The 57671-nt window shown below is 41.5% G+C and carries 37 protein-coding genes, 2 tRNA genes and 1 pseudogene (2 of these 40 running past the window's edge); 35 read left to right on the forward strand and 5 right to left on the reverse strand.

From position 1 onward, the window contains the following. The 10 genes from IR083_RS13695 to IR083_RS13740 all read left to right on the forward strand — a co-directional run. Nucleotides 1-977, forward strand: partial view of a hypothetical protein gene (locus IR083_RS13695; protein WP_242052418.1) — the 3' portion only. It extends 115 nt beyond the left edge of the window; the window shows 977 of its 1092 coding nt (coding positions 116-1092); the start codon falls outside the window, past its left edge; the stop codon is at nt 975-977. Between the two features lie 41 nt (nt 978-1018). Beyond that, the gene (locus tag IR083_RS13700; RefSeq protein WP_194224732.1) at nt 1019-1933 is read left to right on the forward strand and encodes a dihydrodipicolinate synthase family protein; all 915 of its coding nucleotides are present in this window, start codon (nt 1019-1021) and stop codon (nt 1931-1933) included. Between the two features lie 143 nt (nt 1934-2076). Then, nucleotides 2077-3324 carry an MFS transporter gene (locus IR083_RS13705; RefSeq protein ID WP_194224733.1) on the forward strand — a complete coding sequence of 416 codons (1248 nt, stop codon included), beginning with the start codon at nt 2077-2079 and terminating at the stop codon, nt 3322-3324. Between the two features lie 28 nt (nt 3325-3352). Further along, nucleotides 3353-4249 (forward strand): glycyl-radical enzyme activating protein, encoded by an 897-nt coding sequence (locus tag IR083_RS13710; protein WP_194224734.1) that lies wholly within the window; start codon nt 3353-3355, stop codon nt 4247-4249. Further along, entirely contained in the window at nt 4246-6390 is a 2145-nt protein-coding gene (locus IR083_RS13715; protein ID WP_194224735.1) for a pyruvate formate lyase family protein, read from the forward strand. The genes IR083_RS13710 and IR083_RS13715 overlap by 4 nt, the downstream gene beginning before the upstream one ends. 182 nt (nt 6391-6572) lie before the next feature. Next, the gene (locus IR083_RS13720) at nt 6573-9686 is read left to right on the forward strand and encodes a SusC/RagA family TonB-linked outer membrane protein (protein WP_194224736.1); all 3114 of its coding nucleotides are present in this window, start codon (nt 6573-6575) and stop codon (nt 9684-9686) included. Nucleotides 9687-9730: 44 nt separating this feature from the next. Beyond that, on the forward strand, nt 9731-11197 hold the full coding sequence (locus IR083_RS13725; RefSeq protein WP_194224737.1) for a RagB/SusD family nutrient uptake outer membrane protein: 1467 nt from the start codon (nt 9731-9733) through the stop codon (nt 11195-11197). A gap of 12 nt (nt 11198-11209) precedes the next feature. Continuing rightward, the gene (locus IR083_RS13730) at nt 11210-12145 is read left to right on the forward strand and encodes a dihydrodipicolinate synthase family protein (RefSeq protein WP_194224738.1); all 936 of its coding nucleotides are present in this window, start codon (nt 11210-11212) and stop codon (nt 12143-12145) included. Nucleotides 12146-12166: 21 nt separating this feature from the next. Further along, nucleotides 12167-13345, forward strand: a complete 1179-nt coding sequence (locus tag IR083_RS13735) for a sialidase family protein (protein WP_194224739.1) — start codon at nt 12167-12169, stop codon at nt 13343-13345. 120 nt (nt 13346-13465) lie between these two features. Further along, nucleotides 13466-14890, forward strand: a complete 1425-nt coding sequence (locus IR083_RS13740) for a sialate O-acetylesterase (RefSeq protein WP_194224740.1) — start codon at nt 13466-13468, stop codon at nt 14888-14890. A 268-nt stretch (nt 14891-15158) separates the two neighbouring features. On the opposite strand, the gene IR083_RS13745 is transcribed toward IR083_RS13740, so the two are convergent. Next, entirely contained in the window at nt 15159-17378 is a 2220-nt protein-coding gene (locus IR083_RS13745; protein WP_242052419.1) for a hypothetical protein, read from the reverse strand. A 19-nt stretch (nt 17379-17397) separates the two neighbouring features. Then, nucleotides 17398-19725 (reverse strand): glycoside hydrolase family 3 protein, encoded by a 2328-nt coding sequence (locus tag IR083_RS13750; protein ID WP_194224741.1) that lies wholly within the window; start codon nt 19723-19725, stop codon nt 17398-17400. 226 nt (nt 19726-19951) lie between these two features. Here IR083_RS13750 and IR083_RS13755 point away from each other — a divergent pair, with 226 nt between their 5' ends. Next, a complete protein-coding gene (locus IR083_RS13755) occupies nt 19952-20719 on the forward strand; it encodes an NUDIX hydrolase (protein ID WP_006799821.1) in 768 nt (255 codons plus the stop codon). Nucleotides 20720-20844: 125 nt separating this feature from the next. On the opposite strand, the gene IR083_RS13760 is transcribed toward IR083_RS13755, so the two are convergent. Continuing rightward, nucleotides 20845-20918 (reverse strand) — tRNA-Asn (locus IR083_RS13760). A 35-nt stretch (nt 20919-20953) separates the two neighbouring features. After that, nucleotides 20954-21027, reverse strand: a tRNA-Asn gene (locus tag IR083_RS13765). Nucleotides 21028-21108: 81 nt separating this feature from the next. Between IR083_RS13765 and IR083_RS13770 the strand changes: the two genes are divergently transcribed. The 6 genes from IR083_RS13770 (at nt 21109) to IR083_RS13795 (ending at nt 27485) form a co-directional block, all read left to right on the forward strand. Further along, entirely contained in the window at nt 21109-22086 is a 978-nt protein-coding gene (locus tag IR083_RS13770; RefSeq protein WP_194224742.1) for an adenosine kinase, read from the forward strand. A gap of 12 nt (nt 22087-22098) precedes the next feature. After that, nucleotides 22099-22857 (forward strand): SDR family NAD(P)-dependent oxidoreductase, encoded by a 759-nt coding sequence (locus IR083_RS13775; protein WP_194224743.1) that lies wholly within the window; start codon nt 22099-22101, stop codon nt 22855-22857. Between the two features lie 178 nt (nt 22858-23035). Further along, nucleotides 23036-23749: a phBC6A51 family helix-turn-helix protein gene (locus tag IR083_RS13780; protein WP_194224744.1), complete on the forward strand. Its 714-nt coding sequence runs from the start codon at nt 23036-23038 to the stop codon at nt 23747-23749. A 489-nt stretch (nt 23750-24238) separates the two neighbouring features. Next, nucleotides 24239-25456: a carcinine hydrolase/isopenicillin-N N-acyltransferase family protein gene (locus tag IR083_RS13785; RefSeq protein WP_006799826.1), complete on the forward strand. Its 1218-nt coding sequence runs from the start codon at nt 24239-24241 to the stop codon at nt 25454-25456. Between the two features lie 42 nt (nt 25457-25498). After that, a complete protein-coding gene (lpdA, locus tag IR083_RS13790; RefSeq protein WP_194224745.1) occupies nt 25499-26851 on the forward strand; it encodes a dihydrolipoyl dehydrogenase in 1353 nt (450 codons plus the stop codon). 97 nt (nt 26852-26948) lie between these two features. After that, nucleotides 26949-27485 (forward strand): DUF4251 domain-containing protein, encoded by a 537-nt coding sequence (locus IR083_RS13795; RefSeq protein ID WP_194224746.1) that lies wholly within the window; start codon nt 26949-26951, stop codon nt 27483-27485. Between the two features lie 197 nt (nt 27486-27682). Here the strand turns inward: IR083_RS13795 and IR083_RS13800 are convergent, their stop codons facing one another. After that, nucleotides 27683-28552, reverse strand: coding sequence for an NAD kinase (locus IR083_RS13800; protein WP_194224747.1), 870 nt, complete (start codon nt 28550-28552; stop codon nt 27683-27685). 376 nt (nt 28553-28928) lie between these two features. On the opposite strand from IR083_RS13800, the gene IR083_RS13805 reads away from it, so the two are divergent. The 18 genes and pseudogenes from IR083_RS13805 to IR083_RS13890 all read left to right on the forward strand — a co-directional run. Then, the gene (locus tag IR083_RS13805; protein ID WP_194224748.1) at nt 28929-29663 is read left to right on the forward strand and encodes a pyridoxine 5'-phosphate synthase; all 735 of its coding nucleotides are present in this window, start codon (nt 28929-28931) and stop codon (nt 29661-29663) included. Nucleotides 29664-29666: 3 nt separating this feature from the next. Next, entirely contained in the window at nt 29667-30530 is an 864-nt protein-coding gene (locus IR083_RS13810; RefSeq protein ID WP_006799831.1) for an energy transducer TonB, read from the forward strand. A gap of 6 nt (nt 30531-30536) precedes the next feature. Next, the gene (locus IR083_RS13815; protein ID WP_194224749.1) at nt 30537-31079 is read left to right on the forward strand and encodes a DJ-1 family glyoxalase III; all 543 of its coding nucleotides are present in this window, start codon (nt 30537-30539) and stop codon (nt 31077-31079) included. Between the two features lie 67 nt (nt 31080-31146). Further along, nucleotides 31147-31827 (forward strand): DedA family protein, encoded by a 681-nt coding sequence (locus tag IR083_RS13820; RefSeq protein ID WP_006799833.1) that lies wholly within the window; start codon nt 31147-31149, stop codon nt 31825-31827. Between the two features lie 105 nt (nt 31828-31932). Next, nucleotides 31933-33234, forward strand: a complete 1302-nt coding sequence (locus tag IR083_RS13825; RefSeq protein WP_194224750.1) for an NAD(P)/FAD-dependent oxidoreductase — start codon at nt 31933-31935, stop codon at nt 33232-33234. Nucleotides 33235-33546: 312 nt separating this feature from the next. Continuing rightward, entirely contained in the window at nt 33547-34392 is an 846-nt protein-coding gene (locus IR083_RS13830; RefSeq protein WP_194224751.1) for a hypothetical protein, read from the forward strand. Between the two features lie 387 nt (nt 34393-34779). Then, entirely contained in the window at nt 34780-38121 is a 3342-nt protein-coding gene (locus IR083_RS13835) for a SusC/RagA family TonB-linked outer membrane protein (RefSeq protein WP_194224752.1), read from the forward strand. Nucleotides 38122-38234: 113 nt separating this feature from the next. Then, nucleotides 38235-40109, forward strand: a complete 1875-nt coding sequence (locus tag IR083_RS13840) for a RagB/SusD family nutrient uptake outer membrane protein (RefSeq protein WP_194224753.1) — start codon at nt 38235-38237, stop codon at nt 40107-40109. Between the two features lie 631 nt (nt 40110-40740). Next, nucleotides 40741-43977: a SusC/RagA family TonB-linked outer membrane protein gene (locus IR083_RS13845; protein WP_194224754.1), complete on the forward strand. Its 3237-nt coding sequence runs from the start codon at nt 40741-40743 to the stop codon at nt 43975-43977. Between the two features lie 46 nt (nt 43978-44023). Further along, nucleotides 44024-45847 carry a SusD/RagB family nutrient-binding outer membrane lipoprotein gene (locus tag IR083_RS13850; RefSeq protein WP_006799839.1) on the forward strand — a complete coding sequence of 608 codons (1824 nt, stop codon included), beginning with the start codon at nt 44024-44026 and terminating at the stop codon, nt 45845-45847. Nucleotides 45848-45984: 137 nt separating this feature from the next. Next, a complete protein-coding gene (locus IR083_RS13855; protein WP_194224755.1) occupies nt 45985-47151 on the forward strand; it encodes an exo-beta-N-acetylmuramidase NamZ domain-containing protein in 1167 nt (388 codons plus the stop codon). Between the two features lie 45 nt (nt 47152-47196). Continuing rightward, nucleotides 47197-48669, forward strand: coding sequence for a sodium:solute symporter (locus IR083_RS13860; RefSeq protein WP_194224756.1), 1473 nt, complete (start codon nt 47197-47199; stop codon nt 48667-48669). A 28-nt stretch (nt 48670-48697) separates the two neighbouring features. Next, a complete protein-coding gene (locus IR083_RS13865) occupies nt 48698-49561 on the forward strand; it encodes an ATPase (protein ID WP_194224757.1) in 864 nt (287 codons plus the stop codon). 62 nt (nt 49562-49623) lie between these two features. Beyond that, the gene (gene murQ / locus IR083_RS13870; protein WP_006799843.1) at nt 49624-50445 is read left to right on the forward strand and encodes an N-acetylmuramic acid 6-phosphate etherase; all 822 of its coding nucleotides are present in this window, start codon (nt 49624-49626) and stop codon (nt 50443-50445) included. Between the two features lie 99 nt (nt 50446-50544). Continuing rightward, nucleotides 50545-51729 (forward strand): annotated as a pseudogene (locus IR083_RS13875) (serine hydrolase domain-containing protein); the annotation flags it as partial. Nucleotides 51730-51744: 15 nt separating this feature from the next. Continuing rightward, the gene (locus tag IR083_RS13880; RefSeq protein ID WP_194224759.1) at nt 51745-53616 is read left to right on the forward strand and encodes a PQQ-binding-like beta-propeller repeat protein; all 1872 of its coding nucleotides are present in this window, start codon (nt 51745-51747) and stop codon (nt 53614-53616) included. A 22-nt stretch (nt 53617-53638) separates the two neighbouring features. Beyond that, on the forward strand, nt 53639-56644 hold the full coding sequence (locus tag IR083_RS13885) for a xanthan lyase (RefSeq protein WP_194224760.1): 3006 nt from the start codon (nt 53639-53641) through the stop codon (nt 56642-56644). 120 nt (nt 56645-56764) lie between these two features. After that, nucleotides 56765-57671: the 5' portion of a C40 family peptidase gene (locus IR083_RS13890; RefSeq protein ID WP_194224761.1), read on the forward strand. The gene runs 299 nt beyond the window's last position; the window shows 907 of its 1206 coding nt (coding positions 1-907); it begins with the start codon at nt 56765-56767; its stop codon lies beyond the right edge, outside the window.

Consider the following 57671-nt stretch of genomic DNA (forward strand, 5'->3'; position numbering starts at 1 on the left):
TGCCTCCATGCGATGGAATGGAAAATAATCTGGGAGTAGCAGGTGCATTTTCTGGAATAATAGATAATAACCTTGTGATAATCGGAGGGGCTAATTTCCCTAAAGGTTATCCTTGGGAGGGAGGCAAAAAAGTATGGTGGAAAAATATGTACCGGACAAGTCTCTCTAGCCAAAACCAAAAAGAATGGTATGTCGCGGACAATTTTATGCCCCATACGATAGCATATGGTGTCTCCATCCAATTAGATAACGGCTTTTTGTGTATAGGAGGATCGGATGACAAGCAATGCCATACAGATGTGGTATATATAAAAGAAGAGGACGGTAAAATAGTAGCAGATACCGACAGCTTTCCATCTCTGCCTGTTCCGTTGGCAAATACCGCAGGTGTTGTATCAGAAGATAAGATCTACCTGATGGGCGGTCAAAGTTCTATTGTGGATGAAGCATCAACCAAACATTGTTTTTTCTTAGATCTAAGACATCTGGAAAAAGGATGGCAGTCCTTTCCTGCATGGCAGGGAGAGTCAAGAGCGTATGCCGTATCTGTTGCGCAAGCCGGTAAAATTTACCTTTTCAGTGGGAGAAGTTTTGCCTCTGGTCAGGAAACGGTAATGCACACGGATGCTCATGTGTATGACCCTATAGCCGGAAAATGGGAAATACTGCAAGGGGAGTTTCCGGTAATGGCAGGAACAGCAATCCCATATGGAGAGAGTGAAATAATTTTCTTAGGAGGAGTCGGCAAGATCTTACCGACCACTCCCGGTCATCCGGGATTCAGTAGAGCCATAAATACATATGATGTACACACTAACATACTTCAGAAGATGTGCGATTCTCCATATCCCATAGCTGTTACCACGAATGTAGCTGTCGATGGTAATAGCTTCTATATTACAAGCGGGGAAGTAAAACCCGGGATTCGTACACCTAATATACTGAAAGGAGAATTTGGAAGTACAGTTAATCCGTGAATTAATACCTAAAACTCTAATTGAAACACACATTATTCGCTATGAAAAATTATGAACGGCTAAAAGGTATGGTTGCTGCTGTTTTCACTCCGATGGATAAAAATGGAGAAGTAAATTATGCAGCGATAGACCGATATGCAGACTGGATAGCATCTACTGCTATAAATGGGGTATTTGTTTGTGGTACGACAGGAGAGTTCTCGTCGCTTACCATGGATGAAAGAAATGAAATTCTGGCCCGATGGGTTAGAGCCTGTAAAAAACGGTTTAAAGTGATAGCTCATGTAGGATCTAATTGCCAGAAAGAGTCCATTGCTCTAGCCAGATATGCTCAGGAATTAGGAGTTGATGCGACTGCATCCATTGCACCTTCTTTTTTCAAACCCGGAAGTGTAAAGGATTTGATTGATTTTTTCAGTCCCATAGCAGCTGCGGCACCGGATCTTCCATTCTATTATTACAATATGCCGGCTATGACCGGAGTGAGTTTACCTGTTGAAGTATTTCTTCAGGAAGGGAAAAAAAGGATACCGAATCTTGCGGGTACTAAATTTACCCATAACAATCTGATGGAAATGGAGGTGTGCCTCACTCTCGAAGATGGAAGATTCGAAGTATTGCATGGTTATGATGAAATACTAATTTCCGGGCTCGCAATGGGGGCAGTAGCAGGAATAGGAAGTACCTATAACTATATTCCTCAGATATATGATGGTATTTTTAATGCGATGAAAAAGAATGATTTGCAAACTGCACAAAAATTGCAACAGAAATCCATCGAAACAGTGGAAGTGATTATCAAATACGGAGGAGGTGTCAGGGGCGGAAAAGCTATAATGAATCTGATAGGAATAGAATGTGGTGATTGTCGTTCACCTATCAAAGCTTTAGAAAAAGAAGAACAAATTGCGCTAGAAAATGACTTGTCTAGAATAGGCTTTCCTGATTTCCAATAAAGAAAAAGTAATAAACAATTTAGATTATAAACCTAACGTAAAGTTCTTATTGATCACTCTTAAAAATATTGAATCGCATTCGCGAAAAGCACTTCCTATTCTGCTTATTTAACTTTTGAATTGTAAAATTGAATAATATCAGTATGAATTTAGTAAACAAAACAAGTAAAATATATCCGTGGGTAGTTGTAGGACTGTTGTGGGTAGTGGCATTGCTAAACTATATGGACAGGCAGATGCTTTCCACAATGCGTACACCTATAATGATAGATATACAGGAACTGGAATCAGCTGCTAACTTCGGGCGACTGATGGCTGTTTTCCTTTGGATATATGGAATAATGAGCCCGATATCCGGCATCATCGCGGACAGATTTAGTCGTAAATGGCTAATAACCGGAAGTTTGTGCGTCTGGTCTGGAGTCACTTTCATGATGGGGTATGCCACAACTTTTGAACAGCTGTATATCCTTCGCGCAATAATGGGAATTAGTGAAGCCTTATATCTACCCGCTGCATTGGCATTGATAGCTGAATTTCATCAGACAAAGACCAGGTCGCTGGCTGTAGGTATTCATATGACGGGTTTGTATACAGGACAGGCCGTCGGGGGATTTGGAGCCACATTGGCCGCTATGTATACATGGAACCTGACATTCCATTGGTTTGGCATCATAGGTATTGTATACAGCATTATACTTGCTGTTTTCCTGAGAGATCAGACTTCTTCGCCTTTGTTAACTGACAAAACAAAAGAAAAGGTAGAAAAGCCACCTGTATTAAAAGGCTTAGCAATCCTGCTGGGAAATATTTCTTTTTGGGTTATACTGCTGTATTTCTGTATTCCGGGTATTCCGGGATGGGCTACAAAAAACTGGCTGCCTACCTTGTTTTCCGAAAGTCTATCCATAGATATGTCTGTGGCAGGTCCTTTGTCGACCATCGTAATTGCTGTGTCCTCATTCTGCGGAGTATTGATCGGAGGTCTGCTTTCCGACAGATGGGTTCAAAAGAATTTACGGGGAAGGATTTATACAGGAGCAATCGGCTTAGGATTGACTATCCCTGCACTGATCTTTATTGGATTTGGGCAATCGCTTTTACCGGTTGTTCTCGGAGGCGTCTTTTTCGGTATCGGTTTTGGTATGTTCGATGCCAATAATATGCCAATTCTGTGCCAGTTTGTATCATCCAAATACAGGGCTACTGCTTATGGAATCATGAATATGTGTGGTGTATTTGCCGGAGCGGCCATTACCAGCTTGTTGGGCAAATCGACAGATGCGGGTAATCTTGGACGGGATTTTGCTTTAATGGCTATTATCGTTCTGTTTGTACTTATTCTGCAAATAAGTTTCTTACGGCCTAAAACCGTGGATATGAAGGATTAATATATCAGATAAATTAAGGTATCAATCGATGAAAGGCACAATAACTACTATTCAGAGAATGTCAATACATGACGGACCGGGAATTCGTTCTACCGTATTTCTCAAGGGCTGTAACATGCGCTGCAAGTGGTGCCATAACCCTGAGACATGGAGTGGCCAGAAGCAATTGATGCAGACTGCCGGAAGATGTATTGGCTGTCGGACATGCTTTGAGACATGTAGAAATTCTGCCATATCAATTGTTGATAATAATACCTCAATTAATCGTGAAATATGTACAGTTTGTGGAGATTGTACTGAGGCTTGTCCCTCAAAAGTACTTTCTATTGTAGGTAAACAGATCGATTGTGATAGTGTGGTAGAACTGCTTAAGGAAGACGTACCTTTTTATAAAGAGTCTGACGGGGGAGTTACCGTCTCGGGTGGAGAGCCTGTGATGCAGCCCGAATTCACTCTTGCTCTGCTTAAAGCATGCCATGAAGAGGGTATACATACAGCTATTGAAACCAATCTGTGCTACCCTCAGGAACTGTTGAAGCCCTTACTGCCATTTGTGGATCTATGGCTTGTCGATTTGAAGATAGCAGATTCAGGGCTTCATAAAGAGTGGACAGGACAAGATAACACAGCTATCATAGGCAATATATCTTACTTATACTCGGTACAGGTAGAAATGGTTATTCGTACGCCGGTTATACCCGGAGTTAATGATAGCATTAGGGAACTTCTTGATATCGAAAACTTAATTACCGGATTAGCTCCTGGAACGCCTCACCAATTATTGGAATTTCACTGCTTAGGCTTCAATAAATTTTCATCGCTTGGAATGTTTAACCCGATGCCGAATTGCAGGTCATTCTTGCCGGGACATTTTGAGAAGCTGAAGCAGGAACTTAATTCTAAAAAACAAATAATAGTACAATGAAAATATACGATGATAAAATAAATGCTCTGAAGAAGCGGAAGCTTGAACAAACTCAGGAGAAAATCCGGTTAGAAGGATTATTGGACGAGGACGATTACGGCCGTATAGTGCCACCGACAGGTCTCTGGAATATTATTCCCAATCATCCCGATGGTTCTTTCTATGGATTTGAAGCATGGACAGATAACTTCTGTTCACTGATGGATACACATCCCGTTTATATAGATCCGGATGATGCGTTTGCTGCCCGCTGGATGTATTTTATGTCAAAAATGCGTCCAAATAAGTGGAATCCCGACTATCCGTACGACCATTTGAAAAATGATTTCGATAAGTATGATATTATACCCGGAATAGGCGACGATGCCCATTTTGCACCGGACTATGAAATGGGTCTGAAGTTGGGATGGGGTGGTTTATTGGAAAAAATCAATCATTACAAAAAGATCAATATATCTAAAGAACAAATTGACTTTTATACCTATCACGAACGTGCTATTCGCAGTATACAGGGATGGATCGAAAGACATGTGGAAAAAGGCCTGGAAATGGCAGGAAAAGAAAGCGACCCTGTCCGTAAACAGAACCTGATAGATATAGCTGAGGTCAATAAGAATCTCGTTACCGATGCACCTAAGACTTTCCGTGAGGCTTGCCAGTGGATAATCTGGTATCACCTGGCTTCGCGGACATACAACAGGGATGGTGCAGGCGGTCAGATTGATACCCTATTACAGCCTTTCTATGAAAACGATATAAAATCAGGATTATTAAATGATGATATGGCGGTTTATTATCTGGCATGTTTTCTAATAAACGATCCTATATACTGGCAACTGGGAGGACCCGATGATGATGGAAACGATGTGACTTCCAAAATATCATTCCTGATACTCGAAGCTGCAGATAAGATCAACACTTCACTCAATATCACTATCCGCGTTCACGAAAATCTCAATCAGGAATTGTTTGATAAGGCAGTTGGATATCTTGTTAAGAATAAGAACGGATGGCCTCGTTTCTCAGGTGATAAGGCTTTGGTTAAAGGATTTATGAAGAACGGATTCGACAAACCTCTGGCAATAAGAAGAATTGCAGTGGGATGTAACTGGATGTCGCTTCCGGGAATGGAGTATACACTTAACGATCTTGTAAAGATCAATATGGCTAAAGTCTTTGAAGTATCTTATAATGAGCTTAACAATAGTCTAATTAAAAAAAACAGCTACAATCTGTGGAACTTATTCTCCGCACACCTTGCAAATGCTGTTAAGGCTACTGTAGAAGGAATGAAGCACCATCTCAAATATCAGAAATATAACGAACCGGAACTTCTGTTGAATTTACTCAGTCATGGCCCTATTGAAAAAGGGTGTGATGTATCGGATGGTGGCGCAATGCATTACAATCTCGCCATAGATGGTGCAGGACTGGCTATTGTCGCCGACTCATTTGCTACACTTGAGCAACGGGTCGAACAAGAGCAACGGCTTAGCTGGGATCGGATAAGAGATGCTGTTGCAGATAATTTCACTGGACAAGATGGCGAATATCTGCGGACCTTACTCCAAAATAGTCAACGATATGGCCAGTCCGGCTCTCTGGGAGAAAAGTGGGCGATAAAAACACGTGATCTTTTTGTGGATCTGGTACGCTCACAGTCTGATACGGACATGAAATATATTTTTATTCCGGGGTTCTTTTCATGGGCAAATACTGTTGGGTTTGGAAAAAATGTGGGAGCTACGCCAAACGGACGCAAAGCCCGAGCCCCGATATCTCATGGAGCGAATCCAAACCCCGGGTTTGCCATCGACGATGCTTCCTTATCTCTTGCAAAAACGATAGCCCTTATACAACCGGGCTATGGCAATACGGCTCCCATGCAATGGGAACTGGATCCATCACTGGCAGATTCAGAACAGTCGAAGCTGATAGGTGCTGTTATAAAAGCGCATTTCGAGATGGGAGGTACGCTGATCAATGTCAATATCATGGATAAAGAAACCGTTTTGAAAGCTCATGAGAATCCGGAATTATATCCCGAATTGGTGGTCAGAATAACAGGGTTCACGGCCTATTTCTCGATGCTTTCCCCTGAATTCAGACAATTGGTGGTGGACAGGATATTGGAGAATTAATCAAATGAACAATATATCTAATAATATGAATGACAAGCCTTAAACTAATCTATTAACTTTAAACTAATTGTAGTATGCTTAAAACTTACTTAGTCCAAAAAAACAGGAAAAAAGTCTGTGGGCCAACAAAGAGGTTCTTTCTTTTAGCCTTTTCATTGTTGTGTTTTGGTATCTCTAACCTTATGGCACAGAATATAACTGTTAGCGGTGTTGTTACCGACGAAATCGGTGAGGAAATGGTAGGAGTAACTATCCATGTAGAAGGTACAACCAGAGGTACAACAACCAATCTGGAAGGAGAATACAATATCTCTGTTGCACCAAAATCTACGCTAATATTTACTTTTATCGGATACACAACTCAGAAAATAGTAATAACGGATCAAACGAAATTGGATGTCCAGATGTCTGTTCTGAGTATGATGATGGATGAATTCGTTGTTGTGGGGTACGGTACTCAATCACGCCGTACGGTGACATCAGCAATTACAAAGATCGGAGGAGAAGAAGTGCAGGGCGCTCCTATCAATACAGTAGGAGAAGCCCTTAAAGGTAAAATTGCGGGAACCCGTGTGTATAGTAATAATAATACCCCGGGCGCCGATCCTATTATTCGAATCAGGGGAGGGTCTTCTATCAATATGAGTAATGAACCTCTTATCTTAGTTGATGGTGTTGAGAGAGCTTTCTCCGGCATCAATGCTAATGATATTGAATCGATAGAAACACTTAAAGATGCTGCCTCCACTGCAGTTTATGGAGCAAGAGGCTCCAATGGTGTGGTTCTGATCACGACCAAGTCCGGCACAAAAAATAAAGCTCCAAGGGTTACTTTTGAGGCTAATGTTGCTTTCCAGCAAGCTGAACGGAAATTTGATTTGTTGGGTGCAGAAGATTATATCAGAATGGTTCGTCCTTCTATAGCAGAAGGCAAAACCCCGATGAATAATTTCACATCAGGATTCTCAGCCAGTTCGATCAATGATGCAAATTCAGTATATTCCACAAGATGGCTCGGAGAAGGCGAAACAGTTCCTGCCGGTTATAAAAAGATGAGAGACCCTCTTGATAATACAAAATGGCTTATTTTTCAGGACAATGATTTCCAGGATATCTTGTTCCGTGACAACTATTGGCAAAATTATTATATAGGCGTTGACGGCGGAACTGATAAAACCACTTATGCGGCAAGTATGGGGTATACTACTGATGACGGAGTTGCGTTAGGTACGGAATTTAATCGTCTTACAGCACGGCTTAACCTGAATACCGAGATTACAAAAAAACTTAAACTTACAGGTATGATGGAATTTTCCGATGCTAAAAGTAAGGAATTCAGTAATCAGATGAATGTTATATCAAGAGGAATATCGGCTGCTCCTACAATGAAACGCTATATGGACGATGGTACTCCCTCGTACGGGTACAATGGTACTTCGCTCAACCCCGAATATAACGACTATATATTCGATAATGATAATCGGAATAAGCGAATCTCAGTTGTAGGAGGTTTGGAGTATAAAATTCTTGAAGGGCTCAAAGCAAACGTAAATGTCTCCATGTACAACCATGTAAACAGATGGGGAAGTTTCCGCAAAAGAGGTTATTTCTCAAACGCCACTCCTACTACCGAAAACTTCAATGAATTGACGCGTACCAAACTGGATGCTTTCTTAAATTATACAAAATCACTAAAGAAAGATCATAACTTTTCTCTTATGGGAGGGTACTCGTATTCGAGAGATGATCGTAACGCATTCGGTGCATCGGCAGAAGGAGGAGGTTCGGACAAAACTCCGACCCTAACAGCCCAACCCGATAGAACAGCCAGTACAAGTAGTTTCGAGAAAGTTGTATTATTGAGTTATTTCGGGCGTTTGAATTACGATTACAAGAAAAAATATCTTTTGACCGCAACTTTCAGGGCAGATGGCTCATCAAAATTTGTAAAGGGCAATCAATGGGGATTCTTCCCTGCCATGTCGGTAGGATGGATGGCCTCGGAAGAATCTTTTATGAGACCAATTAAGCAGATAAACGACTTGAAACTTAGGATGAGCTTTGGCGAAACAGGAAATAATGCTATAGGCCTCAATGATGCTGTAGGGCGGTATGGAACAAATGTCTATAACGGACAGCCGGGACTTTATCCTACAGTGATGCCAAATGAATATCTTGAATGGGAAACTACCAGACAGTTCGACCTCGGATTTGATCTGACAATGTTTAATGAGCGGTTAACAGTGAATGCCGATTACTTTAACCGATTAACCCGGAACCTCTTATTTGATAAGGAACTTCCGAATACAACCGGTTATTCGAGTGTGAAAACGAATGTGGGAGAGGTGAAATTTTACGGATTCGATATTGAGATAGCCAGCCGGAACATTGTAGGTAAAAATTTCTCGTGGGATTCTAAATTCACATGGAGTTATGTGAAAAATAAAGTAGTTAAACTTCCTTATAACGGACGGGATAAAAACCGTATCGGTGGTATAACAACACTTGGAGACGGTAATGCGTTTGGAGGAACAGCCGAAGGAGAGTCTCTGTATGGTTTGTACGGAATGAAAGTGGACTATGTGATCCGTACCGAAGACCAATTGGCTAATGCAATGTACGATGATTATTCAGCCGGATATAACCCGGCCGATGGAACAACAGTGAAGGGACGCAAAAATATGGGAGACTACGAATGGGTTAACCGTGAGGGTAGTTCTAAAAGGGTTGTAAATGGTGTTGAATATGACCAGATCAATTCAGAAGACAGATTCTTGCTGGGTTACAGTGTTCCTCATACTACAGGTGGTCTTAGCAATACATTTACTTATAAAAATTTATCACTGAATGTATTTGTAGACTGGGCACTCGGTCATACCATTATGCATGCTCAAATGGCACGTCAGTTCATTAATACATTTACCGGAAACACTGCGCTCAATGCAGAGGTATTGAATACATGGAGTCCCGAAAACCCGGATGCCAAGTATGCAAGATTCTATAGCGGAGGCGAGAGTGTATCGTCAAACTTCAAGAATAATGCAGATATATTTGCATTCAAAGGGGATTATCTCTGTATTCGCGAGATAAGTCTGGGATACAAATTGCCTGCAACACTTATATCCAGACTGTCTATGAAAGAAGCGATGGTGACTGTTTCGGCCAATAATCTTCACTATTTTACAGCGGTTCCCGGCATATCTCCGGAAGTGGGAACAAGTAGTACGAACGATGCCGGTTACTATAATTACCCTCCTATACGTAGGATATCTTTAGGAGTAAAGGTTACCTTCTAAATTGTATTAAATTACTAAAAAGTTGTATACAAAATATTTAGATCATGAAAAAAACATTTAATATATTAATCATTTTTGTAACCATATGCATATTTGGTGTTTCGTGCCATAGTGACCTGGATGTCAGCCAAAAAGGTATAGTTGCCAATAATGACGCTTGGAAAGAACCTGCTGATGCAGTTTCGCATATGTATGGTATGATGAGTACATTCAGGGCGGCATTCGCTACTGACTATATGTACTGGGGAGAATACCGCACTGGATTATGGGGCAAGGGTAATGAAACCCAGCCTGCCAGAGAAGATGCCTATAACAATACGATTTCGGCAGGACACGCACAGGCCGACTGGACAGCTCTCTATACTACTTTGAACCATGCGAATCTTATCCTGAAACATGTTCCTGAAATCAGTTTCAATAATGAAAGTGATAAGAACCGCATTCTGGGTTCCGCACATTTTGTCCGCGCCTTTTGCTATTACTGGATTGGCCGCATATGGGGAGATGCTCCGGTATTGACAAAAGGGTTTGAGTCGGACAGGGATGAAGGGCTATTTCCTACCAGAGATAAGTCTGATATGGTATTCCAGCAGGTTTTGGATGATATTACACAAGCTGAAGGATATTTTGCCAATATCAATGGTATTACGCCTAACATGCCAAGTCTGGCAGCAGTTTTGACCCTCAAAACGGATTATTATCTGTGGATGGCGAAAGTGCGTGGAGATGCATCTGCTTTGACCGAAGCGCGCACGGCCTGCGATAGGGCTCTGGCTGTTGCCAGTGCAGAAAAAGAGCTTCTTACTTCATATGCAGATATATTTAATACAAAAAACAACAAAGAGGTTATATTCGTCTGGAGTATGATCAAGGATGAGAAAGAGGGGGGATTTCAGGCTGACTGGCTTTGTGCTCTACAATATGTAAGTGCCAAATATATAGAAAGCCCGGTAAAGGTAGGCAGCCATCAACAATGGGCAGCTTTTACTGCTCAGTACAAAGCTATCATCGATGAAGTAGCTACCGATCAGCGGTCGAGGGTAAGCTATGACTATTTCTTCGATCCTGAGAAAAACACAACTCATCATTGGATAAATAAATTTTCAGGTACATGGGCCTCAGGAGCGCGTACGTTCGATTCCGACATAATTGTTTACAGGATGGCCGATCTTATCATGTTCGATGCCGAAATTAAAAACGATCAGAACCAAAAGGACGGAGCTATCGATGCCCTCAATAAGATTACAAAACGGGCATACGGGGTAGATAATTATTATCCGAAGACACTCACTAAAGACGAAGTGACGGAGAAGATAATCCATGAACGGAAAAAAGAGTTCTCGGCAGAAGGAAAACTATGGTGGGATTACATACGTTTTGGGGTCGCATTTAAAGAAGTTCCCAGCCTTGTGGGACGCGAAAATGAACGCAACCTGCTTTTGTGGCCTATCAGCCTGACATCTATAAATAAGAATCCCGCTCTTGAGCAAACCGATTTTACAATTGATTAAACTTAGATAATTATGCATCGTCTTGATTATACGGAAATAAAAGGTAATTGGGCAACATTATTGCTTGCGACCGATGAAAAAGGAAGATTGGATATTGCCCGTCTTACGGACGAAATAGATGTTTTGATTGCAAGCAAACCATGTGGTATATATTCCAATGGAACTGCCGGGGAATTCTATACTCAGGATGAGAAGGAATTTACTCAGATAAGCGAACTTTTATCCGGGCGATGCGAAAAAGCAAGGGTGCCTTACCAGATAGGGGTAAGCCACCCTTGTCCTCAGACGTCACTGAAGCGACTCCGGCTTATTCGTGACCTAAGGCCGAGTGCCGTCCAGTTGATTCTTCCCGATTGGTTTCCTCCTTCGGATTATGAGGTGTTAACTTTTATGGAGACTATGGAGGGAGAAGCTGATGGCATTCCATTGATCCTTTATAATCCACCACATGCTAAACGAATACTCAAACCGGAAGGATGGATGAAGATTAAGGATCGTATTCCCTCATTTGTGGGGGTAAAAGTGAGCGACAATGGTGCCGATCCCCAATGGTATGAGGAGGTAAGGAAAACCGTGAAAGGTTTATCTGTTTTCATTCCCGGACATCACCTTGCAACCGGAATTAGCTCGGGATGCCATGGTGCCTATTCGAATGTAGCTGCACTGAATCCTTTTGGCGCACAAAAATGGTACGAAATGATGATCGAGGATATGCCAGCGGCGCTTGAACTGGAAAAAAGGATACAGGCGTTCATGAACGAGTGCATAACTCCTTTCATTACAGAAAAAGGATATGCGAACCATGCATGCGACCGGTTTATGGCAATGGTGGGAAACTGGAGCGATGTAGGAGGGTATATGAGATGGCCTTACCGTTCCATTCCTCTCGAATATGTAAAACCTGTCAGAGCGAGAGGGCATGAGCTAATACCTGAATTAATTAATTGATACACCATAAAAAAAATAACAATGAAATTGAGAAGTTATATCTTATTACTGATAATAGCAGTCACAGGCAGTATCCTGATCTGTAACGCAGCCGAGACTCAACAGCCGATTTATAAGGCCAATTTGTTTTCGAAAGGAGACTACGGCTATAACACTTTTCGTATTCCCGCTTTAGTGGTTAGCAAAAAGGGAACAATTCTTGCTTTTGCCGAAGCTCGTAAAAACAGCCGTTCCGATACGGGCGATATAGATCTTGTAATGAAGCGGTCTACCGATGGAGGCAAAACATGGAGTGAAATGATCATGGTGTGGGATGATGCCGAGAATGTATGTGGCAATCCTTGTCCGGTGGTGGATGAAAAGACAGGACGCATAATAGTCCTTTCCACATGGAATTTAGGTAAAGATCATGAAAAAGATATCCATAAAAAAACATCGCAGGATACCCGGAGAGTGTATATGTTGCATTCGGATGATGACGGGGTTACATGGTCCGAGGCCAGAGAAATAACCGATATGGCAAAGAATCCCGTATGGGGATGGTATGCAACAGGACCATGCCACGCAATCCAGCTAAAAAATGGGCCGTACAAAGGACGCCTGATTGCTCCATGCGACCATAGTAATGTACCTGGCGATTACACCGGACCGGTAGGTGAAAACAAAACCACCTCTTTTTCACATATCATCTATTCCGACGATATTGGGCAAACCTGGAAGATAGGTGGAATTTCTGCTGCAGGTGGCAATGAATGTACTATAGTGGAAAGAACCGATGGCAGCCTTATGCTTAATATGAGAGGACCGAGAGGAGAGAGGGAAAATGGAAAATGCCGCATGGTGGCTATTAGCCGCGATGGTGGGCAAACGCTCGAGCCTACTTACTGGGATCAATCTTTACAGGAACCGGTATGTCAGGCTTCTATATTAAATTATACTCCTAAAGGAAAGCTGACTTCAACCATTTTGTTCAGTAACCCGAATCATCCGGATAAAAGAATGAACATGACTATTAAAATAAGCCATGATAACGGACAAACCTGGGCTAATGAATATCAGGTGTTCGGGAAATTTACGGCCTATTCAGATATAGTAGTGCTCAATAAAGGAGATATAGGCATATTTTATGAAAGCGGGGAAGAGACGTCATATGACAGAATAGCTTTTGAAAGATTACCCGCAAAACTTTTTAAAAAGTAAATAGTTAACTTGGATAAGCCCTTTAATTACTCTATTTGTTTAATAGTACTGATTGTTCGGTTTACATTTTTGCGACATGAAATCAGCGGCATGAAAAATAATAATTAATTGACTAAGAAAATGAAAAGATATATATTGCTATTATTGATAAGTTTTTGTGGGGCACAATTTTCTTCTGCAAAAATAACCTTGCCTGCAATATTAGGTAACAATATGGTATTGCAGCAAAAGAGTAAGGTGAATTTGTGGGGTATGGCTCAGAAATCAACGAAAGTCAGCATTACTACCTCATGGGATAATAAAGAATATTCCGTCATATCTTCTTCATCCGGAGAATGGCTTGTACAGGTAGAAACACCTGTGGGCGGAGGACCGTATGCTATACATATTACTGACGGGGAAGAAATTAAATTGTCAAATATATTGATCGGTGAAGTTTGGCTCTGTTCCGGTCAATCTAATATGGGTATGAGGATAAAGGGAAATCCCGGGGAACCGGTCGAACATGCATTAGAAGAACTGATGGAAGCCAATCCGGCCAACAATATCCGGATTGCCAATGTAAAGATCAATGGCAGTGTATCGCCTCTTTTCGATTGCACAACCGAATGGAAAGAATGTACTCCGGGTACTGTCGCAGACTTCAGTGCTGCGGCTTATTTTTTTGCGCGATATATTCAAAAAGCATTGAATGTTCCTGTTGGCATAATTTGTTCCGCATGGGGTGGATCCAAGATAGAACCATGGATTAAAAAAGAAGTCTTCGAACAAGAATTCCCGGGAATATCACTGGATGCCCTGAAAAAGAACTATTCTGAAATAGAGCACCCCCGGAGCGAACCCACATTGATTTATAATGCAATGATCCACCCTATCAGAAATTATACAATTAAAGGCGCTTTATGGTATCAGGGTGAAGCAAACAGGGAAGCTCCTGATTTGTATAAACGATTGTTTCCTGCTATGGTAAAATCGTGGCGTGAAGAATGGAAACAAGGAGATTTCCCTTTCTATTATGCGCAGATAGCGCCGTTTTGCTATGGTGGTAAACGTTGTGATGAAACCGAAGCAGCTGAATTGAGGCAAGTTCAACTGGAATGCCTCTCTATAATTCCAAACACTGGGATAGTTGTAACCGCCGACATAGGACAGGCGTCATGTATACATCCTCCTAAAAAGAAAGAAGTTGGGCAACGTTTTGCACTATGGGCATTAGCTAAAGCATATGGAATAGAGGATATACCGTGTAGCGGGCCAATCTTTAAATCATTTATAGTGAAAAACAGAGAAATTATCATTGATTTTTATTATTCGGAATCGGGACTGAATTCTAAAGATCAACAGATAGCAGGATTTGAGATAGCCGGTGCAGATAATGTTTTTTATCCTGCAGATGCTAAACTGGTGGAAAAGAAGACTAAAATATCAGTATCGAGCGAAAAAGTTTTGAATCCGGCAAAAGTGAGGTATGCTTTCAGGAATTTTCAACCGGTGGATTTATTCAATAATTACGGTTTACCTGCATCACCATTTAAAGCAGATTAAAAAACAGAGGCAGCCGTATCACTCTATTTAATTGCAACTCTAATCCATACGGCAATTTTTTGAACTGATAAGGAAAATACAAGCTAAATATCCTGAAGCATTAATTCATATACAAGATAACCAATCCTGCCAATTCTATCATTGGCAGGATTTTCTTACTATGAGAAGTACTTTTACATTTAGTTTACGCAATTACATACAATCCATACCCAAACAAGTCATATCTCACAAATAAATGACAGGGTAATAAAATGTGGAAAAAGATGGTTTAGAACTTGTATTTCATTCCGAATTCTACAGTGAACGGACGGATATATGTTCCCGAAAGTATAGCACCATCCATTTTTTCAGCTTCTTCTTTTGTATACAAATCTGCTCCTGAAATAGTGCCCTGTGCTCCGCGCTGGTTGAGCAGGTTTACAACTGTGGCGTTAAATTCAAGATTCTTGCCCAGGAAATAACTTGCCCCCGCAAATGTTTCCCAACGTCCTTTGAAGGTGAGTGAATTAGTCAGGTTAGCATATTGCTTACTAAAGTAACGCGCGCTGGCCCATACTCTCAGGTCTTTCCACTGGTAACTGGGGTCTATCTCGATCAGTACTTTCGATACACCGGTTACAATATTGTCTGTAAAGTTATAATCGACAGGAGTCTCTCCCGCGCCGAAGTTTACTGTTCCTGAATAATTTTTGTATTTAGGAGCCTGTAATGTCAGCAGGAAGTGCAGATTGAAATTCTTGACGGGTGTAGCCATGATATCAGTGGTCCATCCTATCGTTTCTATATCGTACGCCACAGTCGGACGTGCAACCGTTCCTTTCGAACTGGTAAAGTTCACGGTAGAACGATACTCGTCGCGTTTGATATAAGTTGCCTTAGATACAAGGCTGAACATAGAGTGATTGTAGAACACACCGAATCCGGCTCCCGGTATTTTCGATTTCTTCAGGTTGGGTTCATTTCCTGCTGAGTAGTTCTCGAGGTGGCCGGCTTGTTCGTTGTAAGTAGCTTCACCCAGTAACCCGAAGTTACGTGTCATTTTATATACAGCATTCAGCATAAAAGCCTTATTGAACCAGTCCTTATCGATATCGGTCTTTTTGTTTGACAGATAAGGTATGTCTGCTATTACATCGTTGTTGTCGATAAAATCCCCTCTCAGACTCTGGTACTCGAAGCGGGCACCCAGATTCAGCGTCAGCACATTTGCGATATCCCACTTATCGGTAAGGAAGAGAGCTGTTTTGTTTTCAGTACCATTGTGATATTCGGCAATGCCATATATGTTGTCGCCTACACGTTGGGGATTAGCCTCTACAGTCTGGTTATAAATAACACCTTCGGTGGTAAATTTATCTATGTCGTACATCCATTGATTTACACCGATTTTCCAATCGTGATTTCCTGATTTCTTCCCAATTTCGAAGAGGCTGGTAAGAGATTTGACAGGTGTCTTTCTCGATGCTAAAGCCATTACTCCTTGCAGGTTGCCGGTCTTCTGGTTACCGGTTGCATCGGTATATGTTTGTTCCGATATACCCGTCATAATAGGGAGGTACATCCCGGACTTGGCAGTATGGTATCTGACGATAAAGTTCAGGTTCAGCCCGTTATCCAGCTTGTTTTTGCCAATCAAATCGAAGGTATGGCTTTCCGTGCCGTAATCGTTCAGGGCATCGCGTTCTGCGATACTACCTGTTTCGGCATCTTTGACTTTAAACTTCTGTCCGGACAGATAGTTATCACTACCGATCTTGAAACCGTCTATTTCATCTACCGACCCATCCAGATTGTATCTGTAGGGAGCATATTGCTGCATAGTCATCGATTTGGAATTAGAATATTTATAGAAAGCGGAAATAGATCCCTCCCCTCCCTGAAATTTATAATCCTGAGTCAATGCTGCTTTATATAACTGGGTTTGATCATTATAGTAACGGTCTATATCTGTCTTATTCACCTTATATGTTCCGGGATCGTAATTTACGAATGCCCCCAATGAAAACTTCAGACCTCTTTTTGTCAGTGGCCCGCTAAAGTTGACTGTACCGTTAAGTAAGCCAAAGTGATTGGAGTTCAGGCCTACGTTTCCACCGAACTTGTCCGTCCCCATATTGTTGTACGTGCCTACGGAGAAACCCACATCACCAATATTGATGGCAGTCTGTCCCAAGTCCAGAAGACTGACTCCGTTTGTCATGGCATCCATACGCCACGACTTAAATGGCATTTCAGGCCAGAAGAAATATACTACCGGCAGGTCATTCTCCAGAACCGTTGTTCCTCCCACACTGGCCGGAAGCCCGATATTTACATTGCGGGGACCTGAATTTGCCGACGCCGCATTCAACATGACATTACGATCGCTCTTTTGTTCGGCAGTCGTTACTTTAAGCGAATCTTTTCCGGCAGGTTCCTGAGCGCCGGCATTACCTGTATACGCTGCAAGTGCGACTAACATACTTATATTTACAATTATCCTTTTCATAATTCTTAGATAAGATTGGTTATTTTATTCCGTATTTAGCAGTGCGTGCATCATTGATTACACCTTTCCAGTTTAGCCCGTAAGCAAAGTCATATACATTTCCTTCAGTATCTTTGTGACATTCCATATCGAAAGGTACATCTTCATTTTGTTTTTCTACTGTCGACATATTTGCAGGCATCTGCATAGGAAGTAATCCCGACGGTTCGTATTTTCCGGAAATTATATCCATAACAGGCTGTTCTCCCACCGAGAAACGTGCAAGGATTCCGTCCACCTTATTTTCAAATTCATTGAATACCATTCCACGTGAAAGGTTTACTACTACAATTACCGGCTTGTCGCCCATTATTTCTTTGGTGGTTAACACTGTCCTCAGATCCATTGTGTTAGATGCCGTCACAGTTTTTCCCTTATATGAACGGTTGGCGATAGTAGGATCTATTACCGGGTCTCCGGCTGCAATACTATGTTCGCGGGCATCACTGGCTGTGTATGTTCCGTACTGGAGGGTAATAGGTACATATCCGTTTCCTCCTTCTTTACGGTCGTTCTTGTCATATCCGCCACCATCATTGTTTGAGTACGGGCCTGAGATAAATACGATGGCAAAGTCTGCTTTAGCCGGATCATTTGTCACATCATAGTATTTCTTCACCATCTCGATATCGGCAGGGACCTGAAGTGATGGTTTAGACCAGTTACCCCACCAGTCTTTTACCGACGGCGTGTAGATTTCAGGAATGTAAACAGTCTTTCTTTCCCTTATAGGTAATATATCGTTCTTGTTTTTCAGCATGACAATTGATTTCAACTGAGTATTATAGCCTTCTTGCATAAAATCGGGATTACCTACTATCTTAGCGCTCTCCTGAGCATCCAGATATGGATTTTCGAATAAACCAAGGTGGAATATATTTCTCAACAAACGGACGGCCGATTGCTCGAAACGGTTTCTCATAAAGTTTTTACCATGTTCTTTCACCCCCATATTGTATGCTTCGATCACAGGCCCCATTTCATTATTACCACCAAATTGATCCATTCCTGCCATCAGGGCTATATAGTGTCTTTCGGCAATAGTTTTGGCTTCTACACCCCAAGGTTTGCCGGCAAAATCACCGGGAGTCTGACCTTCATCAGCGGTAATTAGCCAGTCGGTGCATACAACACCATCGTAGTTGTATTTTTCTCTCAACAGGTCTTTGACTATATATTTGCTGAACCCGTTGGCCAGATTAGTTCCGTCTTTTGCCTGATTGTAAGAGATCGTATAGTATGGCATAACAGCTGAAGCCATAGATGTTTTACCATCCAATTTAAAAGCACCGTCTGTAAATGGTTTCAGATGTGTTTCAAAATTATTACCCGGATAAACCGCGAATTTACCGAATGCCCAGTGGCCATCACGTCCGGCTTCTTCCGGTCCTCCGCTAGGCCAGTGTTTAGCCATGGCGTTTACACTTTTATATCCCCATCCGTCAGCTATTTCGTCTTTTCCGGTTGATGTCTGGAATCCGTCTATATAGGCACGGGCCATATCTGTAGCCAAAGCCGGACTCTCACCGAAGGTCATACTGGCACGGTACCAACGGGGTTCGCTGGCAAGGTCTATCTGTGGAGATAATGCAGTTCCGATACCTAAAGCACGGTATTCCTGAGCAGCAATATGCCCGAATTTTTTTACCAGTTCAGGCTCAAAAGTCGCCGCCATACCTAAACCGTCAGGCCAAACAGATATTTCACCTCCCGCTCCCGCATTAAATTCGGCTACGGTAGAGCCTGCTACCTGCCCCGAATGACGAGGATCGGAACTGTTATTTGCAGGAATTCCCAAACCAATACCTTCTACATAAGCCTGCATCTCATTGCTCCACTTTGCTGCAACTTCAGGGCTTTGCACGCCTACTAAGAGAACATGACGAAGATTGTCATCTTTCAAAAATTTCCTTTGAGCATCCGACAGCTCCCACGGATTGGCTCCACTCTGCGAAAAAGGCTTGCCATTATACGTTCCGGCACCGAAACCAAAATCGGCTGAAGGAATTGACTGGTGTCCGCTGTAAAGCATTAGTCCTGCAATCTGTTCTACGCTCATTTTCTTAGCCAGGTCTTTGGCTCTTTCATCTATGGGTAGACGCCAGTCTTCGTATTTGTCTAATTTTCCATTTCTATTCAGGTCTTTAAAATTAAGGCCGTCTACAGTAAGTATTTTTACACCCGACTGTGGTGAATATCCCAATCTGGGGCCATTATTGTTCTCTACAAACCGATAGTTATCCGAAGTTTGCGAATAACTACTCATTGTCAGAAAAGCTAATCCAATGGATAGAAATAATTTTTTCATGGTTTCATATTTTGATTAATGCCTGCGTTCTTATGACGCAAATCTAAGTCAACTTTTCAATTAATCAACATATTTCTGCGTTAAAAATACGCACTTGTGTTTTAAAACATAAATATGCGTTAAATAAACGCAGAAATTAAGGCTATTATTGGTGTTTTATTATCTTTGTTGTCACTTGTCAGGTAAGGAGTTAGGAAAATGATATATTTGTAATTGAATGAATGCTATGAGTAAAAGAAGTTTATTTTATCCATATACAATTGAGAATGTCCATCCGGGCTTCTCAATCGATTGTGTAATTTTGGGTTTTCACAAAAAGAAACTGTGGGTCTTGTTAAATAAGTTTGACATCAGTAAATACTGGCAGCTGCCCGGAGGATTTATGTTTAAGAATGAGAGTTCCGACGAGGCTGTGAAAAGAATTTTAGAACAGCGTACAGGATTGAAAGATATTTACCTGAAGCAATTTCATTTGTTTACCGACCCGGCGAGAACAGTTATGGAGCAAAATATCGAATATGTAAAAGGCAATGCTGACAGAAGCACTCCTTCAAGTGCAGAGGAACAATGGTTTTTACAACGATTTATAAGTTTGGGCTATTACGCTTTCGTTAAATATGATGATATACATTTGTCTAAAGTAGAAGAGGATATGACTAAATGGTTCGATATCGATCACCTTCCTTCGCTCTATTCCGACCATGAGAATATTATAAAAACATCACTGGAAACCATACGATCTTTGCTCCCGGTTATTCCGGTAGGATATGAACTTCTGCCCGAAAAATTCGCAATGAGTGAGTTGAGGAGGATATATGAGATTATCCTGAATAAAACTTTAGACCGGCGTAATTTCCAGCGCAAAGTGCTTTCTACCGGTGTAATCATTCAGTTGGATGAAATAAAGAGTACCAGCGCTTACAATCCGTCGATACTATATACTTTTGACAAGGATAAGAAGGATACAATAGATCATACTCTTTTTTTAATGTAACTTTATTGATACCCACAACCGGATTATATATTTGTGAGAATATATTGAGAAGTTAAATGGTAATTTTGCAGGGCAATAAATAAAAAAGCAGTTAGCCTAACTGGTAACTGCTTGATTTTTTTTTGCTCTTCCTCTTGGACTTGAACCAAGGACCCTCTGATTAACAGTCAGATGCTCTAACCGACTGAGCTAAGGAAGAATATACTTTTGAGAGAAGAAATCCTTTCAGATTTGCTCTTCCTCTTGGACTTGAACCAAGGACCCTCTGATTAACAGTCAGATGCTCTAACCGACTGAGCTAAGGAAGAGTGTTTTTCTCTCAAAAGTGACGCAAAAATAGGCCTTATTTCTGAATTATGCAATATCTTTACACAAAAAATTAAAGAAGAATGACAAAAGTATTAGGAATGGGCAACGCCCTTGTAGATGTTCTTGCAGTAATAGAAAACGATAAGATACTGGAACTCCTCCAATTACCAAAAGGAAGCATGCAACTTATCGACGAAACGAAGCTGGAAATAATTTCTGAAGAAATTAATAAACTTAACAAAAGTATTGTTTCCGGCGGGTCTGCTTCCAATACAATCGTAGGGCTTGCCAACCTGGATGTTGAAACGGGTTTTCTCGGCCGCATAGGTACAGACTTCTATGGCACATACTATAAAGAAGACCTGAAGAAGCATCGTGTAGCTTCACATCTGACCGAAGTGAATGAAGCATCGGGCGTGGCATCTACATTCATCTCCAAAGACGGGGAACGTACTTTCGGCACATATCTGGGAGCGGCGGCATTGCTCCATGCAGATGAATTGGACGCAAATGATTTCAAAGGATATGATTATTTCTACATCGAAGGGTATCTGGTACAAAGCCACGACCTGATAAAAAAAGCCATTGTACTGGCAAAAGAAGCCGGAGCAAAAATCATTCTGGATATGGCCAGTTATAATGTTGTGGAAGCCAATCGTGATTTCCTGCTCGAAATTATCCCTCTATATGTAGACATCGTTTTTGCAAACGAAGAAGAGGCCAAAGCCCTGTTCGATCTGGAACCTGAAGAAGCTGTTTCTGAAATAGCGAAGCAGGTAGGTATAGCAATCGTGAAAACAGGAGAGAAAGGCTCATGGATTCAGCGGGGAAATGAAAAAGTATTCGTTCCCGCACTTAAAGTAAATTGTGTGGACACAACAGGGGCCGGCGACCTGTATGCGGCAGGTTTTATCTATGGCCTGATACATAACTGCCAGCTTTCCGCTTGCGGACGGATAGGAACACTACTCGCCGGAAATGTAATAGAAGCTATCGGAGCTAAGATAGAAGAAAACAAATGGAGTCAATTACATCAGGAAATTAAGAAATTAATATAGAATAACATCATTATGAAGGATACACTGGAAAACAAAGTCACATTCGTTACCGGAGGCGCGCTGGGAATCGGCAAGGCTATAGTAACCGCTTTCTGTAAGGCCGGCGCAGATGTATTCTTTTGCGATATAAACGAAAAAGAGGGAAAACAACTCTGCGACGAACTGAATAATTATAAATGTACATTTGCTAAAGCCGATATATCGGATAAAGGGGCTTTAGCAAATGTCATCACCTCTATCCTCAATCAAAAGGGAGATATAGATATCATTATTAATAATGCGGGCGTAAGCCAGTTCGGCTCCATTCTGGATATGTCGGTCAATGGATTCGACAAGGTTTTGAAGACAAACCTACGGCCTGTATTCATTACCGCTAAATTATTAGCCAAACACCGATCAAAAAGCAGATCGAAAAATAATTACGGACGCATCATCAATATGGCGTCTACCCGCTACCTGATGAGTGAACCCGATTCGGAGGCATATGCGGCATCGAAAGGCGGCATCGTATCCCTCACCCACGCGTTGGCCATCTCCCTGAGTAAATATAATATAACGGTGAACTGTATCAGCCCGGGATGGATAGACACGGGACACTATGGGGAATTGCGCCCGATAGACCACGAACAGCATCCATCCAACAGGGTGGGTACCCCTGAAGATATTGCACGTATGTGCATCTACCTCTGCCAGCCTGAAAATAATTTTATCAACGGGCAAAATATTATTATAGACGGAGGTATGACTAAAAAGATGATTTATGAAGAATAAAATGCGAAGTATAGGGACTGCAAGGCTGTCCGCATATATCTTGTATCTTGTTTATTTACAACTCGGAATTGCCCGCAAGAGGTAGTAATTCAAAACTCATAGTTTCTCAATTTTATCAAAACCAAATATCTTTATCTATATAAGAAACTGATTATTAACATTAATATTTAAGTATCTTATGAAGTATAAAGAAAAAACAGCCTCGGAGATTATCCGTATGATAGAACAGGATCTGTGCAGTATTTCCGAAATCTGCAAATCGTTTAAAATCAGCCGTAAAACATTTTATGAATGGAAGAAATCGAAGCCGGAGTTTAAAGAAGCGGTGGAAGAAGCCATCGACCACCGCGAAGAGGTGATGGTAGCCTCGGCTCGCATAGGGTTGAAGCAATTGTTGGAGGGTTATGTGCAAAAAAAGGAAAAGATCACCTATGTTCCCGATAAAAACGATCCTGTAAACGATGTGGAGAAATGCCGCGTAGTGGAAAAGAAATTCTGCCCACCGAGCATCCGCGCTATAAAGTATGTGCTTGACCGCGAAGAAAGGAAAAAGGATAGAGACCAATTACTGGCATCGGAGCGTCGTCCGCTGGTTATCGAAGTACAGGATGAAGAAACCAAACGGCAACTGATGATATTACAGGAGAATGGCTTCCGTTCGGGCGGTTCGCTCAATGCGGAGGTAGTAGCGGCCGTGGACAGGAAACTGGAAGGAGAACTAAAAGTGAAAAGTGAAGAACTAAAAGTGGAAAATGGGCAAGAGCAAACGGAGCAAGGGCAAATTATAGAACAGACGTCTGTGGCTCAACCATCCGCCGCTCCGGTAGAGAAACCCAAGCCAAAGAATCTCTATCCGTTTTTGCCTACGGGATATACATCGAGGACGGATTGAGGAAGGGGAAAGTAGTAAGTAATGAGTAATAAGTAAAGAGATACGAGTAGACGAGGTACAAGTTATTAACTGCTTATTGTTTGCTGACACATGTGTTACCTTTGTTACTTTTTGGGAAAACTGTAGGGGCGGAATATCTTCCGCCCGAAATAGAAAAAGGTCTGCGGGCGGAAAATATTCCGCCCCTACAAAAGAATACAAGAACTGTTACCTTTTCAATCAGTTGAAAGTTGACAATGGACAGTTGACAGTGGTCGATAAAATAAAGAGTTTCTAATTATTAATTCTTCATTCTTAATTGTTTTCTGTGTTACCTTTGTTACCTTTTCAAAGTCGTAAGTATTGAGTAATAAGTATAAAGGAGTTCTAATTGTTGACTGTTTACTGCTAACTGTTTACTGATACATGTGTTACCTTTGTTACTTTTTAACAATACATAATTAATAAGCATAAAATAAAGCCTATCTTTAAAGGATAAAATTTGAAACTATGAAGCGGACTCTGTTTATATTCCTCTTATCCTTGATCGTATCTTTACCTGTACTGGCCTGTACCACTGCTATTATTTCGGGTAAATACACTGCCGATGGCCGACCGTTACTCTATAAGCACAGGGATACAGGCAGCCTGCAAAACAAACTGATGTACTTTACCGATGGCAAGTACAGCTACACAGGCATTGTAAACAGTTCGGACAAGGCAGGCAAAGAAGTATGGGGAGGCTATAACTCCACCGGATTCGCCATAATGAATTCGGCTTCTTACAACCTCAACCCCGATGCAGCCGGTAAAGACGAACTCGAAGGCATGGTTATGAAACTGGCATTGCAACGCTGTGCTACCCTGGCCGACTTTGAACGCCTGCTCGATTCATTGCCGAAGCCGATGTATGTGAGCGCCAATTTCGGAGTGATAGACGCGCAGGGTGGCGCAGCTTATTATGAAACAGGAGATTATACTTATAAAAAGTTCGACGCCAACGATACCAATACCGCCCCCCTTGGATATATTGTCCGCACAAACTACTCTTTTTCCGGCGATAGGGAACGCGATAAAGGCATAAGCCGCTATCAGGCTGCCGAACCGCTGTTTTACAAGGCGTCATTATCAAATTCTCTCTCTTACAGATTCCTCCTGCAAGATGTATCCCGCCATCTTACACACGGATTGACAGGAGTAAACCTATATGACCAAATACCGGAGAATACTAGCAAACAGATATTCGTACCCTTCAGGGATTTTATCCCCCGCTATAGTACATCATCTGTCATGGTTGTACAGGGTGTAAAGGAAAAAGAATCGCCCGCCCTTACTACAATGTGGACAATACTGGGTTCACCGCTTACAGCCGTTGCAGTACCGGTATGGCTAAATAAAGAGAATATCTATCCGTCCGTACTTCTGGCTGACGAAACAGGCAATGCAAAACTTTGCAACTGGTCGCTCCAACTGAAAAAACAGCTTTTCCCGATCACACGCGGAGAGGGTACGGATTATATAAATCTTGCAGCACTAATTTCTGCTGATGGGAATGGCATTATGCAAAAAGTTCAATCTCATGAAAACAGAATACTGAATGATGCCGATGCGCTACTTAGCAAATGGAGAACTAATGGATATGACCCGAAAGATTTGAAATATTTCTGCCATCAAACAGATATATATGTTTCAGACCTGTACTTTATGACATTCGCCATCCGTAAATAAAAGAAACATAATAAAAATAAACCTTTAACTCCCTGAATCACTATGTTGTACGATATTGCCATTATCGGTGGAGGCCCTGCCGGATATACTGCCGCTGAAAGAGCTGCTGCAAACGGTTTAAAAACTATTTTATTCGAAAGAAATGCATTAGGCGGTGTTTGCCTGAACGAAGGATGTATCCCGACCAAGACACTACTATATTCAGCCAAGACATTAGACAATGTAAAAAATTCGGCAAAATATGGCGTGTCGGTCGAAGGACAGCCGGGCTTTGATTTAAGCAAAATAATCGCCCGCAAACAAAAGACCGTGCGCAAGCTGGTAGCCGGCATCAAACAGAAAATGGCTGCTCACGAGGTGGAAATTATCAATGCGGAAGTACATCTTATAGGAGAAGACAACAGCGGGAATATACTGTTGGGCAATGATGACAAAACATACACAGCAAAATATATCCTGCTCTGTACAGGCTCCGAGACAATAGTGCCGCCCATCAAAGGACTGGACACCAGTGGCTACTGGACATCGAAAGAAGCGCTGGACAACAAAGAAGTACCCCAATCGCTGGCAATCATAGGCGGAGGAGTTATCGGTGTGGAATTTGCCTCATTCTTTAACAGCCTCGGTGTAAAGGTCAGCGTCATAGAAATGTTGCCCGAAATACTCGGTGCTATGGATAAGGAATTGTCCGCCATGCTCCGTACCGACTACACAAAAAAAGGTATTGATTTCTATCTCAGTACAAAAGTAGTGGAAATAAAGGACGGGGAGGTGATTATAGAAAAAAACGGGGAGCAATCATCAGTAGAAGCAGCACAAATACTGTTAAGCACGGGCAGACGCCCGGTTACAGCAAACCTGAATATTGACAAGCTACATATTGAGATGTATCGAAACGGAGTAAAAGTCGACGAATTTATGAGGACATCGCATCCCCGCATATATGCCTGCGGAGACATTACAGGTTATTCACTGCTTGCACACACTGCTGTGCGCGAGGGGGAAGTAGCCGTAAACCATATTCTCGGCAAAGCGGACAAAATGAGTTACAAAGCTATTCCCGGCGTAGTATACACCAATCCGGAAATAGCCGGAGTAGGACAAACCGAAGAAGAGCTTACAGCAAAAGGTATAAAACATACCGTCCTAAAACTTCCTATGGCATATTCAGGCCGTTTTGTAGCAGAGAACGAATTAGTCAATGGAATGTGCAAATTAATAATCGGTGAAGATGAAAAGATCATAGGTTGCCATATGCTGGGCAATCCGGCTTCGGAGCTGATTGTTATCGCAGGCATAGCCATAGAGAAAGAGTTTACGGTTGAAGAGTTCCGTAAAATTGTATTTCCTCATCCTACAGTGGGAGAAATCATTCACGAAACCTTATTTGTATAGACTGGATATCAACACTTTATCTGAATGGTTAAAATTTCGTTAAATAAACAAACTATTCTCCTGTAGGTTTTGTTATATTCTAAAAATAGGAAAGATTATGAAAGCAATTGTATTTTTATTAACATCAATTATGCTAATCTTTGCAGGATGCAAAACTCAGCAGGATCCGCTCAAAGCCGCAGCCGAAGAAGCGGAACAGAGAATGTGGTATGAAAAGGCAGTTCAGGCACTCAATGACAGGGAATTTGTATTGGAAGCAGAGCGTATCGATTTCAAAAACGGACGTTTTGCTTATGTTACGGCCAATACGAATTTCATCTCTATGCATGGGGATAAGGCAACGATCCAGATGGCTTTCAATTCCCCTTATGCCGGCCCTAATGGAATAGGCGGTATAACAGTAGACGGCAGAGCATCGAACGTAAAAATGCAAACAGATAAGAACGGAAATGTAATCTTTAGCATGACAGTACAGGGAGCCGCTGTATCAGCCACTGTTACCTTGCGTCTCACCAATGGCACCAATCAATGCAATGCTACAATAAACCCCAACTTTAACAGTAATACAATAAATTTCAGGGGAGAATTGTATCAGGAAGCCGATTCGAATGTATATAAGGGAAGATCGTTATAAGGATAACAGGTGGAATTTATTCTGATAGTGTTATTATTATCAAATAGGTTTATCTATATAGAAAAGCTACCGGTCAATAGCTTTCTGCGATTAAATCGTTTATAAAAAAATGACAAATAAAAAATACGAACAAGTGTTATTTTATTTACTTTATATATAGTTCTTTGACAATCTGAATATCGAATAAATAAGAAATCCTAGCTTTGTCGCGGATCAACACCCCACATCAACTTATTACGTAATGTTTTATAAAAAGTATTCTCTTTGCGCTTTATAACCCTCAGTGTAAAGTCAGCTTTCTTTATAATCAACTTAGTCCCCGTAGTAAATATGTTGGAACGCCCATCCAGAGATATCAGGAAGTTCTTGTTACGGCTTTCGACTTCCAGCGTAAGAATACAATCGTCTGTCACCACCAATGGCCTGTTGCTAAGACTGTGGGGAGCAACGGCAGCAATCACAATATTAGCTGCTGTCGGAGTCATCACCGGACCACCTACACTCAATGAATAAGCTGTGGAGCCGGTCGGTGTCGCGACAATCAACCCATCCGCTTCGTATGAAGTCAGGTACTCGTCGTTGATATAAGCATGTACTGTGATCATCGATGCCGTGTCCTGCTTCAATATCGCGATTTCATTCAAAGCATAATTGAAGCCAAGATAATCCCTGTGCTCGGTGGATAATTGCAACTGGCTGCGGTGTTCTATCCTGTAATTTCCGGAGAAAACGTCGGTAAAAGTAGCTTCCAGATCTTTTTCTCCCACATCGGCAAGGAAACCAAGCCGTCCTGCATTAATACCTAATATCGGAATATTTTTTTTTCCAATAATGGAGGCTGTACGGAGAAATGTACCGTCACCACCGATACTGATAACCAGATCGGCATCGAACTCATCATTGGTAATGATACCGGCAATATCGTATTGTAGATAAAGTACATCTTTAAGATAATTGTAAAATTTCTCCTGAAGATGTATTTCAGTCTTATTATCCAATAGAATTTTGAACAATTTTTCTATCTGTTCTTTCTTCTGATGCTTACTTCCGAATATGGCAATCTTCATTATCTTATAAATTTCAAGGTCAAGTACCTATTTATTATTTTTATATCTATAATAACAGTAGCCGATTATTATTAGATGAAATTGTATAATATACTTTCTTTTTCGTTCTCTATACCAACTAAATAAACGGTCAAGCTGTTAATAAAATGGAACTGATACATACTATTTCATCAATTCGTATTACATTTGCATGATATATCATTGTGCAAAGTTGCTAAAAAGTTTTAACTTAATAATGATAGATTTTAGTATTTGATGTTTGAGAGATCGTATTTTAAGTAAAAGAAAGTATTTAATGATATAATTTAAAATTATAACTTACTGTTATTGTTTTACTTAAAGAATAATAAATAGGTCTGTGACCTTAATAGTTTTTATGACTAAGCTAAGTGTAAATATAAATAAAATAGCGACTTTACGTAATGCGCGTGGTGGTAATATTCCTGATGTAGTGAAAGTAGCCCTCGATTGTGAAAAATTCGGAGCACAAGGAATCACTGTACACCCCCGTCCTGATGAAAGGCACATCCGATTTAAAGATGTATATGACCTGAAAGCCAAAATAAAAACCGAACTGAATATAGAAGGCTATCCCTCTCAAAAGTTCGTAGACCTGATTACAACGATCAGACCCACACAAGTAACACTTGTTCCCGACAAACCGGATGCCATTACATCTAACGCGGGATGGGACACCATCGAAAATCAGCAATTACTATCCGACCTGGTCGATGAATTTAAGGCTGTTGGTGTACGGACCTCCATCTTCACAGGAACGGATCTGAAGATTATAGAATTTGCCGCTAAAACAGGAACAGACCGTATCGAGTTATACACAGAGCCTTATGCAAGTGACTATAGTAAAGATAAAGAAGCTGCAATTGCTTCTTTTATAGAAGCTGCTAAATATGCAAAGAAATTAGGTCTTGGTGTAAATGCCGGACACGATCTGAGCCTGGAAAACCTGCACTTTTTATACAAGAACATTCCCTGGCTCGACGAAGTATCTATAGGGCATGCGCTTATCAGTGATGCTCTACATCTGGGATTGGAAAAGACAATAAAGGCTTATAAAAACTGTTTAAAAGAAACTCCCGAATTATTGGATTAAAATATGGAGGCACAAAAAGATAAAATGATAAGTATAATAGGAACGGCAGGTTTTCATCTGTTGATCATCCTGTTCCTATTGTTTTACTATTTGAAACCATCGCCGGTCGTTCGTCATTCCGACGAATTGGGTGGAGTGCCCGTTATGTTCGGTAATGTAGCCGATGCAGGTGGTGACGATGAACCTTTTGGCAGGGGCAATGGAAATCAGGGTGCAGCAGAAGCAACCTCTCCGAATGTAGTGGAGGATCCCATCCCCATGGTAGAGAATACCACTGTCAAAGCAAAGCCAACTGTAACCAATACAGAGAAGACGGCCGTCACTCAGGACTTTGAAGAAACAGTAGCTATAAAAGAAACCAAACGGAAAGCCGAAGAAAAGAAACAACAGGAGGCTGCCGAACAACATAGAAAGGCCGAGGCCGAACGTGCCGCCCAACAAGAAGCTGCTAAAAAAGGCCAGATAAACAACCAAATGGCAGGCCTGTTTGGTAATGGAACAGGCAGTGGCAGCCGTGGAGAAGGAACCGGTGAAGGTACGCAAGGCGTACCCACAGGAAATGCCAGCTATGGCAAAACATCCGGCGTGGGAGGCTGGGGTTCTTTCGATCTGGGAGGACGCAGTCTTGGCAGCGGAGGTCTTGTTAAGCCCAACTATTCCGTCGACGACTATGGAACTGTAGTTGTCGATATACTTGTTAATGCCAAAGGCGATGTGGTAGAAGCAAATATAGGGAAAGGAACCAATACGCCGAATACCAACTTGCACAGCGAAGCATTAAGGGCGGCGAGAAGGACAAAGTTTAACCCCGTATCTTCCGTCACCAATCAGAAAGGAACAATCACATATAAGTTTAATCTAAATTAAATTGGGATGAAGACTATATTTATATTTCTCACAACCGGATTTGAAGATATTGAAGCTATTGCTACAATCGATATCCTACGCCGGGCTGAATTGAATGTAAAATCGGTATCTCTGACCGATAGTAAGCAAGTGATGACCAGCCATCAGGTACTGGTTACAGCCGACTTAATGTTCGACCAGGTAAATTTCTCCGAAGCAGAGCTGCTGATATTACCGGGTGGAACTGTAAAGTTTAACGAGCATGAGAATATGAAAAAAGAACTGTTGGCTTTTGCCAATAAAGGCGAAAAAATTGCAGCTATATGCGCCTCTCCAATGGTATTAGGCGGCTTGGGATTACTTGATGGCAAAAATGCAACCTGTTATCCGGGCTTCGAACAATACCTGAAAGGTGCCACCCTGCAAACGGATAAAGCCGTGGTTGTAGACGGAAATATCACAACAGGCCGAGGTCCCGGACTTACAATCGACTTTGCCCTGAATCTGGTAGAACAACTGGCCGGGAAGGAAAAGCGTGATGCCGTAGCTGCCGGGCTATTAGTAAAATAAAAACAGGAAATGATGGGATGCATATTCCATCATTTTCATTATTTCAAATATAACTCAAACTTAGAAAATGGAATTTTTACATGAAGTATGGAACTTCTTCCTCAATCTGTTAAGAGACACCGGCGGAACACTTGATATGCTGGTAACCGACTATGGAGTATGGGTCTACGCCATATTATTTTTGATTATTTTCTGTGAAACAGGATTAGTTGTCACACCTTTTCTTCCGGGCGATTCTTTATTATTCCTGGCAGGAGCGATAGCTGTACGCCCCGATAATCCTCTTCACATTTATTTTCTCATAGCTATACTTATAGTGGCTGCAATCATTGGCGATGCAGTTAATTATACCATAGGACGTTTCTTCGGGCAAAAGCTTTTCAGTAATCCGAAATCCAAAATATTCAAACAAGAGTATCTGGAAAAAACAAACCAATTTTATGCAAAGCATGGAGGAAAAACCATTATACTAGCACGTTTTGTACCGATAGTGCGCACATTTGCGCCTTTTGTTGCAGGTATGGGCAGGATGAGTTATAAACATTTCTTCTCCTATAATGTTATAGGAGGTATAGCATGGGTTGTTATTTTCTGTACCCTGGGAGCCCTTATCGGACGCTTAGAATGGGTTGAAAAGAATCTCGACAAAGTAGTTATTCTTATCGTGATCGTATCTATTCTACCGGCAATATATGAGGTAATAAAAGCTAAATTAGAAGCAAGAAAGGCGGCAAAAGCCAAAGGATAAAAAGATAATAATATCTTAAACTATTACCACTGACACTGATAGGAACTTAAATACTCCTATCGTGATAGTGGTTTTTTATTTAATTAAACCATAAACTAGCATTGTATGAACAATATAGCAAACATACCCGACAGGGGGACAAAAAAGAGACTGGTTATTATCGGCGGTGGATTTGCAGGTCTGGAGCTAGCTAAAAAGATAGACAAGAAACTGTTTCAGGTTGTTTTAATCGATAAAAACAACTATTACCAATTCCAACCCCTATTCTATCAGGTAGCTACCGGAGGATTAGAGCCCAGTTCTATCTCCTACCCTCACCGTAAGAACTTCCAGAAGAACAAAAACTTCCACTTCCGCATGTGTGAAGCGCAGAATGTGGACCCTGAAAAGAAAGTAGTACAAACAAATATAGGAGATATTACATACGACTATCTGGTTATATCGACAGGATGCGACACCAATTACTTCGGGAACGACAGTCTCAAAGAAAGTACCTTTGCTCTGAAATCTGTTTCGGAATCCTTGCTACTGAGAAATAGAATACTGCTTAGCTTCGAAGAGGCTTTGAGTACCGATAACGAAGAAGAGTTGAAAGAAATACTATCGTTTACCATCGTCGGGGGAGGTGCTACCGGCGTGGAGCTTGCCGGAGCCTTGGCGGATATGAAGAAATCTATCTTACCTAAGGATTACCCCGAAATAGATTTCACAAAGATGGAAATCCATCTGGTAGACGCCTCTCCCCGATTGCTCTTTGCCATGTCGGAACAAGCATCAGAGAAAGCTGCTGAGACCTTAAAGAACCGAGGTGTAATCATTCATCAGGATATATCAGTGAAGTCTTATGATAAGCCATTTGTGGAGCTCAGCGATGGCACCAACATTCGTACGCGCAACGTACTCTGGGTTGCGGGCGTAAAACCAAATAGCCTGAAAGGACTGGCTGAAACAGCATACAATCGTGGCCGGCTTGTCGTCAACGAATACAATCAGGTGCAAGGCTATGACAACATATTTGCTATAGGCGACACGTCCCTTCTTATATCGGACAAAAGTCCCAAAGGTCATCCGCAGGTAGCACAAGTAGCCTTGCAGATGGCAAAACGCCTCGCAAAAAACCTCAACAACACAACGAACAGCAGTAATTGGGAAAAATTCACCTACATAGATAAAGGATCATTGGCTACCATTGGGCGCAACGCCGCAGTTGCTGATTTAGGAAAATTCCGCTTCGGAGGATGGTTTGCCTGGTGGCTATGGCTGTGGGTACATATCCTGTCGATTGTAGGTATGAGAAATAAAGTCTCTGTTTTTATAGACTGGGTATGGAGCTACCTTAACTACGATGTGTCTTTACGCCTGTTTATCAAACCAAAATTTAATAAGATGTATAAAGAAGAACTATAACTCTGAGAAGAATTGCAGTTCTTCTATAGATCTCATATTTATTATTAAAAGTGACAGAGACTAAGACTAATAAAGGATTCTTTATTAGTCTCTGTTACTTTTCTTTCTGTCCGGACAACTTTATCAAACATGTCAAAGAACGCTAAACCACGGCTTCACTATATAGATAAAGTTTCTTCAAAATATACATAGATATTACCATATCCCCGCGATTAAATTTCTTTATATTATTTATATATTTGCATATAAGAAGATTTCGATTATTGATTTCAAAATACAGGTTTCCATTTTTCACATAAACACTATACGACGATGATACTTTTAGCTGAAAGCGGATCCACTAAAACCGAATGGTGTTTAGTTAGTAAAACGACTGTTTCCGAGCATTCCTTCACTGACGGGATAAACCCATATTTCGAATCGAGAAAAGAAATCAGCCATACTATCAGGCTACAGTTACCCGAAATATTTTTCAAAACAAAAATCAAATCCATATACTTTTATGGAGCCGGATGCTCATCCGTTGAGAAAAAGAGTGTGGTAAAGGCATCACTCGAATCCCAATTCCGCACCCCTGCATTCGTCGAAAGCGATTTACTGGGTGCCGCACGCTCTTTGTTTAATGATCAAGCCGGAATAGCCTGCATTCTGGGAACCGGTTCAAACTCGTGCTTCTACGACGGAGAAGAAATCACCAAAAACGTCCGTCCTTTGGGTTTTATACTGGGGGATGAAGGCAGCGGAGCTTTTCTTGGAAAATCATTTCTTTCAGATTGCCTGAAAGGATTAGCGCCGGATGAATTAGTTACCCCCTTCTACAAAAAATACGGGATAAATCCTGAACAAATCCTGGATTATGTCTATAGCAAGCCTTTCCCGAACAGACTTTTGGCTGTACTTTCTTTCTATCTTTCCGAAAACCTCGGCCATCCCTATGTTTATGATTTGGTTTACAACAGTTTCAAAACTTTCTTCGAAAGAAATGTTTTGCAGTATGATTGCCCGAATTATCCGGTACGTTTCTGCGGATCTGTCGCAAAAAAATATTCAAGTATGCTAAAGCAAGTCTCAACCGATCTGGGCATAGTCATTGACAGCATCACAGAAAATCCTGTCGAAGGATTAATCCAATATCATAGAAATAGACTTAAATTCTAATTTATGTACATAACAATTAATAAAAGTTAAATACTCGCAGGTTTTACATTTTCCTATAATTTATTCAAATATATTAATTTATATTTGTTAGCGTAATATTATTTAGTAGTGTTGAGATAAAAAACAAAAAAAAAGTATTAGTGCTCAGTTACTTCACAAACAGGATCATAGATCACTGAAGTAAATCCTCTTTATTTACATGTGTGAAATTATACTAATTTAAGTATCTAAATATTAATAAAAACTCCCTGCGGACACTACCGCAACAACATATTGATTCGATATCACGACCCTTATTTATAGGCAATATGCTATAAATACACTATTTAGATCACTATAGTCCAGTAATTCTCTTTCAATTATTACTTAAATTAAACCTATGTTACTATGACCGCATTAAAACAAGCAAAAAAAAGTTTTATAAAAAAACTTTTATGTATCCTCTTTGCAGGATTAATACTATCCACCGCGGGGAGTATGAATGTGCAAGCAAGCCCTGATAAGTCAAACGGGCCTTCAGATTTACAGCAAACTGCAAGAACCGTAAAAGGTACAGTTAAGGATCATACAGGAAATCCTTTAATAGGGGTAAGCGTCGCCATCAAAGGCACAACCAACGGTACAATAACAGATATCGATGGTAAATATTCGATCAATGCAGCAGCCAATCAAATCCTTAGTTTCTCATATGTAGGATTTAAACCTGTATCTATCCTTGCCGATCAAACCAACATCGATGTAATTATGGAAGAGGATTCTCAAATAATAAACGAGATCGTCGTTGTCGGATATGGAGTTCAGAAAAAAGAGAACCTGACCGGAGCTGTAGCTTCCGTTGATTTAGGAAAAACAGTAGAAAGCCGTCCGATAGCTGATATAGGCCGGGCATTGCAAGGAGCTGTACCGGGCCTGACTGTATCTACAAAATCGGGTGAGATAGGAGCTGCTCCCACAATTAAAATAAGGGGAGGCGTAGGCTCTCCTAACGGAAGCGCAAACCCACTGATTTTGGTAGACAATGTGGAGATTTCAGACATAACCCTAATAAACCCTGATGATATCGAAGCCATCTCTGTATTGAAAGACGCAGCATCAACCTCTATATACGGAGCCAGGGCCGCCTTTGGCGTTATACTTATCACAACGAAGGCGAAACAGCAAAACGACAAACTATCAATAAGCTACTCCAACAACTTTGCATGGAGAACGCCTACAAAGAAACCCGAACAACTACCGGGTTGGCAACAAGCCGAAATCAACCTGGCCGGTATGAAGGTAGCCCCTTCCCCTGCAAATTCATACAATGTGGTAGCCAATATGATAGTAGACCAGAAAACAGTAGACGGAATGAAAGCCTGGGCGGAACAATACGGCGATGGCAAAGGACTGGGATTAGAGATGGTTTACGGCCGCGACTTTGAGATAGATGCCGCCGGAGCACATTATTACAGAACATGGGATTGGTACGATATGTACATCAAAGACTGGATGCCACAACAATCTCACAACCTCTCTATAAGTGGAGGCAATGGAAAAACAAGCTATGGATTAACGCTGGGGTATATCCATCAGGAAGGACTCACCAAAGTGAATCCAGACATGTACGACAGATACAATACAAACATCACACTAAACACCGAACTTAGTAAACACATGACAGTCAGGGCAAATGCAATGTACACAAAAACCGATCTTGACAAACCGTTTATGTATGCCTCGGATTTATACGACCACATGTACTATCTGTACAGATGGCAACCAATGTATCCATATGGCACATTGGATGGGAAACCGTTCCGGAGCGCCTTAACCGAGCTGCAACAAGCCCCGATGACCCGGCGTAAGAAAGACTATATGCGCCTGGGCGCAGGGTTTACATTAAAACCAATAGATGGACTGACTGTTGACTTCGATTTTGTATACTCCACCATCGAATCACGTTACAAGAAATTTGGAGATAAAGTATATGCATACGATATCTTCACTGCGCATAATTCTCTGGAGAAATTAATGAATTCATATGGTAACTATATCTCTTCAAGTTACGATTATGTGTACGAAGAAAGAGGGCGCACTCAGACTCTTACAAACAATGTTATAGCAACCTATTCCAAGAAAATAAAAGATCATGATTTTAAAGTAATCGCCGGATCTAATATCGAACAAAGCCAATACCGCTACATCTGGGCACAGAAGAAAGGTTTACTTAGTGCTTCCAAACCCGAACTCAATCTGGCTGTCGGGGATCCGACTACCAGTTCCGAACACACCCATTGGGCAGTTGCAGGTTTCTTCGGGCGAATCAATTACGCCTTCAAAGACCGCTACCTCTTGGAACTAAATGGACGTTATGACGGATCATCAAAATTCCCAAAAGACGACAGGTTCGCATTTTTCCCTTCATTTTCTGCCGGATACAGGATATCGGAAGAAGATTTTATGAAGAAACTCTACCCGGCACTTTCATCATTAAAAATAAGAGCATCGTATGGCACTATAGGCAATCAGGATGTAGGATTATACCGATTCATATCTACACTCGACGGACAATTGGATAGCTGGGTGATAAACGGCGTAAGACAAACATCAGTAAGTGCACCGACAGTCGTATCCAAGTCCCTGACGTGGGAAAAGGTGAAAACCGTAGATGTGGGCTTCGATTCCAGATTCATAGACGACAAACTAGGGATTACATTCGATTGGTACAAAAGAACAACCAGTGATGTCCTTGCCGCCCAAGCCCTTCCTGCTACATTAGGTGCAACAAGCCCATATCAGAATATGGGAGAACTCGAAACCCCGGGCTGGGAATTAGCCGCCGATTTTCACCACAAATTTTCCAGTGGCCTGACAATTACATTGGGTGGACAGATTACAGACTATAAGACCAAAGTAAAAAAATGGTCGAATAACTCAACCATACCAAGTTACGGAGGAAACGGAAACGGATGGTCTACAGATGTAACAGTTTACAGAGAAGGCATGATCTTGGGAGATATATGGGGATTACAGGTAGACAGATTGCTTCAGGAAAGTGATTTTGACTCAAACGGAAATCTTGTAGAAGGCATACCAAATCAGGCAGAAGTATTTCCGGCAAATTATAAATTTGCACCGGGAGATGTATTATACAAGGATTTGGATGGCGACGGATACATCAGAAAAGGTGTTAGAGTGGATGAGGCTAAAGATATGTCCGTTATAGGAAATGCAATGCCTCGCTTCGAATACGGATTTAGCATAGGAGCTGATTATAAAGGATTCGATTTCAGCATGTTCTTCCAGGGCGTCGGAAGACGTAAACTGTGGGCAATGGGTAACCAGGTATTACCGGGCTATACTGCCGGCGAACCTTATTATAAAGGAGCAGAAGATTACTGGAGTCCCGAAAATACGAATGCGTTCTACCCTCGTCCGATGAACTATTCTCAGGTAGCCTCAGGTAATTATCAGGTAAATGACAGATACCTGCTCAATATGGCTTACTTACGATGCAAAACCCTGACTGTAGGTTATACGCTCCCCAGAACTCTAACAAAAAAAGCTTATATTAACAACCTCAGAGTTTATTTTACGGCAGAAAATCTATTCGAATTTGATAATGTAAAACCGGATATCGATCCCGAGATAGATGTCCGCTATGTAGGAACAGCAGCCGACTCCCGAAATTTCGGCCGCAGCTACCCTTATCAGAGAACCCTTTCCTTCGGATTACAACTTACATTATAATTGATTGCTTAAAATTAGAGATTATGAAAACGAGCATAAACAACAATTCACCAAAGCACATGGTAACTTTGTTATGCGAGTTTCCATACATCCGTTAAAAACAAAATTATCGTATGAAAAAATATTTATTATATATAGGATGTTTATTAGCTCTCGCAACTAACTCCGGCTGTGACGACTTTCTCGACAAAGCGCCTCTGGACAAGCTGGTAAATGATTCGTACTGGGTAGACGAAGTAAGCTTAAGAGCCTATTCTCAAGATTTCTATTCAACTTATTTTGTTGGATATGCTCAAGACTACAGGGCCTTTGGCGGCTATTTTTCAGGGGACTCATACAATGATGATTTCCTTCTTACAAGTGATAATGTGAGTGATACAAACCAACGCTTATTTTTCCCTACTACTAATACAACCGGGATCAACAGTGTTACCACCTTATGGACAGACCAATACAAGATCGTTCGCAAAGCCAATGTCATGCTCGAAAAAATCCCGGGTATGACCATCTCTGACGAAGCAAAAAATCACTGGATGGCTATTGCTCGCTTCTTTAGGGCAACAGCCTACAGCACCCTGGTTAAAACATATGGAGATGTACCTTATATAGAACTGGCCGTTGTAGATGCCAAAGATTACGATATTCTCTATAAAGACCGCGACCCTCAGGTTACAGTTGTAAATAAGATATTGGAAGACTACAACTATGCCTTGCAATACATCAGAGCAAACGATGGAATACGCCAGGTCAATAAATCCGTTGTGGGGGCATTCATGTCACGCAATATGCTTTATCATGCTACATGGCTGAAATATCATGGTACAACTGTTGGCCCGACATCCCAGCCGGTAAGCAATACCGAGCTTTCAAAATTCTTTAAAGGAGCTATCGATGGAGCAGAGAGTGTTATGGAATCGCACAATTATTCGATAGGCAATACATACAATGCATTATTTACAAGTGAAAGTCTGGCCGATAATCCTGAAATAATATTCTACAGGGAATACACCACAGGTATAGCCTGCAATGCACTAATGGCCTATAATGCTAAAGAAGACCAGAAATTAGGTGGAGCAACGATTGATGCTATTGACAGCTACCTATGCCTTGATGGCCTTCCGATAGGACAATCTCCATCCTATCAGGGACAATCAGATCCTAGTATCAAAAACTCTTTCAAAGACCGTGACCCAAGAATATACGATACATTCGTAGACACACTCCGCATCCTAAATTCCGGCCTGTTCAGCGCCGCCTCTCCTACCGGATTCGCTTCGAAGAAATTCCTTAATGAAGACTGGCTCTTGGGTGGTTCACCGTATGTTACAGGAATCCTCAGCCCGGCAGATGCACCTATAATACGCTACGCCGAAATACTTCTCAATTATGTCGAAGCCCGGTACGAAATAAGCAAAATAGGTGGAGAAGCATTTAGTCAGGCCGATCTTGACAAGTCCATCAATGAAATAAGAAAAAGAACCTTGACCAAATGGGGAGAAACACCTGCGGTAAGCAGAAAAATGCCAAATATAACTCTTAGCGGGAATAATATAGCCGTTAACAACATCGTTATAAACGACCCTGACCGTGACCCTTCAGTAGATCCTATACTATGGGAAATACGAAGAGAGCGCCGCACCGAACTCATAATGGAAGGCAGACGAAGCGACGATCTTAACAGATGGGCAAAGTTTGAATACTTAAACACAGGTACTTCGAACAATCCAAACAAAACAGTACTTGGCGCATGGATAGACAAAGCAGATTATCCGGGGATAGCCGCAGCCGTAAAACTATTTGACCCTGAGAATCCGGTGGCAACCCCAACCAAGGGATACATAAGTTATTTCAGCATTAGCTCTCCATTAAGATCTTTTACAAAAGGAGACATTAAGTCTGAAAGAAATTATTTACGTTCCATACCAGCCGCTCAGATAACGATCTATAAAGATAAAGGATATACCTTAACTCAAAATCCGGGCTGGTAAATACCCTTATCAAATAAAAAACACGTTCTATCACAGAACGTGTTTTTTATTTAATGGAATATCTATTAACAACTTATAGCGAGAACATACAAAACGTAACAATACCCATCGCCAAACAATCTATTACCCTAAGCCTTAGAACCAAACAGAAACTATCCGCAACATAATATCCGACAGATTTTACCCAAGAAGACAAACTACTCAACGATAATTTAAGAACAAATCAGGCCTACACCATATAAACTAATTTTTGTATAAGACATTTAATAATAGTTAATTTAAGGATTCTTTTTATACAATCCGCATTTTATTTAAATATATTAATTTATATTTGTTAGTACAATATTCTATAGTAATTGTAATATATAAACAAAGAAAGTACTTAGTCCTAAATTACTTCAATGGATAAGAAAATTACCAGCGAAGTAAAAATCTTCTTTATTCTTAAATGTGAATTTATTCTAATTTAAGTATCTAAACATTAATATTATATTAGCGGATATACCGCAACAACGTATAACATTGATATCACGAACCTTGTTTTATTGGCAATTCTGCTATAAAAAACACTATTTAGTCAAACTAATTAAGTAAGCCTTACAATTATTATTTAAATTAAACCTATGTTACTATGACCGCATTAAAACAAGCAAGGAAAAGTTTCATAAAAAAACTTTTGTGTATCCTCTTTGCAGGGTTAGTATTATTTACCGCAGGGAGTATAAATGTGCAGGCAAACACGGGGAAATCGGAAGATCCTACAGATTTGCAACAAACGGTAAAAACCATAACAGGAACTGTTATAGATAGAAACGGAGAACCCCTGGCTGGCGTAAGTGTCACAATACGGGGTACAGTTACAGGAACAATGACCGATGGATCAGGCAAATATGCCATAACAGTACGGGACAACAATCAGGTACTGAATTTTTCATATATAGGATTCAAACCCTTTTCCGTTCCAGCCAAAAACAATGTGATTGATGTCACGATGGAAGAGGATGCACAAATGATGGATGAAGTTGTTGTAACAGCGATGGGGATAAAGAAAGAGAGAAAGGCATTAGGATATTCTGTTCAGGATATTAATGCCGATGAACTAATGAAAAACAAGAGTACAAATGTCCTTAATTCACTAAGTGGTAAAATAGCCGGATTGAATGTTACACAAAGTAGTGGAGCTGCAGGAGCCGGAGCCAGTATAATCATCCGTGGGGGAACATCACTCGAACGTGATAACCAACCACTTTTCGTTGTCGACGGAATGATATACGACAACTCTACCGATGCCGGTGGCAATAGTGCTTTTGACGGCGCTACACGTGTCAACTCTACCAACAGTAACCGTATAATGGATATAAACCCCGAAGATATCGAGAATGTATCGGTATTGAAAGGGCCTGCAGCATCGGCTCTGTACGGCTCACGCGCAGCAGCCGGAGTTATCGTGATCACAACAAAAAAAGGACAGGAAGGACAAGTAAAGGTGAATGTAAATTCAAAGTTCAGTACTTCATGGGTGAATCGTTACCCGGAACAACAAGACCGTTACAAAAGAGGATACTATAACCAATCGGGAACTTTGGACGACTATACCATGAATTCATGGGGAGCTCCATTCAAAGAAGGAGAACAAGTTTATAATAATATGGAAGATTTCTTTCAGAACGGTAGCACATGGGACAATAATGTAAGCATATCAGGAGGTAGCAAAAATAGTAATTATTTCCTTTCCGCTTCCCGTTACGACCAAACAGGTATTATTCCTGAAACCGGATTTGAAAAAACTACTTTCCGTTTCAATGGGGAACAAAAATATGGCATACTCACTACAGGCGCAAATGTAGCCTATTCAATAGGATCGGCAGATAAGGCTCTGACCAGTACAGGTCTGACAGGTTCGGGCGGAACGGGTGCTATATCCTCTGTTTACAGATGGGCAAGAAATGATGATATGAAACACTGGCTTAACGAAGATGGCACCAGATACCGTATGTTCGAAGGGCTTCAGCTTCCGGCAGCGGACGTGGATAATCCATATTGGATTATAAACAGAAATCCTATCACGGAAAAAACAACCCGCTTTACAGGTACAATAAATGCCAAATTGAACATTGCCGAATGGTTCAACATTGCATATATAGCAGGTACAGACCGCTATACCACCAATACAAAAAGGATAATCGGTGCAAATGGCGGCGTAGACCTGATATATCAGAAAGGGATGCTATCTGAAAACGACAGGACATACGAATATTTATCATCAAACTTCATGATGAATTTCACAAAGAAATTCGGAGATTTTGACCTCAATTTATTACTGGGACAATCCGTTGAAGACACGAAAGTAAAAACCAACAGATACAGAGCATGGAACTTTGTAACTGAGAACTTCTACAATATAAACAATACTGCGAATGAAGACCGCCGCATAGCTCAGGGAAACAGCAGAAAGAGACTGGTTGGAGCATACGGTGAACTCAGAGCAGGATACAAAAACATGCTTTATGCCACTGTTACAGGACGTAACGACTGGACATCGACACTTCCTATTGATAACAGATCTTACTTCTACCCTTCTGTTAGCGGTAGCTTCCTTTTCACAGAAGTGATGCCTAAAAATGACATCCTTTCTTACGGAAAGATCAGAGCATCATGGGCAGAAGTAGGTAAAGATGCCGATCCGTATGTAACGAATACATACATAGATCCTCCGTTCCCTACAATTGGCGGTACCGGTATACAAGATGCGTGGACACATGGTAATGACATTCTGGTTCCTGAAAAAACAAGATCGACAGAAATTGGCCTTGAATTAGGTTTTCTTAATGGTAGATTAGGTTTCGACATGGCATACTATTCAAATAAGAGTATCAATCAATTGCTTAGTCCTAGAACGTCCCAGGCCACAGGCTATATATTCATGACCACAAATGCAGGTGATATCACAAATAAAGGCTTTGAAATATCCATTAAGGCCGAGCCTATAAAAACCAGAGACTTTTCTTGGAACACAATGCTCAACTTAGCTAAGAACAAAGGAAAAGTGAATAACTTATTACCGGGGATAGATGTACTTTATGTAACTGACGTACAGGTGGGAAGCGCAAAAGCTGCTTCATTCAACGGTGGTAACTTTATGGGAATATCCGGTTCTAAATACAACAGGGACGAGGCCGGAAACATGATTCTCGATTGGGAAAGCGGTATGCCGACATCAGACGGAAAAGAAATATACGATATCGGTAACCGTGAACCTAAACTGACAGGTGGTTTTACCAATACATTCCGGTATAAGGACTTCGAACTGTCTTTCCTTCTCGATTTCAGAATCGGTGGAGATATCTACAACGGAACAGATTATTTCATGACAGGTATAGGTATGAGCAAAAGAAGCATGGATCGCGAGTCGCTCACATTATCAGGTGTGGCAAAAAATCCGGATACACAACAACTGGAATCTAAAACATACACCTTCCAGGCAAACAAATTCTATCTGAAAGGACAGGAAGTTGCCAGCGGAACAGCTAAAGCTGAGAGTGGATACCAGATTATACAGAAATATTGGGATACATATTACAACTATGAATCGGCAAACTACATGACCAACACCAACTGGTTACGTTTGAGATCATTATCTCTGTCATACTACATGCCTAGTAAGATACTCAACAAGACTAAGTTCATTAAAGCGATGTCCGTCAATGTGACAGGAACAAACCTCTTGCTATTTACCAATTATAAAGGTATGGACCCAGAAACAAGTGCCGCAGGCTCCGGAGCTGTCGGTTCCAGCAGTGTCGGTATAGACTACAATGGTGTACCTGCAACGGCAGGAATGTCTTTCGGTATTAACTTAACATTCTGATTTTATATCCGAATACATCTTATTATATACTTTAATAATACATACAATGAAAAAAATAATATATATCTGTTTAGGCTTATTATTGATAGGTATGAGTGCCTGCAATGATTATCTGGATATAAACGATAATCCTGATAACCCCAACAATACCGTACCTACCCCCGATCTTCGGTTAAGAGGTATTTTGCAAAACTTTGTAGACAGCTATGAATCATCGGGAACCAGAGGTTGCTGGTTTACAGGAAATATCGGAAAATCTTACGGGACCGCAGCTAATGATTATCTTATCAAATGGGACCCGCAATCAGCCTCTACCACATGGCCATATCAGGCATGGTTTATATATACAGCTGCCAATCTGAAACCACTGATTGAGAAAGCTTCTGCCGAAGGAGCGTGGTCTTATGTTGGCGCAGCTAAATTGATACATGCATGGGGCTTTATGACAATGACTGATGTATATGGTGAAATGCCCTATACCGAGGCACTCACCAATGTAATCACTCCGAAATACGACAATGGGGAAACTATATTCTACGGATGTCTGGCTATGCTGGACGAGGCAATAGCCGAATTTCAGAAAGATCAGCCTGCAACTGCAACATCTTTTGCCAGTGGAGACCTGTGGAACGGAGGAGATAAGGATAAGTGGTTGAAACTCGCCTACGGTCTCAAAGCCCGCTGGCTGAACAACTTATCAAAGAAAAGCATATACGATCCTGATGCAATATTGGCTGCTCTGGACAAAGCTCCTAAAAACAACAGTGAAAGTACAATCATGCGCTATGCAAACTCGGCAAATGAGGATGAATCCGCTATACGGGCTTTACAACATCAGAATTTATCAAATACGACTTCACGTATTACAAAATGGTATCTTGATCTGCTGACAAATACTTACACCGGAGGTAGTGGTATAGTTGATCCTCGTACCGACTTACTTGTACCAAGCGGACAATATCTGATAAATAACGAATTGAAATATGTACGTGCCGTTGGTGTAGATTTTATAAAAAGCGACATTCGGACTAAATCAGGCCCTGTAGCTTTCGATATCTACTCCAGAACAGAGGATATTAATGGGAAACCATTAGGTAGTACAAAAGACATATGGTACAATGCCACTCAGTTGGTCGACAGAAAAGGTGACTCTATATACACACCAATCTATTCCGAATTATTATCATGGATCAAGGCGTCTCCGGGCGATGCAAAAGATGACCGTTATATAGCTAACCGCTATAACGGAAAAACAGCCCAAATCATCTCAACAGGTACATTCTATACCCGTGCCGATGCTCCCGGCCATCTGCTGGCATATCCCGAAATGTGCTTTATCAAAGCTGAAGTCCTTTTCCGAAAGGGAGACAAGGGTGGAGCTTTAACCGCATACAAAGACGGCATCAGAGCGCATATGGAATTAATGAATGATAAATTGAAAGATTATGATCAGACGGTATTCGGCAAGCAAGTGATACCAGCCACAGCCATCGATGACTTCCTAAAAAGTGCAGCTGTTGCACAAAGCGCAGGCGAACTGACTATGGCTAAGATTATGCAGCAAAAGTTCATAGCCTGCTCATATTCGCTACAAAACTGGAATGACATGCGCCGCTTCAATTACAGTGCAGGAAACATTAAGGACTTTGGAGTTGTTTATATCGATTTCGATCGTCCTTATGAGTTCAACAGTTCGAGCAAAACCCATTTCCCTACAGACGATCCGAAGAATGAGCGTTACTGGATACGAAGATTCCAACATTGTACAATAGAAACAGGTTATAACTCTGAAAACCATGCCGCTTCAAATCCTGAGGCCAAGTTACCTACAGTAAATTCGCTTCCGGTATGGTGGGATACTGCCGATTAAGATTTGTTTAGCATACGATCCCATTACTAAATTTAGTAATGATACATCAAAACAAGGGGTGAACAACCTGTGTTTACCTCTTGTTTTTCTTCAACACTTGATTATTTTTGATTATAAATCCGAATATCAAATAAAAAATGAAAGTATTCAAATTATTAATTCTTCTGCTGTTTCTTTCTTTTGCTGGTTTTGCCCAAAGCAACAAGGTTATAGTAGGTGCAGAATCTACAAATGAATATTTCCCTATCCTGAAAAACAAACGTGTAGCGATAATGTCCAATCACACAGGCATGGTCGGGAAAGAACATGTAGTAGACATATTGGTAAAAAATAAGATTAATATGATATGTATCCTGTCTCCCGAACACGGATTCAGGGGAAACGCCGATGCCGGAGAACATGTTTCGAGTTCTGTCGATGAAAAGACGGGAATACCGATCCGTTCATTGTATGATGGAAAAGATCAAAAACCAAGTACGGAGACAATGGACTCATTTGACGTCCTTATTATTGACATACAGGATGTAGGCCTGAGATTCTACACGTACTATATCACTATGGCACGGCTAATGGATGCATGTGCCGAATATAACAAGAAAGTAATTGTATTGGATCGTCCTAACCCGAACGGACATTATATAGATGGCCCTATTCTGGATATGAAACATAAATCCGGCGTGGGATGGCTCCCTATACCTGTAGTACACGGCATGACATTAGGCGAATTGGCCCTGATGATAAACGGAGAAAGATGGCTACCTGAATCGCGTGTTTGCGATCTGACTGTTATTAAATGTAAGAACTATACACATCAGACGTTATATCAATTACCGGTGCCGCCATCTCCCAATTTACCGAATATGAAGTCGATATATCTTTATCCATCCACATGCCTTTTCGAAGCCACACCAGTGAGTTTGGGAAGAGGTACTGAATTCCCGTTTCAGGTGTACGGGCATCCTAATATGAAAGGATATTCATTTTCATTCACACCCCGAAGTATTCCGGGTGCAAAAAATCCGCCTCAACTCGACCGTGAATGTTTCGGCGTAGACCTGAGAAATATACCGGATGAAGAAATATTTAAGAAAGGTTTTGACCTGTCATACATCATAGATGCTTATAAAAACTTAAATTTGGACGACCATTTCTTTCGCCCGTTTTTCGAAAAGCTTGTAGGAGTATCTTACATACGGAAAATGATAATGGAAGGACGATCGGCCGATGAAATAAAAGCAATGTGGAAAGATGATGTCGAAAAATTCAGGGAACAACGCAGACCATACCTTTTGTATGCCGAATAATTAATGTAGAATAATCTTCGACCAAGAATAAATACTTATACCTGTATGGATCCAATATTAATACTTATTACCATTGTCGCCTACTTTGTCGTTCTGTTCGGCATATCATATATAACGAGCCGTAAGGCCGATAACGAAAGTTTCTTTGTCGGCAACAGGAAATCATCGTGGTACATCGTCGCTTTTGCCATGATCGGATCGGCTATATCGGGCGTTACATTTGTATCTGTACCCGGTATGGTAGCCGTAAACAATTTTGCTTATTTGCAAATGGTTATAGGTTTCGCAGTAGGGCAATTCATAATAGCATTCGTACTGATTCCTCTATTCTATAAGATGAACCTGACTTCTATTTATGAGTACCTCGAAAACCGTTTTGGGATATCCTCATATAAAACAGGGGCATGGTTCTTCTTCATCTCCAAAACGCTTGGAGCAGCAGTGCGTTTATTCTTAGTGTGTGCCGTACTTCAGTTTCTCGTATTCGAACCATTCGGTTTACCATTTATTCTTAATGTGGCCGTGTCTATTGCGCTGGTTTGGTTATATACATACAAGGGTGGTGTAAAAACACTGATCTGGACCGATTCTTTCAAAACATTATGTCTCATCGTTTCGGTGATTATGTGTATCTATTACATCGCTTCCGATATGGGTTTCGGCTTTGGCAGTATGTTGTCGGCTATCAATGACAATAATTATTCGCAAATATTTTTCTTTGACGATATAAATGACAAAAGATATTTCTTCAAACAGTTTCTCGCGGGAGTGTTTACGGTGATTGCAATGACCGGACTAGATCAAGACTTTATGCAAAAAAACCTTAGTTGCAAGAATCCGAAAGACTCCCAAAAGAATCTTATCGTAAGTGGTGTTCTTCAGATTGTCATTATTTTACTATTTTTAATGCTTGGAGTACTTTTGTATATGTTTGTAGCGAGCAATAACATATCTATTCCGGAAAAAAGTGATGAACTATTCCCCATGCTGGCCACAGGCGGATATTTCCCTGTCATAGTAGGAATACTATTTATCATCGGACTTATTTCGGCGGCCTACGCAGCTGCAGGCTCGGCATTGACTTCCCTTACCACATCTTTTACAGTCGATATACTAGGCAGTTCAAAGAAAGGGTCGGATAGCACAATCGCCAACAAAAGAAAAAAAGTACATATGGCGATGGCTATTGTTATGGGAATAGTTATTATTGTTATTAATTTATTAAATAATACATCGGTTATAAATGCAGTCTATGTTTTAGCCAGCTACACTTATGGACCGATATTGGGGATGTTTGCTTTTGGTATATTTACTAAACTGACAGTGAAAGATAAATACATACCACTTGTAGCAATCCTCTCACCACTACTTTGTCTTATAATAGACCTGAATTCGGAGAAATGGCTCAACGGTTATTCCTTCAGTTATGAATTACTGATAATGAATGCGGCATTTACATTCATAGGTTTGTTATTATTAACAAAGAAGACAAAGGTTGAAAAAGAATTAGAGCATTAAGATAACGATAACGTAAAGAACGATAGATATGATTTTATTAGCAGATGGCGGTTCGACCAAGGTTGACTGGTGTTTAATAAACAAAGGTCAACTGGTAAAACAAATTTTCACAAAAGGAGCAAATCCATTCTTCTGCACCCGCGAAGAAATCAGCGAAGAACTAAGACTCTCGCTTGTTCCTGATATGTCCGGCTATAAAATAGAAGCCATATACTTTTACGGAGCGGGCTGTGCCTTCCCTGAAAAGAATGAAATAGTAAGGGCTGCTATTGCCGATAATTTCAATGTGGAAAATATAGAAGTAGGAAGTGACTTACTTGCCGCAGCCAGAGGGTTATGTGACCACAGCAGTGGCATAGCCTGCATTATCGGAACAGGATCGAATTCTTGTTTCTATGACGGTGAAAACATTATTTCGAATGTTTCTCCATTGGGTTATATCCTTGGTGATGAAGGGAGTGGAGCTGTACTAGGCCGTTTGTTTGTAGGCGCATGTCTTAAAAATCAATTGACACCGGGAATAAAAGAAAACTTTCTGAGCCAATACAATCTGACTCCGGCCGTTATTCTCGAAAAGGTATACCGCCAACCCACACCAAACAGATTTCTGGCCAGTTTGTCTCCGTTTATTCTCGGGAATATCAATGACAATACGATATATAATCTGGTATATAATGCATTTAAAGACTTCTTCATCAAAAATGTAATGCAGTATGAATATAAAGATTATGATGTACACCTTACTGGTTCAGTCGCTTTTCACTATCAACAAATATTGAGAAAGGCTGGTGAAGATTTGGGATTGAAAATCAGTAAAATTACACAGTCCCCGATGGAAGGTCTCATCACATATTACAGTAGCCAACAGGCGGTAGGTGCATTTAATTCTTAATTCTTAATTCTTAATTCTTAATTCTTAATTCTTAATTCTTAATTCTTAATTCTTAATTAAAAATGTCCTTTATAAAAATAACAGAACAGCCATCATTATACGACAACCTGGAAAACAAATCTGTCCACGAACTTCTCACGGATATAAACAAGGAAGACCAGAAAGTTGCCTTAGCTGTAGAAAAAGCCATACCCCAGATAGAAAAACTTGTATCGCAGATCATACCCCGTATGCAACAGGGTGGCCGTATCTTTTACATGGGAGCAGGTACAAGCGGAAGATTGGGTGTATTGGATGCATCTGAGATACCGCCTACATTCGGTATGCCGAATACACTTGTGATAGGTCTCATCGCAGGAGGAGATACAGCTTTGCGAAATCCGGTAGAAAAAGCCGAAGATAATCTGGAAGCCGGATGGCGCGACTTACAGGCATATAATATTAACGAAAAGGATACGGTAATAGGCATTGCGGCATCGGGAACAACCCCTTATGTTATAGGTGCTTTGCGCGAAGCCCGGAAACATGGAATCCTTACAGGCTCCATTTCCAGCAACCCCGATTCACCTCTGTCACAGGAGGCTGATGTTCCGATAGAAATGATTGTAGGCCCCGAATTTGTAACGGGTAGTTCGCGTATGAAATCGGGTACAGGCCAAAAGATGATATTGAATATGATTACTACCTCTACCATGATTAAGATGGGACGGGTAAAAGGAAACCGCATGGTAAACATGCAACTATCCAACGACAAACTTGTAGACAGAGGAACCCGTATGATTATAGACGAATTGGGACTGGACTACGAGCAGGCACAACGGCTCTTGTTATTGCACGGGTCAGTAAAAAAGGCAGTGGATGCTTACAAAGCCGATCATCTATGATTGACTTTTAGACATCTGTATTACAATAGACTACCTCGTGGCAGAACTGGCGAGGTATCAATCTTCATAACCCAAATTAAGTAAAGGAGGTCTGACATAATGAAAAGAATAATAATTCTCCCTATATTATTAACCTTGGCATACAGCACACTTTTCGCCCAGTCTCTGCCATTGGTTAACCCTAAAAAAGCAGGTATGGATAAGTCCAGGCTGATATATGCAGACAATGCCATCAACCAGTCAGTTCAGGATGGAGATATACCCGGAGCTGTACTTGCTGTCGTAAGACACAAGAAACTGGCCTATATGAAAGCCTATGGCAATAAACAAATCTATCCTGATACGGTAGCGATGACTACAAACACTGTCTTTGACCTCGCATCGTTAAGCAAATCCGTATCTACGGCAATATCTACAATGATACTGCTGGAACGGGGACAATTGAGGCTAAGGGACCAAGTGGCTATGTACATTCCCGGATTCCAGCCATGGACAGATAGTATAACAGGACGAAAAAGGAATATAAGGATCGTCGATTTATTGACGCATACATCAGGGCTATCACCTTATGCTCCTGTAGAAGAATTAAAGAAACAATATACTGTTCCGAATCCCGATGGATTAATTACCTATATATCGAATGTAAAACGCAATAATGAGCCAACTAAGGTATTTGATTACAGTTGCCTCAACTTTATAACCCTCCAGCGTATCATAGAAAATATATCCGGCATGAGCCTGCAAAACTTCGCCAGACAAAATATATTCAGTCCGCTGGGCATGAAGCATACCGATTACAATCCTACGGGCGAAACACTCGAATGGACAGCTCCGACCGAAAAGCAGGCTGACGGTTCAGTGCTGAAAGGTAGAGTACACGACCCGCTGGCCAATATAATGAATGGTGGGGTTTCGGGTAATGCAGGCGTATTCTCGAATGCGGAAGATATTGCCGTACTTGCCGCAATGCTGCTGAATGAGGGAGAAATCAACGGTGTGCGCATACTCAGCCCTTTAACTGTGCGTGCCATGCGTTCCGTACCGAAAGGGTTTGAGGAATTCGGCCGTTCACTGGGATGGGATGTATATTCCGGCTATGCCAGCGACGGAGATTTATTCGATGTATCCGCATACGGGCATACAGGCTATACGGGAACATCTATTACTATAGACCCCGACTCCGGCACTGCAGTTATACTGCTTACCAACAGGGTACACCCCGATGATAAAGGCGCGGTGTCACGCCTACGCGAAATAGTGGCGAATGTTGTAGCTGCATCTATTATAAAGGTTAAGTAAATGAATGTTTCAGGACACATAATAAGAAAGTATGTCATTCTTTCTCTCTTACTGCTAATATCCATAGCTTTCAGGGGACAGGACTTTCGTTTTGCCGTAGTGACCGATATTCATCTCAACCGCAACAACCCGCTCCCGGAAGAAGACCTGATAAATACGGTCAACGATATTAATACAAACAAGGATATAAAGTTTGTACTCGTAACGGGAGACATCAGCGAATCGGGAGATTACGAATCTTTGCGAAAAGCAAAAGATATACTGGACCGGTTAAACGTAAAATACTACCCCATATCCGGCAACCACGAAACTAAATGGAGCGAATCGGGTGCTACCGATTTCGGACATATATTCGGCTCCGAGCGCTTCGATTTTGAGTATGGAGGTATCCGCTTTTTCGGGTTCAATACAGGCCCCGTTATCCGCATGATGGACGGGCACATAGCCCCGCAGGACATTAGCTGGCTGAAACAGGAACTGGCAGCCATGCCATCCGGACAGCCTGTGATTCTGGTCACCCACTATCCTTTGCTCGACAGCGATGTAGATAACTGGTGCGACCTGACCAACGCTGTCCGCAGCTATAACATCAAATCCTTTATCGGCGGGCATTACCATAGCAACAGGCTATTTTCATACGACGGAATCCCTGCTTTTATCTGTCGCTCCAATTTGCGGGATAAACAAGATAATATCGGAGGATATTCCATATTCAATGTCACCTCTGATTCCCTCATCGTATATGAACGAAAGATAAAGCAAGAGCCTGTAAGATGGGGTGCTTATTCTCTAACAAAAGAATATTATACGGCGGATAATAAAACCTGTTCAGGTTATGACCTTTCCGTTAATAATGAATATCCACAGGTAAAAGAAGTTTGGACAACATTGAATGAGTCCGCATTCTATACATCTCCTGTAATATCGGGAGACAAAGTGTATGCCGGCGATGATTCCGGCGTATTCTCCTGCTATTCCGTAAAGGATGGTACAAAAGACTGGAGTTTCACTTCCGGAAACCGTATCGTGGGTACTGCGACAGTCTACAAGGATGCTGTTGTATTAGGCTCTGCCGATAAGAACATATATTGCCTCGATGCTAAAAAAGGAATCCTGCGGTGGAAGTATAGCGTAGATAAAGCTGTATTAGGCTCTGCCGCCAGCGACAATGGTATTGTTTACATCGGAGCCAGCGATAATACATTCAGGGCCATCGATATCAAAACAGGGAAACTGGTATGGGAATTCCCTGAAGTAAAAGGATATATTGAAACACGCCCGTTGATCTACAAAGACAAAATCTTTTTCGGCGCGTGGGATGAAACGATGTATGCTTTGGACAAACATACAGGCCGGTTGCTTTGGAAATGGGCAGAAGGCAGGAAAGGAATCCTTTATTCTCCGGCCGCAGTATGGCCTGTCGCTGCACACGACAGGGTATTCTTCACAGCTCCCGACCGTATGATGACCGCTGTTGATGCGAATAGCGGAGAAACTATATGGAGGATGTCCGACTGGAAAGTCAGGGAAACCATCGGCTTATCAGAAGATAAAGAGCGGTTATACAGCAAAACAATGCAGGACAGCGTTGTCTGTTACTCCGGTACAAGTGCTAAACCGCAACAAATTTGGGCGGCAAATGTAGGTTATGGATACGATCATGCACCGTCTATGCCTGTCGAAAAAGATAGTGTAGTATTTGGTAGTACCAAAAACGGAATCATCTTCGCCATTGAAGGAAAAACGGGCAAACTGCTCTGGAAACACAAAGTTGGAAATTCTATAATCAACACCGTTTATCCGTTAAACGGTAAAGAATGTATTTATACAAGTGGCGAAGGGTTGATAGGACTGCTTCGTTATGAAAAATAGATAATATATAAAACTCAAAATTATGGGAAGCCGTAAGATAACATTCTTATTTATATTTTTCTCCTTTATCCTGTCTCTTACATCCACCGGGATAAGGGCGCAGGAAATAACAAAAGATATGACTGATAAGATCGGTGAATATCTCACCAAGACCATTAATCAGCAAACGCGCATACGCCCTGTAACAATTGACTCTGTCGATATACAAAGAAAGAAGATCCAGCTGTTTGCTAATGTCAATTTGTCCTTCGGAGGCTTCGACAAACAACTGGTGGACGACATATATGCTGGGGTGAAAGAATATCTGCCGGATAATATGAAAAATTATCAGGTCGAACTTTTTTCCGACAAGTATAAAATAGAAGACTATATTCCGCTGATCAGGAAAGAAAAATTTACCAACAAAGTTGATAAGCCCTTAATAACACGCCTGTCTCATCCTGTAAAGAGCAACAAAGGCCTTCAGAACCGCCATATCGCCATGTGGCAAAGTCACGGCTGGTACTACGAGCAAAAGCTATCCCGCTGGGAATGGCAGCGTGCCCGTGTCTTCCAGACAGTAGAAGATCTATACACGCAAAGCTATGTTTTGCCATACCTTGTCCCTATGCTCGAGAATGCGGGAGCGAATGTTTTCCTGCCACGCGAACGGGATACGCAAAAACATGAAATAATTGTAGATAACGATAAATCCTTAAACAACTCTGTTTATAGAGAAACAGCAGGAAAAGAAGCATGGGCAAAGGGAGACAGCACCGGATTCGCCCATCTGAAAGAAGTTTATCTGGACTTGGAAAATCCATTCCGGGACGGTACATACCGGCAGGTGAAAACGATAAATAAAGGAGATGAAAGCCTTTGCGAATGGTTGCCCGACATCCCGGAAAAAGGAAAATACGGAGTGTATATATCCTATGCCAGCTTGAAAAACAGCAGCGAGGACGCCCGTTATACCGTGTATCACACCGGAGGAAAAACGGAGTTCAGTATCAATCAGACTATGGGGGGCGGCACATGGATATTTCTCGGATTCTTCTCCTTTGACAAAGGTAAAAATGAGAATTGTAAGATTACCTTATCCAACAAAAGCGCGAAAAGCGGGCGTATAATTACCGCCGATGCTGTAAAGATAGGGGGAGGTATGGGAAATATCGCACGTACCACCGATCCCGAAAATCTGAAGCAACCCGATGATACGACTGTATCTAAATTCCCACCAATAAAGTATGAATTGGAAACCAGCAATCATCCCCGCTATACAGAAGGGGCGCGTTACTGGCTGCAATGGGCGGGTGTTCCCGACAGTGTATACAGATGGACTAAAGGAAAAAGCGACTATACGGACGATTATCAGAGCCGTGGGTTATGGGTAAATTATATGGCGGGAGGATCTACTGTTATCCCGAAGGGGAAAGGATTGAATATTCCTCTGGATATGGCAATGGCTTTCCATAGCGATGCGGGCACAACCTATAATGATTCTATTATAGGCACGCTGACCATCTGCATGACGCATATAAACGATGAGATATTCGCGAACGGCACTCCACGCATTGCTTCCCGCGACCTTACATCCCTCATCATGGACGAAATAGTGAAAGACATACGCGCCGGATATGAGCCAGACTGGACACGACGTCATATATGGAACCGCAATTACAGCGAAGCCCGCATGCCGGAAGTGCCGACCATGTTGCTGGAGCTGCTCTCCCATCAGAATTTTGCGGACATGCGCTACGGACTCGACCCGGCCTTCCAATTTACGGCAAGCAGGGCTATTTATAAGGGAATACTTAAATTTATTGCTTATCAGTACAACTTCGATTATGTAGTGGCACCATTGCCGATAGAATCGTTCAGCACCGAATTTTCGGGAGATACGCAGGTGAAACTGCAATGGCTGCCGGTAAACGACCCGTCGGAAACGACCGCAACGCCAAACAGCTATATCGTTTATACCCGTACGGATAACAACGATTTCGATAATGGCGTCTTAGTAAAGGGTAACCAGACGACTATCAAGATAGATAAAGATAAGATATACAGTTTCAAGGTAACGGCAGTAAACGAAGGCGGTGAAAGTTTTCCTTCCGAAATATTATCCGTTTGCAGGAAATCGAATGAGAAAGGGACTGTCTTTGTTGTCAACGGGTTTCAACGTGTATCTGCTCCCGATAGCTTTGCCAGCAGTGACAGCATTGCCGGATTTTTAAGCTATAAAGACCACGGAGTGCCCGATAAGAACCAGTATAACCTTATAGGCAGCCAGTATGAGTTTCGCCGTAAAATACCGTGGATGGACGATGACGCAGCAGGATTCGGAGCAAGTAATTCCAATTATGAAACGACTGTGATTGCAGGTAACACATTCGATTATCCGTTTGTACACGGTACATCCATCGTAAATGCAGGCTACTCCTTCGTGTCTGCCAATACAGAAGCCGTAATGAATGGTCTGGCTGATATGAACAATTATAAACTGACAGACCTTATATTAGGGAAGCAGAAACAAGCAAAAATAGGGCGTGGCGCATTTCCCCCACGGTTTAAAACATTCCCTGACGAATTACAGTCGAAAATAACAGATTATTGCAACAGGGGAGGAAATATATTTATCAGCGGCGCCTATGTGGGCACAGACCTCTGGGACAACGAATTTGTAAAAAAAGAAGACAAGGAATTCGTGCAAAAGGTATTGAAATATAAATGGCGGACAGGGCAGGCAGCGGTAACAGGAAATGTCAAAAGCGTGGCTTCACCTTTCACACAACTCACAGGAACTTACAGTTTCTACAATGAACTGAATTCGGATTGTTACGCGGTAGAATCGCCTGACGCCATAGAGCCTGCGGATGCCAACAGCTTCACCGTATTCAGGTATAGCGAAAATAACCTGAGCGCGGGAGTAGCTTCTGATGATAATTACAAGACCTTCGTTCTGGGTTTTCCTTTCGAGACAATCAGGGAAACACCTTTGCGTGACCAATTGATGAGAAACATTCTGGATTTTATGTTTAATAAGAAATGATTATGTCTATAATAATATAAACGGATAAGTAGGGGCGAATAAACATTCGCCCGTTAATTACTGCGGGCGAATGTTTATTCGCCCCTACATTCAAAATATATTAATAAATACTTTTAAAATATGAGAATCAACAATATAACAAAACTAGTTGCAGCAACATTAATTCTCTTATCTGCCTGTCAGAATAAAGAGGAAAAGACGCCTTATCCCGAGCTTAATGCTCTCGTAGACAGTGCCAGAATGAAGCATGTACCGGACAGGCGGGATAATGTATATGACATCAAAATTGTGGAGAATGAAGGCAAGCCTGTCATAAAAGGGGTGACTTCCTTAGAAGAAGCCAAAGCCGATCTACTGGAACTGATCCGGAAAAGTAATCCGGCGGCAATAGACAGTATCAGCGTATTACCTGATGAAACGGTCGGAGAAAAAACATATGGTGTGATTAACGTTTCGGTAGCGGATGTACGCATGGGTGCAAGTTATGCCGCAGAAATGGGAACCCAGCTACTACTGGGAGCGCCTGTACAGGTTTTGCAACACGACGACTGGTGGCGGATAAAGACTGCGGAAGGCTATGTGGCATGGACTACCGGCGGTTCATTTGTAAGAATGACAAAAGATGATTTCAACAAATGGATAACTGCAAAGAAAATTATTTTCACAGATGATTACGGCTTCGGATATGAAAACCCTGATGAAAAGAAGCAAAGGGTATCCGATCTTGCATTCGGCAATATGCTGAAACTGGAAGCCGACAACGGACGTTTCTATAAGGTATCTTATCCTGACGGCCGCATCGCTTATATATTGAAAAGCCAAAGCAAACCCTATGAAGAATGGCTGGCATCAGTCAAACTGACAGAAGAGAGCATTCTGGAAAAGGCTCTGTCTCTCAAAGGTATCCCGTACACGTGGGGCGGCACATCCGTCAAAGGTATGGATTGCAGCGGATTTACCAAAACGGTGATGCTGATGCATGGAATCATTCTTATGCGCGATGCTTCCCAGCAGGTAAAGACCGGCA

It is taken from the genome of Dysgonomonas sp. GY75 (assembly GCF_015234155.1).
Classification (GTDB): Bacteria; Bacteroidota; Bacteroidia; order Bacteroidales; family Dysgonomonadaceae; genus Dysgonomonas; species Dysgonomonas gadei.

What these genes read in the sequence shown, in the direction of transcription:
- IR083_RS13700 (WP_194224732.1), top strand. Translation starts at nt 1,019, where the DNA reads ATGAAAAATTATGAACGGCTAAAAGGTATGGTTGCTGCTGTTTTCACT.
- IR083_RS13705 (WP_194224733.1), top strand. Translation starts at nt 2,077, where the DNA reads ATGAATTTAGTAAACAAAACAAGTAAAATATATCCGTGGGTAGTTGTA.
- IR083_RS13710 (WP_194224734.1), top strand. Translation starts at nt 3,353, where the DNA reads ATGAAAGGCACAATAACTACTATTCAGAGAATGTCAATACATGACGGA.
- IR083_RS13715 (WP_194224735.1), top strand. Translation starts at nt 4,246, where the DNA reads ATGAAAATATACGATGATAAAATAAATGCTCTGAAGAAGCGGAAGCTT.
- IR083_RS13720 (WP_194224736.1), top strand. Translation starts at nt 6,573, where the DNA reads ATGGCACAGAATATAACTGTTAGCGGTGTTGTTACCGACGAAATCGGT.
- IR083_RS13725 (WP_194224737.1), top strand. Translation starts at nt 9,731, where the DNA reads ATGAAAAAAACATTTAATATATTAATCATTTTTGTAACCATATGCATA.
- IR083_RS13730 (WP_194224738.1), top strand. Translation starts at nt 11,210, where the DNA reads ATGCATCGTCTTGATTATACGGAAATAAAAGGTAATTGGGCAACATTA.
- IR083_RS13735 (WP_194224739.1), top strand. Translation starts at nt 12,167, where the DNA reads ATGAAATTGAGAAGTTATATCTTATTACTGATAATAGCAGTCACAGGC.
- IR083_RS13740 (WP_194224740.1), top strand. Translation starts at nt 13,466, where the DNA reads ATGAAAAGATATATATTGCTATTATTGATAAGTTTTTGTGGGGCACAA.
- IR083_RS13745 (WP_242052419.1), bottom strand. Translation starts at nt 17,378, where the DNA reads ATGAAAAGGATAATTGTAAATATAAGTATGTTAGTCGCACTTGCAGCG.
- IR083_RS13750 (WP_194224741.1), bottom strand. Translation starts at nt 19,725, where the DNA reads ATGAAAAAATTATTTCTATCCATTGGATTAGCTTTTCTGACAATGAGT.
- IR083_RS13755 (WP_006799821.1), top strand. Translation starts at nt 19,952, where the DNA reads ATGAGTAAAAGAAGTTTATTTTATCCATATACAATTGAGAATGTCCAT.
- IR083_RS13770 (WP_194224742.1), top strand. Translation starts at nt 21,109, where the DNA reads ATGACAAAAGTATTAGGAATGGGCAACGCCCTTGTAGATGTTCTTGCA.
- IR083_RS13775 (WP_194224743.1), top strand. Translation starts at nt 22,099, where the DNA reads ATGAAGGATACACTGGAAAACAAAGTCACATTCGTTACCGGAGGCGCG.
- IR083_RS13780 (WP_194224744.1), top strand. Translation starts at nt 23,036, where the DNA reads ATGAAGTATAAAGAAAAAACAGCCTCGGAGATTATCCGTATGATAGAA.
- IR083_RS13785 (WP_006799826.1), top strand. Translation starts at nt 24,239, where the DNA reads ATGAAGCGGACTCTGTTTATATTCCTCTTATCCTTGATCGTATCTTTA.
- lpdA (WP_194224745.1), top strand. Translation starts at nt 25,499, where the DNA reads ATGTTGTACGATATTGCCATTATCGGTGGAGGCCCTGCCGGATATACT.
- IR083_RS13795 (WP_194224746.1), top strand. Translation starts at nt 26,949, where the DNA reads ATGAAAGCAATTGTATTTTTATTAACATCAATTATGCTAATCTTTGCA.
- IR083_RS13800 (WP_194224747.1), bottom strand. Translation starts at nt 28,552, where the DNA reads ATGAAGATTGCCATATTCGGAAGTAAGCATCAGAAGAAAGAACAGATA.
- IR083_RS13805 (WP_194224748.1), top strand. Translation starts at nt 28,929, where the DNA reads ATGACTAAGCTAAGTGTAAATATAAATAAAATAGCGACTTTACGTAAT.
- IR083_RS13810 (WP_006799831.1), top strand. Translation starts at nt 29,667, where the DNA reads ATGGAGGCACAAAAAGATAAAATGATAAGTATAATAGGAACGGCAGGT.
- IR083_RS13815 (WP_194224749.1), top strand. Translation starts at nt 30,537, where the DNA reads ATGAAGACTATATTTATATTTCTCACAACCGGATTTGAAGATATTGAA.
- IR083_RS13820 (WP_006799833.1), top strand. Translation starts at nt 31,147, where the DNA reads ATGGAATTTTTACATGAAGTATGGAACTTCTTCCTCAATCTGTTAAGA.
- IR083_RS13825 (WP_194224750.1), top strand. Translation starts at nt 31,933, where the DNA reads ATGAACAATATAGCAAACATACCCGACAGGGGGACAAAAAAGAGACTG.
- IR083_RS13830 (WP_194224751.1), top strand. Translation starts at nt 33,547, where the DNA reads ATGATACTTTTAGCTGAAAGCGGATCCACTAAAACCGAATGGTGTTTA.
- IR083_RS13835 (WP_194224752.1), top strand. Translation starts at nt 34,780, where the DNA reads ATGACCGCATTAAAACAAGCAAAAAAAAGTTTTATAAAAAAACTTTTA.
- IR083_RS13840 (WP_194224753.1), top strand. Translation starts at nt 38,235, where the DNA reads ATGAAAAAATATTTATTATATATAGGATGTTTATTAGCTCTCGCAACT.
- IR083_RS13845 (WP_194224754.1), top strand. Translation starts at nt 40,741, where the DNA reads ATGACCGCATTAAAACAAGCAAGGAAAAGTTTCATAAAAAAACTTTTG.
- IR083_RS13850 (WP_006799839.1), top strand. Translation starts at nt 44,024, where the DNA reads ATGAAAAAAATAATATATATCTGTTTAGGCTTATTATTGATAGGTATG.
- IR083_RS13855 (WP_194224755.1), top strand. Translation starts at nt 45,985, where the DNA reads ATGAAAGTATTCAAATTATTAATTCTTCTGCTGTTTCTTTCTTTTGCT.
- IR083_RS13860 (WP_194224756.1), top strand. Translation starts at nt 47,197, where the DNA reads ATGGATCCAATATTAATACTTATTACCATTGTCGCCTACTTTGTCGTT.
- IR083_RS13865 (WP_194224757.1), top strand. Translation starts at nt 48,698, where the DNA reads ATGATTTTATTAGCAGATGGCGGTTCGACCAAGGTTGACTGGTGTTTA.
- murQ (WP_006799843.1), top strand. Translation starts at nt 49,624, where the DNA reads ATGTCCTTTATAAAAATAACAGAACAGCCATCATTATACGACAACCTG.
- IR083_RS13880 (WP_194224759.1), top strand. Translation starts at nt 51,745, where the DNA reads ATGAATGTTTCAGGACACATAATAAGAAAGTATGTCATTCTTTCTCTC.
- IR083_RS13885 (WP_194224760.1), top strand. Translation starts at nt 53,639, where the DNA reads ATGGGAAGCCGTAAGATAACATTCTTATTTATATTTTTCTCCTTTATC.